We start from the raw sequence: 57,671 nt of genomic DNA on the forward strand, positions 1-57,671 counted from the left end.
GGGGCGCTCCCCTCCCCTCCCGCCGCCCCCCCTCTCTACCCCCCGGGCCCCGCCCCACCCCGGCGCGGCCCCCCCCCGCGGGGGGGCGGCGCCCGCGTCCGGTGCACTGCGCCGCCGGACGGGTCCGGCGGCACGGAGCCGCGAATCAGCCGCCGAGGATCTCGCGGGCCAGCCGCGCGGTCTCCGACGGGGTCTTGCCGACCTTGACGCCGGCGGCCTCCAGGGCCTCCTTCTTCGCCTGGGCGGTGCCGGAGGAGCCGGAGACGATGGCGCCGGCGTGGCCCATGGTCTTGCCCTCGGGCGCGGTGAAGCCCGCGACGTAGCCGACGACCGGCTTGGAGACGTTGGCCTTGATGAAGTCGGCCGCACGCTCCTCGGCGTCGCCGCCGATCTCACCGATCATCACGATCAGGTCGGTGTCGGGGTCGGCCTCGAACGCCTCAAGGGCGTCGATGTGCGTGGTGCCGATGACCGGGTCGCCACCGATGCCGACGGCCGAGGAGAAGCCGATGTCACGGAGCTCGTACATCATCTGGTAGGTCAGCGTGCCGGACTTGGACACGAGACCGATGCGGCCGGGCTTGGTGATGTCGCCCGGGATGATGCCGGCGTTGGACTGGCCGGGGGTGATCAGGCCGGGGCAGTTCGGGCCGATGATCCGGGTCTTGTTGCCCTTGGCCTTCGCGTACGCCCAGAAGGCGGCGGAGTCGTGGACCGCGATGCCCTCGGTGATCACGACGGCCAGCGGGATCTCGGCGTCGATCGCCTCGACGACGGCGGCCTTGGCGAAGGCCGGCGGCACGAAGAGGACGGACACGTCGGCGCCGGTCTTCTCCATCGCCTCGGCGACCGAGCCGAAGACGGGCACGTCGGTGCCGTCGAAGTCGACGCTGGTGCCGGCCTTGCGCGGGTTCACACCGCCGACGATGTTGGTGCCGTCACCGAGCATCAGCTTGGTGTGCTTCATGCCAGTGGCACCGGTCATGCCCTGGACGATGACCTTGCTTTCCTTGGTCAGGAAGATAGCCATGGTTGTTGTGTCCTCGTCCTTTACTTAGCAGCCAGCTCGGCGGCCTTGTCGGCCGCGCCGTCCATGGTGTCCACACGCTGCACCAGCGGGTGGTTGGCCTTCGACAGGATCTCGCGACCGAGCTCCGCGTTGTTGCCGTCGAGGCGCACGACCAGGGGCTTGTTGACGTCCTCACCCTTGGACTTGAGCAGCTCCAGGGCCTGGACGATGCCGTTGGCGACCTCGTCACAGGCGGTGATGCCACCGAAGACGTTGACGAAGACGGACTTGACGTCCGGGTCGCCGAGGATGATCTCCAGGCCGTTCGCCATGACCTCGGCGGAGGCGCCGCCACCGATGTCGAGGAAGTTGGCGGGCTTGACGTTGTCGTGCTTCTCGCCGGCGTAGGCGACGACGTCCAGGGTGCTCATGACGAGACCCGCGCCGTTGCCGATGATGCCGACCTGGCCGTCGAGCTTGACGTAGTTCAGGCCCTTGGCCTTGGCCGCGGCCTCAAGCGGGTTGGCCGCGTCCTTGTCCTCCAGCGCCTCGTGCTCCGGCTGGCGGAACTCGGCGTTCTCGTCGAGGGACACCTTGCCGTCGAGGGCGATGACGTCACCGCTGGCGACCTTGGCCAGCGGGTTGACCTCGACGAGGAGCGCGTCCTCGGCGACGAAGGTCTTCCACAGGGTCACCATGACCTCGGCGACCTGCTCGGCGACCTCGGCCGGGAACTTCGCCTGGGCGACGATCTCGCGGGCCTTCTCGATCGTGACGCCCTCGTTGGCGTCGACCGGGACCTTCGCGAGCTCGTCGGGCCGGGTGGCCGCGACCTCTTCGATGTCCATGCCGCCGGCAACCGAGGCCATGGCCAGGAAGGTGCGGTTGGTGCGGTCGAGGAGGTACGAGACGTAGTACTCCTCGGCGATCTCCGGAGCGGTCTCGGCGATCATCACCTTGTGGACCGTGTGGCCCTTGATGTCCATGCCCAGGATCTGACCGGCCTTCTCGACCGCGTCGTCCTCACTGGTGGCCAGCTTGACGCCGCCGGCCTTGCCGCGGCCACCGACCTTCACCTGCGCCTTGACGACCGACTTGCCGCCCAGCCGCTGGGTCGCCTCGCGCGCCGCCTCAGGCGTGTCGATGACTTCACCGGCCAGCACCGGTACACCGTGCTTGGCGAAGAGGTCCCTCGCCTGGTACTCGAACAGGTCCACGCGCGTCCGTCCCTTGTCTTCTCAGAATCGCCGTAGTGATCGCGGTTCGTTCGTCTGCGATGGGCGTGCCGCGAAGGGCAACGTGACGGCGCTGTCACTGAGGGAGGCGTACACGGTGACCGGATACGCGGCATGTCCGTTCCGCAGGTTATCGCCGCAGGACCTGCGGCCCTAAATCGCAGATCACACTCCAGCGGTGATTACCATCACAGATCTTTTGGCCAAGTTGCGCCTCCCTGAGATTTCCGCATGTTGTCGGGTGGTTTTCCTCCACCCCGAGGGCTTATGCGGCAGGGCCGCGCCCCCGGCCCCCTCCGACCTCCGGCTCCGTTGTCACTCGCCGTGCACTCCGGCGTCGCGCGAGGTTCGCGGTCTCCTCCCGGTACGCCCCCGTGCGCCCCGTCTCAGGTGATTTCGGTTCCGGTGATGCGGGAATCCGTTTGGGAAGAAGCTGCGACTCCCGTGCACAAGACCTCCGCAGGCGGTGTCCGGAAAGGCCTCTTGACCCGTCAACTCCCGTCTGCGGACACTGTGTTGAGCACTTACGCATACTTACGCATCAGGAGTCACAAGCTTCGGGCTTGGTCCCGTGCAGGTCGGTCGGCAGATCGCTTTGCACCGGGTGCAGACGGGGGAACTTGATGAGTAGTGGGGGGATGTGTGGCCGCGGCAGGTGCGGCCGCGAGGTCTCCCACGCCTGCTCTCCCTCCCCCTTTCTCGAATTCTTGGTGTCCTCACACTCGGTGCCCGAAGGGATTGGAGGGGGAATGCCGACACATACGACCTATCCCGGCGTTTATGTCGAAGAGCTTCCCAGCAGCATCCGCAGCATCACCACCGTCACCACATCCGTGACCGCTTTCGTCGGCCACACCCGGCGCGGACCGCTCAACCAGCCGGTGCAGATCACCAGCTTCGCCGACTTCGAGCGCCGCTTCGGCGGTCTGACCTCGCAGAGCCCGGTCGCGTACGCCGTCCACCAGTTCTTCGGCAACGGCGGCACCGTCGCCGTGATCGTCCGGGTCACCAAGGCCGGCAGCGGCAAGGAAGCCCGGGTCACCCTGGAGTCCACCGAGGGGCACAGCCAGTGCCCGGTGCTGGAGGTGCACGCCAAGGAGCCGGGCGTCTGGGGCTCCGGCCTCCGGGTGGCGATCGACCACGACACGCCGGAAGCAGGGAATGCGGGCCACCCGACTCCGTGCGAGACCTTCAACCTCCAGGTCCTGGACGCCCACGGCACCGCCCGTGAGTCCTTCGCCGGCCTGTCCATGGACCCCGGCCACGGCCACTATGCCGAGACGGTGATCAACGCGGGCTCCTCGCTGATCCGTGTCCGGGTCGTCGGCGAGGGCCGTCCGGACCCCTCCGGCACCGTCTCCAAGGCCTTCCACCACGAACTCCCCGATCTGAACGTCGAGTTGACGGTGAAGATCGGCGAGGTGGAGCGGGAGTTCACCCTCTACGACCCGGACTGCGACGGGGAACCGCCGTGCACGGTCGCCGAGCTGGCGCTGCTGCTGGAGCACAAGCTGCGCGCCCTGCCGGACGCCCCGGGCAAGCACGCCTTCGCGGGCGCCGAGGTCACCGCGTTCGGCCGCCGTATCCAGGTCGTGGCCGGGTCCACCGACCCCGGCGACGTGGTGCGGTTCGTCGGCGAATGCGCCAATGACCTGGGCCTGGAGGCCTCCGTCAACCCACCGGTCTTCCCGCTGTGCGGCGGCGAGGACGGCGCGGCGCCCGGACCGCGCGACCTCATCGGCAGTGAGGCCCGCAAGAGCGGTCTGCAGGCGCTGCGCGAGGTCCCGGACGTCAATCTGCTGGCGCTGCCCGAGCTGGCCTCGTACGAGTCCGCCGAGGACATGATCACGGTGCTGTCGGCGGCCGGACGGCTGTGCCGGGAGCGGCGGATCTTCCTGCTCGTCGACGCCCCCGCCGCCTGGGGCAGTGTGGATGCCGCCCGCGCCGGTATCGCCGCCTTCGCCCCCGTCCGCAGCGGCCACTCCGGCCTGTACTTCCCGCAGCTCCAGCTCACCGACCCGCTCACCGGCCGGCTGCGCTCCTTCCCGCCGTCCGGCGCCGTCGCGGGGGTGATCGCCCGTACGGACAGCGAGCGCGGTGTCTGGAAGGCACCGGCCGGCACCGAGGCCCGGCTGGCCGGGGTCCACTCCCTGTCGGTCAAGCTGACGGACCGGGAGAACGGCCTGCTCAACCCGCTCGGGGTGAACTGTCTGCGCACCCTCCCGATGGTCGGCCCGGTGATCTGGGGCGCCCGCACGCTCGACGGCGCGGACGCGCTGGAGAGCGAGTGGAAGTACGTGCCCGTACGGCGGCTCGCCCTGCATGTGGAGGAGAGCCTGCTGCGGGGCCTGCAGTGGGTGGTCTTCGAGCCCAACACCGAGCAGCTGTGGCAGCAGATCCGGCTCAACGCCTCGGCGTATCTGCACTCGCTCTTCGAGAAGGGCGCGTTCAAGGGCAGCACCCCGCGCCAGGCGTACTTCGTCAAGTGCGACCAGGACACCACGACCGAGGCGGACATCGAGCGCGGCATCGTCAACGTCGTGGTCGGCATCGCGCCGGTCAAGCCCGCGGAGTTCGTGATCGTCAAGATCCAGCAGATGGCCGGCCAGTTCGACGTCTGACCACCCGCAGGCAAAGGACGTGACCGCAGAGGACGTGAAGGAATCCGATGGCTGAGTTTCAGATCAACGCCCATCGCTTCGACCCGTACAAGAACTTCAAGTTCCTGGTCCTGTGGGACGGTCGTACGGTCGCGGGCATCAGCAAGATCAGCCCGCTGAAGCGCACCACCGAGGTCGTCAAGCACCGGCACGGCGGCGACCCCAGCTCCCCGCGCAAGTCCCCGGGGCGCTCCGAGTTCGAGGGCATCACCCTGGAGCGCGGTGTCACCCACGATCCGGAGTTCGACCGCTGGGCCAACAAGGTCTGGCAGGTCGGCGCGGGCCTCGGCTCGGAGGTCTCGCTGGCCGACTTCCGCAAGGACCTCGTGATCCAGGTCCTCAACGAGGCCGGTCAGGTCGCCGTCTCGCACAAGATCTACCGCTCCTGGCCGAGCGAGTACCAGGTCCTGGGCGAGATGGACGCCAACGCCAACGCCGTCGCCATCCAGAGCCTGAAGCTGGAGTGCGAGGGCTGGGAGCGGGACTACGAGGTACCGGAGCCGACCGAGCCATCGTTCACCCACCCGGCCTGACAACGGCCCGTACGGCACAGCGCGTACGCAGCACTCGGCTGGTACGTCACGGCACACGCACCGGACGAGGTGAGGAATGACGGTCACCGGGCCCGCTGAACTGCTGGCCACCTGGGAGGCCGGGCTGTCCCGGCAGGGCGGCGACCGGGCCCTGCTGCTGCACCGGGCGGCCCGCCCCGGGGCCGGCACCGACGCCCTGCTGTCGGTGCCGCTCGGGGAGCGGGCTGCCGATCTGTTCGCGCTGCGCCGGGCGCTGTTCGGCGAGCGGATGCAGATCACGCTCGACTGCGCCGACCCGGACTGCGCGGCGGCGATGGAGTTCGACCTCGACGCGGCCGAGCTGGGCGCCCGGCCCGACGTGCCCGAGGACGGTCTGCGGGTGGCGGAGGGCGACTGGACGGTGGTGTTCCGGCTGCCGGCCATCGCCGATCTCACCGCGGTGGCGTCCCTGGCGGCCGGTGCGGAGGAGGCCCGGCGGCGGCTGGGTGCCCGCTGCGCCCGTTCGGCGCGGCGCGGCGGGCGGCCGGCCACGGACGAGGAGCTGGCGGCGCTGCCCGAGGCGGTGCTGAAGCGGTTCGCCGAGGCGGCCGAGCGGGCGGACCCGGCCGCCGAGGTGGCGCTGAACATCGCCTGCCCGGAGTGCGGCGCCGCCACCCCGGCGGAGCTGGACATCGCCGCCTACCTGTGGACCGAACTCGACGTCTGGGCCCGCGATGTGCTCCTGGACGTCCACCTGCTCGCCTCGGCCTACGGCTGGAGCGAGCCCCAGATCCTGGCGCTGAGCCCACTGCGCCGCCGTTACTACCTGGAGCTGTGCGCAGATGCCTGACTACTTCGACCGGCTGCTGGCGCGGTACGCACCGGCGCCCGGGGGCGCCTTTCCCGGCGGCGGCCGTACGGACCGGGCCCGGCGCACCCTCGTACAGCCCCGGCTGCCGGGACCGTTCGAGCGGATCGAGGCGCTGCGCGGCACCTCCGCCGAGCCGGACGAACCGGCGCCGCTGTATCCGCGGGCACCCCGGCCCTCGCCGTCCGGGGCAGGGCAGATCCGGTACGAGCGGGAGATCAGGACCACCGAGCGGCAGACCGTCCTGCGGACCGAGGGCCCCCGGCAGGACGGGACTCCGGACCCCACCGACCGGCAACTGCGGCCCGCCGAAGGGCTGTTACGGCCCGCGGCGGCCCCCGATCCGGGAGGGCTGCCCGGCGCACCCGGCGCCGTCCGTCCACAGCGGACGGCGGGGGCGCGGGCGGGCGACGTCCAGGCCGCCCGTCCGGCGGCGTCCACGCTCGTCCTGCCGGGGTTCGACACCGCCCCCGTCGCCCCGGTCGCGCCGCTGCGGCCCCGCACCGACGCACTGCCGGCCGCCCGTGACGCCGCCCGGACCACGGCCACCGGGCGGCGGGGGCAGCGTGGCGCCGAGCGGGTGGTGCACGTGCAGATCGGCCGTGTCGAGGTGAGCGCGGCCGGTACGGAGCGGCCCGCGGCGGGCGGGCAGCCGGCGCGTACGGAGCGCCGCGAGCCCGCGCTGAGCCTCGCGGACTATCTGGCGCGCGGGGAGAGGACGAACTGACGGTGACGCACCACACGACCTGGCCGGGGCCGCACTCACAGGGACGGGCTTCATGAGCAACGCACTCGCCGTCGCGACGGTCACCCAGGCCCTTGCGCTGCTGATCGAGCACCATCTGCACCCCGAGATCGATATGGCCGTCTCGGTGGAGACCCGTAAGCCGCCGTCCGATCCACCGACGGAACCGACGATCACGGTCTTCCTCTACCAGGTCAGCCACAACCCCTCGATGCGCAACAGCGACCTGGTCACCCGCGCCGCCGACGGGACGCTGCTGAAGCGGCCCGCCGCCGCCCTCGATCTGCACTTCGTGATCAGTGCGTACGGCGAGGAGACCGAGCTGGTCGGGCAGCGGCTGATCGGCAGCGTGGTGCGCACCCTGCACGAAATCCCGGTACTGCCCCAGGAGTTGATCGAGGAAGCGGCCCAGCGCCCCTATCTGGCGGGCAGCGATCTCGCCGAGTCCCCGCAGAAGGTGCGCTTCACACCCCTCCAGATGGACGTCGACGAGACCTCGAAGCTCTGGGGGATGCTGCACAACACGCCGTACTCGTTGTCCGTGGCATACCAGGCCTCACTGGTGCTGCTCGACGGGCATCAGAAGCCGGTCCCGGCGAAGCCGGTGCAGAGGCCGGACGTCACGGTGCTGCCGTTCGGGGCACCGGGGGCACCGGAGCCGCCGACGCCGCCGAGCAGGGCGGCGGGTGGTGAAGGTGCGACGCCTCCCACCGGGGCGGCGCCGACGGCGGAGACCGCCGGGGCCCGGCCCCCGGGAGCGCCGCCCCGCAAGACCAAGCGCGCCGGCGGCAAGGCCGCCAGGGCCGAGGGGGGCGGGGCCGAGGAGGCCGGGGCCCAGACGGCAGGGGCCGAGGGGGCCGGGGCCGAGGGGGCCGGGGCCGAGGGGGCCGGGGCGCCTTCCGGCGAGTCCCGGCGCGCCGCCGCCAAGACGGCCACGAATGCCGGCGCCACCTCCACCGTCCGGGCCACCGTCGCCAAGGCCGCGGCCGGCGGCGGCGCCCGGGCCGCGAAGAAGGCGGCGGGCGACCCGCCGGCCGGGCGTGGCGACGGCGGCAAGCCGGGCGGCGCGTCCGCCCGTTCACGTACCCGCAAGGCGACCGGCGGCGGTGCGCGGGACGGCAACCGGGAGGGCACGGGCCGTACGGACGAGGCGCGCGACGGGAACGGCCCGGGTCGTGCGGACGACGGCAAGGAGAGCTGAGGCGCGATGCGCGGAACGGGGGCGGAGAAGGGCATGGGCAGCGGCGGCAGCACCGGACCGCGCGCGGCGTCCGGGGACGCGGACGCCGCCGCGCTGACGGCGGCACTGCGGTCCGTCCTGGCGCGTCTGGATACCCACGCCACACGCGCCCGGCGCGCCCGGGACGCCTCTGCGCCCACCGAGGGCGGCCCGGAAGACGGGACGGGAGACGGGACGAAAGACGGGACGGGGGGCGGCCTGGAAGACGGGACGCCAGGCGGGACAGCAGGCGGGAAGGCACGGAAGACGCCAGGCAGAACGCCAGGCAGAACCGCTGACAGGGCAACTGACGGGACGGCCGACGGGACGGCCAACGGTTCCGCACCCGCGACCGCGCCCGACGCCGTCATGGCTCCGGCCGCCGCGGAGCCCGGACCCGAACTCTTCGCCGCCACCGAGCCGTTGACCGACGTCCCCACCCTCGACGCGCTCACCACCTGCTTCGGTCTGAGCCCGTTCGAGCGGGAGATCGTTCTGCTGACCGCCGCCGCGGAGCTGGACCCGAGCACCGCCGCCCGCTGCGCGGCGGCGAGCGGCGACCCGGCCCGCGCCTACCCCACCTTCTCCCTCGCACTGGCCGCGCTGGGCGACCCGCACTGGAGCGCGCTCACGCCCGTCGCACCGCTGCGCCGCTGGCGTCTGATCGAGCTGGACGACGAGACCCGGCTGACCACCACCCGCCTCCGCCTCGACGAGCGGATCCTGCACTTCCTGGTCGGCTCGCCGTACCTGGACGCCAAACTGCACGGCCTGCTGCGCCGCACTGCCGCCCCCGGCGGCCTGCCGCCCTCGCACGACCGGGCCGCCGCGCGGGTCGCCGCGGGCTGGGCGGGCGCCGGTCCGGACGCACCGCTGCGGGTGGAGCTGGTCGGTGGCGACCTTCGTACCCGCGCGGACATCGCGGCCACCGCGGCCCGCCGTTCGGGGCTCGGCCTGTACTCCATGGCCGCCGACGACGTCCCCACGGACGCCGCCGAGCGGGACCGGCTGGCCCGCCTGTGGCAGCGCGAGGCGATCCTGCTGCCCGCCGCGCTCCTCGTCGAGGTCGGCGAGCTGGACCGGGACCAGCACGCCGCGGCCGACGCCTTCATCGCGGGCGCGGCCGTGCCCCTCGTCGTCTCCAGCCCGGACCCACGGCAGACCGGGCATCCGCGCGGCGAGCGGGTCACGGTGCCGAAGCTGTCCGACGAGGAGCAGCTCGGCCTGTGGACCGACGCCTTCACCGGCATTCCGAATGTGATGGATCGTCATCTCCAGGCTCTGGTGGCCCAGTTCCAGCTTCCGCCGCATGTCGTCCGCTCGGCCGCCGCGACCGTACGCCGTGATCTGCCCGGCTCGGACGGGCTGGACGCCGCCGAGCTGGCCTGGCAGGCCGGTCTCACCGAGGCGCGGATGGGCCTGGACGAGCTGGGCCGCCGGATCGAGCCGCGGGCCGGCTGGCACGACCTCGTCCTTGCCGACCGGCAGCTCCGGATCCTCCAGGAAATCGTCGCGCACGTACGACAGCGCAGCACCGTCTACCAGGACTGGGGCTTCGCGAAGGCGCTGCGCAGCGGCCTGGGTGTGACGGCCCTCTTCGCGGGCGGCTCGGGAACCGGCAAGACCCTGGCCGCCGAGGTCATGGCCACGGAGCTGGGCCTGGACCTCTTCATCATCGACCTGTCCCAGGTGGTCAGTAAGTACATCGGCGAGACGGAGAAGAACCTCAGCCGGGTCTTCGACGCGGCCGAGCAGGGTGGCGCACTGCTGCTCTTCGACGAGGCGGACGCGCTCTTCGGCAAGCGCAGCGAGGTCAAGGACAGCCATGACCGCTACGCCAACCTGGAGGTCAGCTATCTGCTGATGCGCATGGAGGCGTACCGCGGCCTGGCGATCCTGACGACGAACATGAAGAAGGCCCTGGACTCCGCCTTCATGCGCCGGATCCGCTTCGTCGTGGACTTCCCGTTCCCCGGCGAGAAGGAGCGCGCGGAGATCTGGCGCCGGGTGCTGCCCGACCGGGCCCCGGTGAAGGGCATCGACCCGGCCCTGCTGGCACAGCTCACCGTCGCGGGCGGCTCGATCCGCAATATCGCCCTGTCCGGGGCCTTCCTCGCCGCGGAAGAGGGTGACCGCGTCCGGATGCGGCACATGCTGGCCGCCGCCCGCACCGAATACCTCAAGCTGGAACGCTCCTTGACGCCGTCGGAGGTCCACGGATGGGTCTGAACGAGGTCAGGAAGGCCGCCCCGGAGCCCGCGCCGACGGGCCCGTCCGCGCCGCCGCACCCCGCGTCCGGACCGCCGCGGTCCTTCCGTATCGACATCGGCGCACTGGTCCTCGACGGTTTCGACGCACGGATCGATCCGGACCGCGTATCGGACGCGTTCCGGAGCGAGCTGACCCGGCTCGTCCACGAGCGCGGAGTGCCGCTGGCGGCGGACGGGGCGGGCGTGGCACTGGACGGGCTCGCCGGGCTGCCGCCGCTGCCCGCCACCACCTCTCCCGTACGGCTGGGCGAGGCGCTGGCGCACGCGGTGCACGCGGGGCTGACGGGACGGGGGGAGGCGCGATGAGTACGGCACAGTCGTCCAGGCAGGACGACCGGTCCACCGCGCAGGAGAAGCGCCGCAAGCGCAAGGAACGGTCCACCGCGTCCCGTGCGCCGGAACCGAAGGACATCGTCAGCGGCGCCGGCCAGCCCCTCGACCTGAGCGTCCGCCGCGAGCTGGAGGAACAGCTCGGCCACGACTTCAGCCAGGTCCGCCTGCACACCGACTGGGACTCCGGACAGCTGGCGGACATGATGGGCGCGGACGCCTTCGCCGTCGGCCAGGACATCTTCTTCCGCGAGGGCACCTACCGGCCGGGCACCGCGGACGGGCAGCGCCTGCTCGCCCACGAACTCCTCCACACCGTTCAGAACCCGCACGGCCTGGGCGCCCTGCGCGCCGGCCGCGACCTGGGCGCGGTCAGCCTCCCCCAGGAGACGATCGAGCGGGAGGCGGAGTCGGCGGCGCGGGATTCCGTACGGGGCGCGCTGCGGGATTCGGTGCGCGCGGAGCAGCCTGCTGCGGAGATCGAGCCGGGGCAGGCGACGCCCGGCTGGCTGCGCTATGCGACGGTCGACGCCGACCGGCACCGTATGGCGCACCTGGACCCGGCGACCCTGGTGGACCGCCTCGCCAACGGCGTCCTGCGCGCGCTCCGCGGTGACCCGGAGGACCGTTCGGGCCGGGTACGCCTGCAACTGGCACGGCTGGCGCCGGAGGTGCAGGAGTCCGTGCTGGACCGCCTGGAGATCCGGCTGTCCACGCCCGATCTCGACCGGCTGCTGGAGCTGGTCGAGGAGGTCGAGGAGGGCCTGCTGCCGCTGGAGTCGGCCACGGCCCCTGAACCGGTGCCCGACGAGGCCGAGGTCATCGCCCAGGAACGTGCGCGGGAAGCCGCCGCCGCACACGACGCCCGCACGAAGGACGAGAAGGAGCGCGACGGCCGGCGGAAGCGGGCGCAGCAACGCAAGGACGCGGACCCGGCGGGCGACGGAGGCCCGGAGCGGGGCGGGCAGCCGGCCTCCGGGGACACGGGCAGGGTGCCTTCGTCGGAGACCGCCCCGGCAGCGTCGTCCGGGCAGTCGGCCGACCGGGACAAGGAACAGGCCACCGCGCGGCAGCAGGAGCAGGCTGAAGCGGCGCAGCAGGACGGGGAAGCCGGACGGCAGGCCGCGCAACAGGACAAGGCGAGCACGGCCGACGCCCAAGAGGCGGACGGCGCCGAGCAGTCGGAGGAAGGCACCGCGGAAGCGGACCCGCAGGACACCGGGAGCGAGCGGGCGGACGCGGCCGGCCGGCAGCCCGGCACCGCCCCGGAGGCCCTGGACAAGAGCGCCGCGGAGCCCGGTGAGAAGGAGCGGACCGCCGGCGACCTCGATCAGCGCCGCGGCAAGGGCGATCCCGAGAACGAGGAGGACGCCGACGACGAGCCACTGGGACTTGAGGAGGAGTCCGCGGAGCTCGACGAGGACGATGCGCAGGATGCGGCGGAGGACGAGGAACTCGACACGGAGGACACGGCGGACTCCGCCGCTGACGCCGGCGCCTCCGACTCCGCCGGTTCCTCCGGCACCGACGACGGGGTTTCCGGGGGCGGTCCGGCCGGATCGGCGTCGTCGGCCGCGAAGCAGCAGAGCTCCGACGATGCCGTCGCCGGCAAGCGGGACAGCCCTCCCGGCGTGCTCGACTCCCCCGTCGACCGGGACCGGTCGGACGTGGCTCGGCGGCAGGCGGAGGGCGAGTCCGGCTCCGGGCCCGGGGGTCCCTCCCCTGAGGAGGAGCGGGAGGCGGACGAGCGGCTGGCCCAGGACCTCCAGTCCGACAAGTCGATCGAGCAGGAGATCGGCCCCGAGCCGGACGAGCGGGCCGACGACAGGGTCGGCGAGGAATCCGGCGAGCCGGACCCGGGCGCGCCGGACCCCGATGACGCCGAGTCGGAGCGGGCGTTGGCCGAGGAACGCCGGGAGGACGCCGAGGCCAAGAGGCGGGACGAGGCCGCTCGTACCGCCTCCGACGGGACGAGCGGGCCGACGACAGGGGCCGAGGGCGACCCGTCCGCGCCGGGACGGCTTTCGAAGGCCGACGAGGATGCGCGCAAGCAGACCGTGAGTTCGTCGTCGGGGGCGTCGGGACCGGAGGCCTCGGGGTCGGGGGCCTCGGGTTCAGGGGCGGGGTCGGGGTCGGGGTCGGCCTCGGGACCGGGTTCGGCTTCCGGGGAGGCGAAGAGCGCGGATGCCGCCGGGGCCACGGACGCCCGGCCGTCCGGCGGGACCGGCGAACGGGCCGGTACCGGAGCCGCTACGGAAACCGGTTCGGCGGGCGGCAGGACCGAGCACACGACAGCCGGCGGCGCGGCCTCCGGCGGGAGTGCGAAGGCGATGGACGTCGCGGGCGGCACGGCAACGACGGATGCCGCCGGCCCGAAGGGCGCCACCGAGGACAAGGACACCGCCCGGCCATCGGCAGCCACCGAGACCACGGACACCGCCCGGAGCAAGGACGTCACCGAAGGGAAGGGCCCCGCGACCACGCCGGGCTCGGACACCGGCCCGGAGAAGGTCTCCGCGACCGGCCCCGAGAACGCACCGAAGCTCGCACCGGGCACGGGGGCGGGCGGCGCCGCGGCTGCCGTGGCGGATGCCGGGGCCGCCGCCAGGACCGAGCGGTCCACGAAGCCCGGCCCGGGGAAGCCGGCCGCACGGCCGAAGGCCGGGGCCGCGCCCCGGCAGCGCCAGGCGGCCAAACAGGCGACCCAGCACGTCCGGCGCGGGGGAGGTGGCGGCGCGGGCGGCGGCCGTACGGCTCCGGCACCCGCACGCGGCGGCCGCGGTGGCGGTGGCCGCGCCGCGTCCGGCCCGGCGAAGCCCAAGAAGGAGGCCCCGGCGCCCGATGTCTCCAAGGGCACGCCCGAGGCGGGGCTGGCCACGGTGTCGAGGCTCAAGCCGTACCAGATGCTCGAAACCTTCCAGGGCCTCGACGGCGCGGTGGGCAACTCGGTCGGCAAGGAGCGTACGGCGCTGCGCAAGGGGCCGCCGCAAATGGCGCGCCCGACCGGCTCGCCGCGGACGGTGCCGGGCGGCCCCACGCCCGCCGCCCCGGGAACGTACACCAGCGCCAAGGTCGCCCGTACCGACGCGGTCAAGGGCAAGACGCCCGGGATCGAGGGTGAGCAGCGGCCGGAGGGGAAGCCGCCCGGCGCCGATGTGGAGGAGCCGAGCTGGTGGGACATCCTCTTGGCGATCGGCGGCGCGCTGCTCAAGAAGATCTTCCCGTTCGACGATCTGATCGACTCGATCATGGATCTGCCGACCTCGGACGACGGCCTCAAGGGCACCCGGGTGGGCAATGCCCCCAGGGTGCCGCTCCAGGACGACTCCGAGCCGCAACGCACCGACGAACAGGGGCAGAAGCTCGACGAGCGGAAGAACGAGCTGCACCAGGCCGGCCGCGAGGACGCCGCCCGGCCGATGGGCGAGGACCAGATCTATCCGGACGTCCCCCAGGAGACCCTGACCGCCAAGGTTTCCGGGGGCGGGAAGAAGGCCGGGCAGAAGGGCGGCGGGGCGGGCAAGGGGCCCGGTGGCGGTGTCCCGATTGAATCCGCCTCCGCGGTGGCCGAACACGACCACGGTCCGCAGATCCAGGCGGGCTTCGCCCAGGGCCGGCAGAAGATGGGCGAGGAGCGCAAGGCCAAGGACCAGCGGGCGAAGGACGACAAGCACAAGCACGACAAGGACCTGAAGCGCGAGGTCGACGCCAGCGGCGAGAAGCAGGCGGACGAGCGTGAGAAGGGCCGGTCCGTGATCGCCGATTCCCGCGACACCTGGCGGAAGGAACAGGACGACAAGGTCGCGGAGATCGACGACAAGAAGGGAAAGAAGTACGACAAGGTCCGCAAGGACGTCAGCGACAAGCAGGAACAGACCGACAAAGACGTCGACAAGCGCACCGAGGACGACAACAAGAAGGTCGATGACGAGCACGCCACCGCGGAGAAGGACGCGGAGAGGAAGCAGGACGACAAGAAGAAGGAGGCCGAGAAGGGCGACGGCGGGTTCCTCGACGAGCTCAAGCAGTGGTGGGAGAACCTCAAGAGCGAGATCAAGAAGTTCTTCGAGCGGGCGCGCAAGGCCGTCACCGACCTCATCGACAAGTTCAAGCGTGAGGTCTTCCAGCTCATCGACGACGTCCGCAACTGGGTCGTCAAGCAGATCAACGACTTCGCCGACGCGCTGATCGCCTTCGGCGACGAAATGCTCGCCGACTATCCGGCGATGCGCGACAAGTGGCGCAACACCATCAATGCCGGCCGCAACTACGCCGTGCAGAAGGTCAATGAGGCCGCCGACGCCCTCAAGGACGTCGCCGGCGCCCTGCTCGACGGGCTGGGCAAGGTCCTCACCGCCGGGCTGGACATGCTGGAAGGCGGGCTGCTGGCGGCCGTCGATGTCGCGGAGACCGTCACGGTCAAGGCGGTCGAGATCGGGCAGGCGGTGGTCGCGGGCCTCGGCGAATGGGCCGCCATCTTCAACGACATCGTCTCCGACCCTGGCGGCTGGATCAGCAAGGCGGGCGCCGCGGCGCACACGGGCGCCCAGGATTACCTCTTCGACGAGATCAAGTCGGCGGTCAAGGAGTGGTTCAACCAGAAGGTCCAGGAAATCACCGGGCTGTCCCCGGAGGATTTCCAGGCGCTGGTCGAGGGCAACGTCAGCGTCGCGGAGATGGGCCGGATGGCCTGGGACGCCGCGGTTCCGCAACTTCCGCTGATCATCGGCGAATTGGTCATCGAAAAGGTCGTCGCCAAGCTGATTCCCGGGGCCGGCTGGGTCATGGCAATCATCGACGCGCTGAAGACCGCATGGGACACGCTCAGCGAAATCCTGGCCGCCTTCGGGCTCTTCATGGACTTCCTCAAGGCCGTCAAGAGCGGCAATGGCGCCCGGCCCTTCGCCAAAGCGGTCGCGGCCGGCGTCGTCGCCCTCCTGGAGCTGATCTACCAGGCCCTGATCGACGGCCTCAACAAGTACATGGGCAAGGTGACCAGCAAGCTCGGCGAGATGCTCAAGAACATCCGCGCCAAGCGCCGGCCGGGCGGGCCCGGCGGGCCAAGTGAGCCGGGCTCTCCTGGGCAGCACAAGCCCGGCCAGACCAACGCTCCGGACCCGGGGCGCGCCAATGGCCCCCATCAGGCGGACACCTCCGGCCCGACGGCCGGCAAGCCCGGCCCCACCGACAAACCCAACCAACGCCCGGCCCCGCGCAAGCCCTCCCCGGACAAGGCCTCCCGCCCGGAAACCGGCCCCCGCCCGGAGAAGCACCCCTCCCCCGAAAAGAAGCCGCACCCGACGCATCAGCCCCAGCCGAAGTCGAAGCGGAAGCCCGACGCACACGAACGCCGCGAGGACGGCCGCGAGGTGAACGCCGCCCGCCACCGGGCGAACGACGCCAAGCGCACCCCACGCGACGACGACAAGGCCGGCCCCGGCAGGCCCCGCCGCGGCCCCGCCCGCGACACCCTCCGCAAGAAGCGCCGCCCCGACACGGACCGCTCCGACAAGCGGCATCCGGACAAGCGCCGCCCGGCCGACCCAGGCAAGGACCCGCTCCATAAAAAGCAGCAGAAACACGATGACAAGGGCCACACCAAGGACCGCGACCGGGACAAGGACGGCGCCAAGAAGGTCAGCACGAAGAAGCGACCGCGCCGCAAGCCCGAATCCCGCACCCGCCGCGCACTCCGCCGCGCCCGCCACACCATCAAGTCGGCCTTGAACCGGGCGCGCCGCGCCACCCGCCGCCTCTCCGGCAAGGCCCGCAAACTCACCCACAAACTCAACCACCGCACCCACCGCCTGAGGGACCAATGGAGGCGCCGGCGCGATCGCTTGCGGCGCAACCAGCAGCGGAAGCTCAGTAGGAGCAGGGACGACAAAAGGCGCGAGGACGCCATGCGTGACCTCGACCTTCCCAAGGTGCAATACCGGGACGAGAGTGACAGGGTGCACACCCTGCAGTTCGAAGGCCGCGGGGGCGGCGCAGAACTCGAAGTGCACAGCAATCCCTCAGGAGTTCCGCGTTTCCTCCGGCTCTGGAAACTGGACATCGAAGAGATGGGGGACTCGGAAAAGAAGGATCAGCAGCTCCAGGCCATGCAGGAAGCCATGGGCAACTACCTCAATGTCAAATCCCTCCAAAAACAGCTCCCGCGCCGGGTTCCCAAGGGCCGGGGCGGCGCCAAATGGATGGACGACTACCTGGCACTGCGCAGCCAATTGCAACAATTGGCCAAGAATATGGCCGAGAGGACTCATGGCGAAGATAAGCCGCCGCTGCCGGCCACGGTACTGCCCGCCTTCTCGGACGGAATCCTTGCCCGCAACTACTCCAAGGCTCATTACATCCAGCCGAGCACACCGAACGGCGAGGCGTCGAATCTGGCCAAGAAGGGCAACCCAAAGGGCTGGAAGCAACTCCAGGACGCAGGACACACCGGCGCACCGGAGCGTTGGCTGAGGATGCACCTCCTACCCGACCGGCTCGGCGGACTTGCCACGGGTTCCAACCTCGTACCGGCCCCTCTTGTAGTGAACAACCACTTCAAGGACGAGGTCGAATTGGACGCCGATAAGGCAAGGAAGAACCCGCAGCTGGAGGACATGATCTGGTACCGGACCGTGGTCACCTTCCACACTGGCCCGGACTGGTACATACCCCGCACCATTACCTCGATGTGGGGCGGCTACGAAGTAAACGCGAGCAACAAGTGGGAGGAGAAGAAGCCCACCGGGAAAAGAACCGTCTCGGCCACGCTGCAACCTCCCGGCCACCGGAACCCGAGAGTCGTGAATGCTAATAAGGACTCAGCCGCACGGATCGCCGCCGTCCTCAAGACCACCTACAGCTTTGGCGATCGAATCAGGAAACTGCGGCCCTTCACGGGGGCCGGACAATTGAAGCGAAAGCTGCGGGACTACGAGAGTAAAAAACGACCGGGCACGCCATCCCTCCCTGATTTCATGGACGTCATGGCAGAAATCGACAAGCAAGCAGGCACCAATCTCATCTTCACACCCTGAGCAAGGACTGGGAGATCCGCAGAGGGAGGCTCCGGAATGACCCACCTATTGGATTTCGAAAAGCGATTCCTCAAGATGATGACGGATCTCCTGGAGAATCCACGAATTGAAGTCATCACTCACTCACAGGGCGCCATGGACGAGGAGCGCAGCGATGCTCGATCGGTGCTCGAAGCCCTGGAAAGCTGGTATCACGTCCCGCTGGATGTATCGCTGCAGCGATGCATCACCCGGTTTGAAGAGCTGGCCGCGCACTGGTCCATCGATGAACCCGGCACGCAGCTTTCGGGCGAGTTCAACCTGACCTACCTCCTGGACGCAGTCGGCAACCCGCCGCCTCGCCTCGCATGGGAGGGGGCCCCGGAGAGCGAACAGCAGCTCTTCTCCGAGTTCAGGGTGATCGATGACACTCCCAGCGGCGGAACGGGGAAACTCGCGTCGATCCGGATTCGGGACGGCGCCACATCACCTGAAGTGTGGTTCTTCGACGTCACACGCGGCACTTACAAGTTGAACATCGACTATTGCGGATACATGGAGGCCCTGCTGCTCACCAAGGGCACCTACGGATGGCAGTACCTCTTCACCGACATCTCCCTTCGGGGGCGTGAGTTTCAGAACGTCGTGAGTGACCTCAAGTTGATGCTGCGCACCTTCCCCGCATTGTTCCCTGATGGTGACTACGCGCCCCTCCGGGCGCGACTCTCGGAACGACTTCGCTAAGGGGCGGACCTCATGACGAATTCACCGAGCAGGATCCCCAGAAAGGCACAGCGCACATGACCCGCTACGCCGACATCCCCAAACCCATCCGCTCCGGCCTCGTCATCGTCGACCCCGAGCGTGGCACGCCGCAGCGCATCATCGTGCTGCAGTTCAATCCGGACACGCTGGAGCGGTCCGTGGCGCCGCAGGCCGCCGGTGGGGAAGGCGGTGGCGGCGGGGACAGTGGTGGTGACCGGAATGAGGCGCTTCGGCTCAAGGGGCCGGCGCAGGAGACGTGGAAGTTCACCGCGGAGATCGATGCCACCGATCAGCTGGATGTGGCGGCGCCGAACGGGATTCATCCGCAGTTGGCCGTGCTGGAAATGCTGGTGCAGCCCACCACCGCGCAGTTGAGGGCCGCCTCGCATCTCAGCAAGAAGGGGACCATTGAGATCAGCCCCATTGAGACGCCGCTCACCCTTTTCACCTGGGGAAGCAAGCGGGTCATGCCGGTTCGGCTGACCGAGTTGTCCGTCAATGAGTCGGCGTTCGATGTCCATCTCAATCCGATGCGGGCCTCGCTCAGCATCGGGATGAAGGTACTGACGGTGAGTGATCTGCCGGCCGGGCATCGGGGGGCCGAGCTCTACCTCGCGCATCTGGCGCAGAAGGAGCAGTTGGCGCGGGCCGCGCAGGGCGGGAGTTTTGCGGCGCTCGGGCTCGGGAGGGGGATCTGAAACGTGATCGAACCGTATGAGCGGGCGTTGGACGAGGTGCCGGGGGCGCATCCGTATGCGCGGAGCAGTCGGTACAGCGAGGTGGAGATCGGGGTGTACCGGGGTCGGGATGGCACCGAAGTCCGCTATGCCAAGCGGAGGTTGCTGCCGAAGATCGAGGAGGCGGCCGAGGAGTCGGCTGCGCACACCGTCAGCAGTGGTGAGCGGGCCGATCAGCTGGGGCAGCGGTATTTCGGGGATTCCGGGCAGTGGTGGCAGATCGCCGATGCCAATCCCACCCTCGATCCACGGGAGTTGACGGACGAGCCCGGGGAGCAGATCGCCATTCCGCTGCCGGGTGGGTTTCCGGGTGGCATGGGTGGGCCGGGTGTGCGGAATGGCTGATGAGCCCGTGGGGCGCGGTCCGATTCATGTCTCGCTGTACATGGGCCAGAAGCTGACCAGGCCGGTTCCGGCCGAGGTGACCGAGGCCCTGCTGTCCGCGCAGATCACGAGTACGGCGGGTGAGCGCAGCGGGTTTCAGCTCGCGTTCGATCTCACCAAGAAGGGCGCCCTCATTGAGCGGTTGCTGCCGGAGGGGTTCTTCGATCCGAAGACGCGGGTGATTCTGGCCGTGTCGGTCAAGGGGACGTCGTTCGTTCTGCTGGACGGCTTGATTGTCCGGCAGGAGGTGGGGGCCAGCAATCAGCCCGGCCGGACGACCCTCACCCTCACGGGAGAGGATCTGACGCTGCTGATGGATCTGGAGGAGCGGGCGGACCGGTATCCGAACCAGGCGCCCTCGCAGCGGGTCGAGCGGATTCTGGCGAAGTATGCGGACTACGGGATCGAGGCGCGGATCATCCGGGAGCAGATTCCGCAGCCGCCGCGGGAGCAATTGCGGGTCGATTGCCAGGTCGGCACCGATCTCCAGTATGTGAACGAGCTGGCCAGGGCCAATGGGTACACCTTTTACCTCGACCCCGGTCCGGTGCCGGGGCGGTCCACCGCGTTCTGGGGGCCCGAGCAGCGGCTGGGACAGCGGCAGCATGCGCTGAACGTGAATATGGACGTGAACTCCACCGTGGACCAGCTGACCTTCGCCTACGACGGGACGGCGCGGGAAGAGCCGCAGGCGAGAGTGCAGGACCCGGTGACGCGGAATGCCCCGCTGCTCGCTCCGCCGGATATCGGGCCGCTGCGGCCGCCGCTCGGACGCCGGGCCTCACCGGCCCTCAAGCGCAGAACGCTGGCCGGGACGGCGAAGAAGGACGAGGCGCTGGCCAGGGCAGAGGCGCTGGGGCGGGCGGCGACATCCGCGGACGCCATTTCCGGGTCGGGTCAATTGGACGTCAATCGGCATGGATATGTGTTGCGGGCCCGGGAGTTGGTGGGGGTGCGCGGCGCCGGGGTGACCTATGACGGCGACTACTACGTGAAGAGCGTGACGACCCAGCTGCGGCCGGGGTCGTACCAGCAGAACTTCACGCTCGCACGCGAGGGGCTGATTGCGCGGAGCAGCACCGTTCGTCCGTAAGTCCCGTCTGCAAGGAGAGAAACCGCTCATGGCTGGTGGACCGAACAACCGCTTTCTCGGCAAGTTCCGTGGCCGGGTGGTGGACAACAACGACCCGATGGGGAGAGGGCGGCTGATCGTCCAGGTCCCGGATGTGCTCGGTGATGAGCCGTCCACGTGGGCGCTGCCGTGTTTCCCGTTCACCGGGCCGGAGGCGGGGCAGGTGGTCGTGCCGTCGGCCGGGGCGGGGGTGTGGGTGGAATTCGAGCAGGGCGATCCCAGCTATCCGATCTGGACGGGGTGTTGGTACGGGCAGCGCGAAGAGCTGCCGGAGGATGCGCGGGTCCAGCCGCCCGAATCCCGGCCCGTGGTCATTCAGACGCCGAAGAAGCACAAGCTGGTGATGTCGGACGTGCCGGCCAACGGGATTCTGCTGGAAGCGCCGGGCGGCGCCTACGTGAAGATCGATGCGACGGGTGTCCATATCAATAACGGGCAGGGCGCGTCGATTTCGCTGGTCGGAGATCAGGTCGACATCAATGAGGGCCGGTTGACCGTGCCCAAGAAGCGCTGAAGGGAACGGGGGACACATGGCGAGCGGGAATCTCGTCCACGGCGGTGCCGTGATCAGCTGCCCGCACGGAGGCCGCGCGTGGTCCGCCGCGGCCGCCGGGGCGGGCGCAGGGGTGCGGATCGACGGCGCACCCGTGGCCACCACCGCGGACCTTTTCACGGTCAGTGGGTGTCCGCACTCCGTCGACGGCCGGCCGCAGCCCTGTACGAGCGTCCGCTGGACGCCGGCCGCGGGCACGGACGCCGTACGGGCCGACGGGGTGCCGGTGCTGCTGGACACCACCGCGGCGATGTGTTTCAGCGCCGGGCTGGTGCCGCAGGGCCCGCCGGTCGTGGCGTCCGTCCAGCAGGGCCATCAGGGGGTGTCCAGCCGATGAAGGCGGTGCGGAAGGTACGTACCGAGGTCGCCTTTCCGTTCCGGATCGACCGGCGGGGGCGCACCGCGCATGCGGATCACGAGGCGCATGTGCGGGATCTGATCGAGCAGTTGCTGTTCACCAGCCCCGGCGAGCGGGTGATGCGGCCCGACTTCGGGTGTGGGCTGCTGGATCTCGTCTTCACCCCGAACAGTCCGGAGCTGGCGTCCGCGGTGGAGCTTTCGGTCCAGGCCTCGCTGCAGCGCTGGCTGGGCGAGCTGATCGAGGTGGAGTCGCTGGATGTGGTGAGCGAGGACCAGGTCGTACGGGTGTATCTGCGCTATGTCGTGCGCTCCACCGCGAGCCGGCGTGACGATGTGTTCGAGGGGCGGGGCGAGGGATGACGGAACAGCGCGGCACGGCGGACGGGTCGGTGTGCTCTGCGGACGGGCGGCGCGGGCGGGTCAGGGCGGCGCGGCTCAACGGGATCGATGCGGTGGAGGTCGCCGATGACGGGGTGACGCTGACCGTCACCTTTCTCGGCAAGGCACCGCACGGGCTGTGCCCGGAGAACGTCCGGATCGACGGCGGGCGGCGGATCACCGGTATCGAGGTGCGGGAGATCTGCGTCGAGCGGGAGGAGGACCCCGAGCTCGACGACCGGCTGCTGGTCGTCCTCGACCGGTCCGGGGACACCTCCCGCTACCGGCTGTCCGTAGTGGAGACGGATGCGTACGGCCGGCCCGGCAGCACCCCGTACGAGGGATTCGACCAGCGGTACTTCAGCGCGGAGTTCTCCTTTCACCCCCACTGCCCCAGCCCCTTCGACTGTGTGGACGAGGAAACCGCGGACTGCCCGGACACCTTCCGGCCCTCCCCGGTCACCGACTACACCGCGCGCGACTACGACACCCTGCGCCGGCTGGTGCTGGACCGGCTCCGGCTGACCACCCCCGACTGGGTGGAGCGCAACCCCGCCGATCTGGGGATGACGCTGGTCGAGCTGCTGGCGTACACCGCGGACCAGATCAGCTACCAGCAGGACGCGGTGGCCACCGAGGCGTATCTCGACACCGCCCGCCGCCGGGTGTCCGTACGGCGCCACGTCCGGCTGATCGACTATCCGATGCACGACGGGTGCAGCGCGCGGGCCTTCGTGTCCGTGGAGGCCACCCGCGAACTCACGCTGCTTCCGGGGAAGTTCCGTTTTGCGGCCGTCGACATCAGGACGTACGGCCCGCGCGACCGGCCGGAGACCGGCACCGTCCTCGACGACCGGGACCTGGCCGTGCTGGACGAGCGCGGTGCGGTGGAGGTCTTCGAGCCGGTCTCCGATACGCCGCTCGTCGTACGGCCCGAGCACCAGGCGATCCGCCTGTGGACCTGGGGCGGGGAGGTGTGCGGACTGCCGAAGGGCGCGACCTCGGCGACGCTGCGGGACGAGTGGACGGACGAGGCGTGCGAGAGCCGTGCGCTCCGGCTGTCCCCCGGTGACCTGCTGCTGTTCGAGGAGGTCAAGGGGCCGCGTACCGGCACCCCCGGCGATCAGGACCCGGCGCACCGGCAGCCGGTCCGGCTGACCTCGGTCACCCCGGCCGTCGACCAGCTCGACCACCAGCCGGTGCTGGAGGTCACCTGGGCGCCGGCGGACGCGCTGACCTTCCCGCTGTGTCTGTCGACGCGCGGCGGCCGCGACTGTGCGCCGGTCGAGGACGTGAGTGTGGCGCGCGGCAATGTCGTGCTGGTCGATCACGGGCGGTCGCTGACCTTCGGGGCCACGGCGGAGGGCACCCCGGAGACCGTGACCGTGCCGCCCGACCCCGCCGTGCCCGGTACCTGCGATCCGCCCGCGTTCGGCTGCGGCGACCGCAAGGACAGCGGCAACGCCCCGGCCCGGCTCATCAACGCCCTCCTGGAGAAGACCAGTTGTCACCGGCGGCTGACCGCCGACGACCTCCGTGAGCTGTGCACGGTCGTCGGTGCGGAGGCGACCGCACGGGCCGGGCTCGGTCTGGAGCAGGCCGGGCAGCGGCAGGTGGGGGCACCTCCCGGCGGCAGCTGGGGGAAGGTCGTCCCCGGCACCGCTCACGCACAGGCCGAGGCGCTGCGTACGCTGCTCGCGCAGTCCGTCTACCCGGGCATCGTGCCGCGGTTCCGGCCCGTGCTGGCGCGCTCCCCCGTCGCCCAGACCGTGCCCTTCCCGCAGCCCGCGCAGGTGGCCGCGGGCCAGGCCGACCGGCTGGCGGGCATCCCGGAGCGGGTGCGGGCACGGCTGGTGGAGCTGTGGCGCAGCGCCCGGGACCACGACGGGCTGTCGGAGGAGGAAGTCGCCGAGCTGACGGTGCTCTTCGGCCTCAAGGTCCTGGAGCGGCTGGAGCTGCGGCGGCATCCCGTACGGGCGCTGCGGGAACTGCTGCACCACGGGGACCGGCTGCTGGCCGCCAAGCTGCGGCGCCTGGAGGTGCTGACCGCACGGGCCCGCGCGGGCACGGTGCTGGACGGGCGGATCGCCTGGGAGATCGCCCACAGCTGGGGCCCGGCCCAAGCAGTGGGGCTGCATCCGGACGAGCCGGTGCTGCACGGCCCGGCCGCCACCCTGCTGCCCGATCCGCGCACCGCGCTCCCCGCCGTACGCATCCAGGACGGTGCGCACATCTGGACCCCGCGCCGCGACCTGCTCGAAAGCGGCCCCCGCGACCGGCACTTCGTGGGCGAGCTGGAGGGTGGAGGTACCTCCCAGAGTGGGGGAGGACAGATCGCCCTGCGGTTCGGTGACGGGCGGTACGGCGCTCGCCCCGTCCCCGGCAGCCGCTGGGAGCTCCGCTACCGGCTGGGCGGCGGTACGGCGGGCAATGTCGGCGCCGAGGCCATCAACCACCTGGTGCTGAGCCGGGATCCGGCGGCTTCGGACGCCGGGGAGCCGCTGCCGGTGGCAGGGGTGCGCAATCCGCTGCCCGCGGCCGGCGGGACCGGGCCGGAGCCGCTGGAGCAGGTGCGGCAGCTCGCCCCGCTCGACCTCCGGCGGACCCGGCTGCGCGCCGTGACCGCGGCGGACTACGCGGAGCTGGCGACCGCGCTCCCCGGCGTCCGGCGGGCGGCCGCCGAGATCCGCTGGACCGGCAGCGTGCAGGAGGCGCATGTCGCCGTCGACGCGGCGCGGACCGGCGAGCCGGGCGCCCCACTGCTGGCGTCCGTCGCCCAGGCGCTGGAGCGCTACCGGCGGATCGGGCACGACCTGGTCGTCGGGCCGGCCCGGCTGGTCCCGCTGGACCTCGCGATCGAGGTCTGTGCCTCCCCGGGACATCAACACGGGCAGATCCTGGCCGAGTTGACGCGGGTGCTCGGCAACCGGCGGCTGTCCGGCGGGCGGCTGGGCTTCTTCCACCCGGACGCGCTGACGTTCGGGGAGCCGGTCCGGCTGAGCCGCCTGACCGCGGTCGCCGCGGCCGTACCAGGCGTCGGGAGCGTACGGGTGACCCGGCTGCAACGGCTGTTCCATCTGGACAACGGAGAACGGGAGGACGGTGTGCTGCGGCTCGGCCCGCTGGAGATCGCCGTGTGCGACAACGACCCGGAGCGGCCGGAGAACGGCCGGCTGGTCATCGAACTCGGAGGTGCCCGATGAGTGCCTCCCACTGCGATTGCGGCTGTGAGGGCGGCAGCGACGAGCGCCGCGCCCCGGACGCCCGCTACAACCCGCCGGGGCGTACGTCCCTGGACTACCGCGTCGGCGACCACGGCTCCTTCCTGGCCGCCATGCTCGACCGGCTGGCCTCGCCCGCCTACCCGGCGCTGCGCGGGCTGACCGTCCGCAGTCCGGACGACCCGGCGATCGGGCTGCTGGACGCCTGGGCGGTGCTGGGTGACGTCCTGACCTTCCACAGCGAGCGGATCGCGGACGAGGGCTATCTGCGGACCGCCCATGAGCACCGGTCGCTGGCCCTGCTGGGGCGGCTGGTCGGGCACCGGCCACGGCCCGGCGTCGCGGCCGACACCCACCTCGCGTACACCCTCGACCGCGATCCGCGGGCCGAGGAGCTGCCGGTGGTCATCCCGCGCGGGTCGCGCAGCCACAGTGTGCCCGGCGCCTCCGGCGAGGAGTCGCAGACCTTCGAGACGGATGAGGACCTGACCGCCCGCTGGGCCTGGAACGAGCTGACGGTCCGCAGGCGCCGCCCGGCCCTGCTCGTCGCCGAGGATCTGGCCCGGCGCGCGGAGGTGTTCGTCTCCGGGACGTCCACTTCCCTGCAGACCGGGGACCAGCTGCTCTTCGACTTCGGCAGCACGCGGCTGCTGCTGCCGGTCGCACGGGTACGCATCGACCGCGACGAGGACGTCACCGCGCTCGGGCTGCCGCAGTCCGCGCCGCCCACCCTCAAGGAGCTGGTCGACGAGCTGCGGCAGTGGATCACCGAGCCGGCGGACGGCGGTGACCCGGACGATCCGGCGGCGGACCACCCCACTCCCGCGACCCCCAACCCGCGGCCCGTCAGCAAGCTGATCGAGACCTTCGACCGCCAGGTGCTGGCCCCGCTGCGCACGGACCTGGACGGGGCGGCCGGCAAGACCCCGGCGGCGTTCGCCGGGCGGCTCGCCGGACCGCAGGAGCGGCTGGCCGAGGCGCAGGTACTGGCCGCGCCGTACGAGGCGGTCGCGGCCTGGTTCGAGCAGTTGGCGGCCGTGGTCGGGGAACTGCGGGAGCGCGCGGTGGACCTGGCGCCCGCCCGGGCCGTGCCGCCGGAGCCGCGGTCCCCCGCGGCGGCCGGCGCCCCCTCCCCGGCGCTGCGGGCGCTCGACGCCGTGCTTCCCGCCCTCCGCACCGGGGTGGTGCGCCCGCCGTCCGGCGCGCGGGGCCCCGGGCGGAGCCCGGCTCCGGGCTCGGATCTGACCGCACGGCTGCTGGCCGCGCTGGATCCGCGGGTCGCCGACGGAATGTACGCGGCGTGGCGGCAGGCGGCGCCGCCCGTGCCGGCCGCGCTGCGGGAGCTGCTGGCGATGCGGGTGACCGCCGCGCCCTTCGGGTCGACCGCGCCGCTCAAGCCCGTCCAGGACGACAAGGGCCGGGTCATCCGGCAGTCCGACTGGCCGCTCACCGGCGGGGTGCTGACCAGCATGCGGGTGGTGTTCGACACGGCCGGCAAGGTGCCGGTGAAGGCGGAGTTCCAGCACATCGAGACCGGCAGTTCGGTGCAGCGCACCGTGAATCTGCCGTCCGATGGGCCCTTCGACTTCGGCCCCGGCCGTATCGAGCTGTCCACCCGCACCGGCCCGGACCACGATCTGAGCTGGCTGGGCCGCCGTCCGACGGACTCGCAGGAGTCCGGGGTCACCGCCCGGCTGCTGTCCGGCCTGCCCGAGCGCACCCTGTCCGTGGCCCGCCCGGACGACGCGGGCCGGATCGCGGTCGCGGTGCACAACGGCCGGACCGAGACCTGGCACCTCACACCGGGCGAGCAGCACCAGATCCGGCACGGCGAGTACGAGGTGACCGTACGCCGCACCCCGGGCAGTGAACCGCCCGCCGTGGAGATCGGCATCGCCACGGTCCCGGAGGCCGCCAACCGCTCGGTGCTGCCGCTGGATTCGGTGCAGGACGGCATCACGGTCGGCAGCTGGGTCGCCATCCGGCGGCCCCGTAAGGGCGCGGACGGGCCGGACGGCATCCCCGGCGACAAGAAGCTGGCGTTCGTCACGACCCGGGTGACCGCGGTCCGTACCGCCGCGTACACCCAGTTCGGCATCACCGGGCGCGGCACCGAACTGACCCTGGCCGACCCCTGGCTGGACGAGCACGATGTGGTGCTCTCCGCGATCCGCGACACGACCGTGCACGCGGGCGGCGAACCGCTGCGCATGGCGGACGAGCCGCTGGGCGAGGAGGTGCACGGCAATGAGCTGGAGCTGGCCGAGCTGTATGACGGTCTGCTGCCCGGCCGGCGCCTCGTCGTCTCCGGCGAACGCACCGACATCCCGGGGGCGGCCGGGCTCCGCGGCACCGAACTCGCCGTGATCGCCGCGGTCGAGCAGCGCCTGGACCCCGAAATTCCGGGCGACCACGTCCATACAGTGCTCACCCTCACCGCGGACCTGGCCCACCGCTACCGCCGGGACACCGTCCGCATCCAGGGCAATGTCGTGCCCGCCACGCACGGCGAGAGCCGGGACGAGCCGGTCGGCAGCGGCGATGCCGCGCGCGCCCACCAGACGTTCGCGCTCTGGCAGTCCCCGCTGACCTGGCTGCCGGACAACAGTCCCCTGGGCGCCGCCCCGCAGTTGGAGGTGCGGGTCGACGGTCTGCTGTGGCACGCGGTGGACAGTCTGGCCGGGCGGGGGCCGCGGGAGCGGGTGTATGTGCGGGGGACGACGGGCGACGGGCGGACGACGGTGACGTTCGGCGACGGGGTGCACGGCGCCCGGCTTCCGAGCGGCCACGACAACGTACGGGCCCGCTACCGGTTCGGTACCGGCCGGGCGGCGAATGTTGCGGCGCACCGGATCACCCAGCCGGTCTCCCGGCCGCTCGGGGTCACCGGGGTGACCAATCCGCAGCCCGCGAGCGGCGGCGCGGATGCGGACGGGCCGGGGCTGACCCGGCGGACCGTTCCGCTGGCCGTCTCCGCGCTGGACCGGCTGGTCTCGCTCGCGGACTACGAGGACTTCGCCCGCTCCCGCGCCGGCATCGGCCGGGCCTCGGCCCGGGAACTCTTCGACGGGCGGCGGAAGGTGCTGCATGTGACGGTCGCGGGGGTGGACGACACCCCGATCGCACCGGACGCGGAGGTGCTGCGGGCGCTGCGGTCCTCGCTGGCCGAGTACGGCGATGCCCGGCTTCCGGTCCGGGTCGATGTCCGCGAGCCGGTACTGCTCCTGCTGCGGGCAAAGGTGAAGGTGGCGCCCGACCACTCCTGGCCGCTGGTCGAACCCCGGCTCCGGCGGGCGCTGTGGGCCCGGCTCGGCCCTGACGGGCGGGAGCTGGGGCAGCCCGCACAGTTGTCGGAGGTGCTGGCGGCGGCCCACTCCGTGCCGGGCGTCGACCATGTGGACGTGGACGCCTTCACCGGCGTACCGGCGTCCGTCACCCCGTCCGAACTCGCCCGGCTGTCGGAGCAGTTCGACGGTCCGCCGCGCTCCTCGGTGCCGGCCCGGCTCGCCACGTTCGACGAGCGGGTCCATGAGGTCACCGCGGACGGCGGAGAGACGCTGACCGCGATCGCCGCCCGCTACGGCATCACCCTGGCCGAACTCCTGCGGCTGAACCCTGACATCGCCGACACCCGGCCGCTGCCGAAGGGCCGCGCGCTGTGCGTCTTCCGCGGCATCCGGCCGGCCCAGCTCGCCCTGTTCCCGCGGCAGGTCGAGGACACCCTGATCCTCACGGAGGTGACCCGATGAGCACCACCAGAGAGCCGGACGGGCTCGCGGAGCTGCTTCCGCAGTGGCACCGGCTGCGCGACGCCGAGAACGGCGAGCCGCTGCGGGCGCTGCTGGCCGTGATCGCCGAGCAGGTGGACCGGGTCCGCGACGGGGTCGCCCAGCAGTACGACGACTGGTTCGTGGAGACCGCCGCCCCATGGGTCCTGCCGTACCTCGGCGACCTGGTGGGCTACCGTCCGCTGCCCGGCTACGAACGGGTCCTGGCGACCGGGCTGCGGGACGGCGGGCTGCCGGACTCCTCCCGGCAGCGGCTGGCCGAGGCGCTGGCGCCGCGCCGCGAAGTGGCGGCGACGGTCGGCAACCGGCGGCGCAAGGGCACCCTGGCCCTGCTGGAGGAGCTGTCGGAGTCGGTCGCGGGCTGGCCGGCGCGGGCGGTGGAGCTCTCCCGGCTGGTCGCCCATCAGCAGCCGGTGAAGCTGTACGGCGGGGCGGGCACCGGGGCCGCCGATGCACGGCGGCGCGGGCGCGGCCGGCTGGTGGACGTACGGGACGGCGCGGCGCTGGACCTGGCGGGCGGGCCGTTCGGGACGGTGGCCCGAACGGTGGACGTGCGACGGGCCGGCTCCCCGCGCAGGCAAGGCGGTTACACCCCGGCCGGGGTCGGGCTGTTCGTGTGGCGGCTGAAGCCGTACCCGGTGACCCGGGCGCCCGCGTACTGCATCGACCGGGCCCGCAATCTCTACACCTTCTCGATCCTGGGCAATGACACCCCGCTGCTGACCCGCCCGGAGCCGGAGCCGTCCGCGGCGCATATCGCGACGCTCGACAATGTGCCGGCCGCGATCCGCCGACGGCAGCTGCACGACCGGCTCGCGGACTACTACGGGCCCGGGAAGAGCCTGGTGATCCGCCGGGACGGACAGGAGGCGCCCGTCCCGCTGTCCGACATCGTCGTCGCCGATCTGAGCGACTGGCGCTACCGGCCGAAGCGCGGGCAGATCGCCGTCGACCCGGAGCTGGGCCGGATGGCGTTCGGTGCGCGCTCGGCGCCGCGGCAGGGCGTATGGGTGGACTACCACTACGGGTTCGGGGACGACCTGGGCGGCGGTGAGTATCCGCGGGAGCGGGCGACCGCGCCGGATGCCGCCGTCTATCAGGTCGGGCCGCACCGGCCCTTCCAGCGGATCATGGACGCCTACGCCGCCTGGCAGCACGACCGGCGGGCCGGGCGCTGCGGCCCGGACGGCATCATCGAGATCACCCACAGCGGCGCCTACCAGGAGCAGCTGGACTTCGATCTGGACCCCGGCGACCGGCTGGAGCTGCGCGCCGCCGAGGGCACCCGGCCCGTCATCCGGCTGCTCGACTGGTACAGCAACCGGCCGGACGCGCTCAACATCCGGGCGCGGGAAGGCGATTACGCGCCGGGTGACCGGCCGCGGATGGTGCTGGACGGGCTGCTGGTCACCGGCCGGGGCCTCCATGTCACCGGCCCGATGGGCTCGCTGGTGCTGCGGCACTGCACCCTGGTGCCGGGCTGGTCGCTGGAGCCGGAGTGCACTCCGCACTCCCCCGAGGAGCCGAGCCTGGTGCTGGACCGGACGACCGCCTGTGTCGAGATCGACCGCTGCATCCTGGGTACCGTCGAGGTGATCGGCGACGAGGTGAGCACCGATCCGCTGGAGGTCCATCTGCGCGACAGCATCCTCGACGCCACCGGCTCCGCCCGCACGGCGCTGTCCGCGCCGGACTGCCGGCATGCGCATGCGGTGCTGTCCGTGCACCGCAGCACGGTCATCGGCGAAGTGCACACGCACGCGGTACGGCTCGCCGAGAACAGCATCTTCACCGGGCAGCTGCGGGTGGCCCGCCGTGGCGTCGGCTGTCTGCGGTTCAGCTACGTCCCGCCGGGGTCGCGCACCCCGCGCCGCCATCGCTGCCAGCCGGACCTGGCGGGCCCCGGGGGCGCCGAGCGGGTACGGCCGCAGCTGCGCGGTGAGCGCTACGGGACGCCGTGGTACGGGCAGTTGGCGGCGGGCGGCCCGGACCCGGTCCGGCGCGGTGCGGAGGACGGCGCGGAGATGGGCGCGTACCACGATCTCTATCAGCCGCAGCGCGAGGACAGCCTGCGGGCCCGGCTGGCGGAGTACACACCGGCGGGGAGCGACGCGGGGATCGTGTTCGTGACGTGAGCCGGCTGTTGTGTGACGTGAGCCCGCTGTCCGTTCGCGAGGCGAACCGCCGACCGTCCCCCCGCGCCCCCGGCGTGCCGGGGGGACCGCCCGCGCCGCACCACCACCGGGGCCTGCCGCGCCGCTCCGGCCATCCGAGCGACTCCGACCTTCCGCACTTCCCGTACGAGGGGGACCCCTTCCATGCACGCTGATCTCTCGCGCCTCACCCACCGGCCGGAGCGCCGCTACTCCGCGGTCGTCGCCCAGCAGGGCCGGGTACAGCTGGACGCCGACGCCAATGAGCAGACCGCGATCCAGCTGTTCCAGGCCCGTACGCTCACCGCCGACCTGATCGGCCCGCACGGCGGGCCGCGCGGCGCCACCGGCTTCCGGATCGAACTGCGCGGCGGCAGCCGTGAGCTGGACGACCTGATCATCGGCGGCGGCCGCTACTACGTGGACGGCATCCTGTGTGACGCGACCCGTCCGCAGCCCGGGGTGCCGGTGCCCGCGCACGGCACGGCCGGCGCCGGCAAGGAGGATCCGGACGGCGGCGACGGCGAGCCGGCCGCACCGCCCGCCACCTGGACGTACTGGGACCAGCCGGACGGCTTCCGGGACCCTGAGCGGCCCGGCGACCGGCTGCCCACCGCCTTCCCGTATCTGGTCTATCTGAAGGTGTGGGAGCGGCTGGTGACCGCTGCGGAGGACCCGGCGCTGCGCGAGGTCGCGCTGGGCTCCGCGATGCCGGACACCGCGGCCCGCGCGAAGGTGGTGTGGCAGGTACTGCCGCTGCCCGCCGCGGAGTTGGGGCTGGAGGCCGACAACCCGACGGTCGACGAGGTCCGCGCCGCGTTCGCGCGCTGGGCGGAGCGGGCGGCCGCCCCCGGCTGCCGTCTCGCGGCCCGCAGTGAACACCCCGGCCAGTCGGACGACGAGCCCTGCCTGGTCGCCCCGGACGCCCGCTACCGGGGTCCGGAGAACCAGCTCTACCGGGTCGAGGTGCACGACGGGGGCAGCGCGAAGGACGCCACCTTCAAATGGTCCAGGGAGAACGGGTCGGTCACCTTCCCCGTCGACGGACTCGACGGCACCTGGGTGGAGTTGGCGACCCTGGGCAGCGACGACAAGCTGGATCTGGACGTCGGCGACCTGGTCGAGTGCGTGGACACCGGGTACACGAGCCGGGGCGAGGCGGAGCCGCTGCTGCGGGTGGAGGAGGTCGATCTGCCGGGCCGCCGGGTGCGGCTCTCGGGCGAACCGGCGCCGGGCGTCGGACGGCGGCCCGAGCTGCATCCGTTCCTGCGCCGCTGGGACCACCACGAAGGCAGCCGGCGGACCACCGGGCGCGGTGCCCGGGACGGCCGGCTCAAGCATGGCGCCCTGCCGGTCGAGGAGGGCGGCTGGCTGCCCCTGGAGGACGGCGTCGAGGTCTGGTTCGCGGCCGGCGGCAGCTACCGCACCGGCGACTTCTGGCTGGTCCCGGCCCGTACGGCCACCGGCGCAGTGGAGTGGCCGACGGACCCGGCGCGCCGGCCGCTGCTGCAGTACCCGTCCGGTATCGCGGTGCACTTCGCACCGCTGGCGTGGATCGCCGGCGAGCAGACCGAACCCGATCTGCGGCTGGCCTTCCGTCCGCTGGCCGCGAGCATTCCGGCCGCGGACGATGCGGCGCTGGCCGCCGAGGAGGCGGCGCGGGCGGCGGAGGCGGGTGACGCGTCGTACGGCTCGCCGTACGACGCGGCGGGCCCGGCGCCGAGCAGGTCGCAGACCACCGCCGCGGCCGAGGCCGCGGTCGACGAGGAAGGAACCGCCTGATGGCCACCCCATTGACCGCGAGCCGGCTGCTCAAGGCGCTGCGCGACGAGGGCCTGGTGGTCCACGAGGTCCGCAGCTGGCGTACGCACAACCGGAACGCGAAGGGCCCCTGGGGCCCGATGCACGGTGTGATGATCCACCACACCGCCACCGAGGGCACCGGCAGCTCGGTGGACCTGTGCTACGACGGACGCTCCGATCTGCCGGGGCCGCTGTGCCATGGCGTGATCGACAAGAAGGGCGAGATCCATCTCGTCGGCAACGGCCGCGCCAACCACGCCGGGCTCGGCGACCGTGACGTCCTGCGGGCGGTGATCAACGAGGACGCGGAGCTGCCGAAGGACAACGCCGCCGACACCGACGGCAACCGCCACTTCTACGGCTTCGAATGCATCAACCTCGGTGACGGCAAGGACCCGTGGCCCGAGGAGCAGCGGGTCGCCATCGAGAAGGTGTCGGCCGCGATCTGCCGGGCGCACGGCTGGAGCGAACGCTCGGTGATCGGCCACAAGGAGTGGCAGCCCGGCAAGGTAGATCCGCGCGGCATCGTGATGGACGACCTGCGGGGCCGGATCAAGAAGCGGCTGGCGAAGGCGGCGGAGGGCCAGCCGGACGCGGACGGTTCGGGGTCGGGTGGCTCGGGTTCGGGTGGCTCGGGGCCGGTGCCGCCGAAACCACAGCATCCGCCGTACGAGCCCTTCCCCGGCCGGGACTTCTTCCGGTCGGGGGCCCGCAGCCCGGTGATCACGGCGATGGGCGAACGGCTGGTGGCCGAGGGCTGCGACCACTACAAGGACGGCCCCGGTCCCGAGTGGACCGAGGCGGACCGCACGTCGTACGCGGCCTGGCAGCACAAGCTCGGCTTCCGCGGCAAGGATGCGGACGGGGTGCCGGGGCGGGTCAGCTGGGAACGGCTGCGAGTACCCAACTCGTAGATAACGGCGGCCTATTGGGCCGCAGATACACCAAGGCCGGGCGGCCCTCCCCCACAGAGGTCCGCCCGGCTGTTCATGGGTGTTCCGGCATCGGCCGCCGCCGCGACCGGGAGCCGGTGTTATCGGCCTGAGACTCAGACGGCCTGGACCGGGAGGACCGGCAGCGCCGGGATGTTGGCGGCGTTGGTCAGGTCGGCCAGGTCAGCGGGCACGGCCGGGACGGCAACGGCGTCGGTCACGTTGGCGGGGACGGCGGGGGCGGACGGGACGGCAACGGCGTCGGTCACGTTCGCCGGGACGGCGGGGACGGACGGGACAGACGGGACGGACGGGACGGCCGGGACAGCCGGAACGGCGGGCACGGCGGGGACGGCCGGCACGGACTTCACCGGGGTCAGGCCCTGCACGCCGGTGACGGCCTGGCCGGCGGTGCCCTGTGCGTCGGTCACGACCACGGTGGCCAGACCCTGCGCGAACGGGGTGGCGTCAGTGGCCGCACCCTGGGCGAACGCCACCGCGTCGGCTGCCTTGCCCTGGGCGAACGGCGCAGCCTTGGCGACCTCGCCCTGCGCGAACGGCACCGCGTCGGTGGCCACACCCTGGGCGAACGGCACCGCGTCGGCCGCGGCACCCTGCACGAACAGCTGCGCCTGGCCGCCGACGACGGTCACGAACGGGGTCGCCTGGCCGGCCGCGTCACCGGCGAGCTGACCGGCACCGCCGACCGCACCCTGGGCGACCGGCACGACCTTGACGACGACCCGGCGGGCGACGGGCGGCAGCACGTCGGCGGCGGTCTGGTCGACGACCGGGCGCGTGGTGGCCAGCGCACCCTGCGCCTGCTTCGTCAGCTGCTCGGGACGGACGCCCGCACCGGCGAGACCGGCCAGCAGGTTGTCGGCCGAGCCGGGGGCCTTGGGCAGCGCGGGAGCCTTGGGCAGCGCCGGGGTGCCGGGCAGGGACGGGACTCCCGCGGTGCCGGGCAGGGACGGGACGCCCGGGGTGGCGGGCAGCTTCGGAACGGCGGGCAGCGTGCCGTCCGTCAGGCGGCCGGCCTGGCCGAGGCCGGCGCCCTTGGCGGCCTTCTTGACGGTCTTGGCGGCCTTCTTGGCCTGCTGCAGGTCGGCGGCCTTCCGCACCTCACCGGTGTCCGGCAGACCGGCACCGTTGGCCTGCTTCTGCACGCCGTCGACCGCACCGGCCACGTCGCCGATCTGCGGCAGCTTGCCGGTGGGCAGGTCCTGGGCGGCCGATACGCCGCCGAGGGCGCCGGTGGCCTTGCCCGCCGCCTCGCCGACCGTCTTCTTGGCGGTCTCGGCGGTCTTCGTGGCGGTGCCGGCCACGTCGCCGGTGGGCAGCTGCTGGGCGGTGTCGGTGACCGTGCCGGTGGCGGGAAGGTCCGAGCCGACGGGCAGCTCGGCGGCGTTGGCGGCAACGGAGCCCAGGGCCCACAGACCGGTGGCGGCGGCGGCAACGACGATGGAACGGCGGATGGTGGAGCGCATGGTGGTGAAGTCCTTCGAATTCGGAGAGGTTTGACGGGCAGACCTGTCCCGCCCCCGCGCGGCAGGTCCAGTTACAGACGCGGAGCGGTCTGCCCTAGCCCGGGAATTCGAGGATTTCTTCGGCACGCCGACGCGTCGGAGCGCCATCGGCCGTGCGGACGCCACCGGGCAGCAGCCGGAAGCGTGTGAGGTCCGCCGTGACGGCGGCGTACTGGTCCCCGCCACGGGGGCCGTGGCCGTCACCGGCGGTGTGCGAGGCGGGCGCGGCCGGGCCCTGCGGGTACTGCCCCGGAAGGCCGTGGTGGCCCGGGGCCCGCTGCTCGTGGACGGTGGCCGAGGGGGCCTCGGAGACCGGCTTGCGCAGGTCGTCGAGGAGCTGAACCGCCTCGGCGGCGGCAGCGCCGTCCGCCGTGTCAGCGGTCCGCGAACCGGCCGGCTGCGCCACGCCCGGCGTACGGCCGTGCTGGTGCGTGCCACCGTCTCCGGGGTGGTCGCCGTGCTCACCGGACGGGAGGTGGACGGGCAGTGCGGCACCGGCCGTGTCCCCGATCTCCCGGACGGCGCGGCTCACCGGCTCGGTGAGCCGGCCGGTGACCGGTGCGGCCTGATCGGCGGCGGGCCGTACGGCCTCGGCCACCGCGTCGGACGCGGCGCGGGTGCGCTCGGCGACCTTCGCGCCGGACGCCTCGCCCCGCTGCGCAACCGCAGCTCCGGAGCCCGACAGCCGGCTGGCCCCGTCCCGGGTGGCGGCCCGGTCCGGGGTGGATACCTCGGCCGCGGGCCGCGCCGGGGCCGCTGCCCCGGGCAGGTCCACGTTCCGCGTGCGGTCATCGGCGTGGGCGCCGGGACCGAAGGCGAAGCCGAGGGCGACGAAGCCCACCAGGAAGAGCCCGGCCAGCAGCGCACGCCGCACGGCCACCGTGCGCGGCAGGCGCACGGCGGCAGGCAGGGCGAGCACAGCAGACAAGGGGGGACCTTCCCATACGGACGGGGACACCCGAGGCACAGGTCCTCGGTGTCACGCGCGTCGCGGGCGATCGAGCGATGAGCAGATACTTGCATGAGAAACCAGGTGCCACGCAAGTCCCCCCGGGGTACCTGTCACCGTTGCTCCGCCATGTCCGGTATGGGCAGCGGCCGTTTCTCGATCGCGGCCGCCATCACGTCCGGGAAGAGGTCCGGAGTGCAGGCGAACGCCGGTGCGCCCAGGGCCGCGAGGGCCGCGGCGTGGTCACGGTCGTAGGCGGGCGCCCCCTCGTCGGACAGCGCGAGCAGTGTCACGAACTGCACACCGGACGCCTTCATCGCCGCGACCCGCTTGAGCATCTCGTCCCGGATACCGCCCTCGTAGAGGTCGCTGATGAGGACGACGATGGTCTCGGCGGGGCGGGTGATGCGGGACTGGCAGTAGGCGAGCGCGCGGTTGATGTCCGTGCCGCCGCCGAGCTGGGTGCCGAAAAGGACATCGACCGGGTCGTCGAGTTGGTCCGTCAGATCGACCACCGAGGTGTCGAAGACGACCAGCCGGGTGTCGAGGGTCCGCATGGAGGCCAGCACCGCGCCGAACACCGAGGCGTAGACGACCGAGGCGGCCATCGAACCGGACTGGTCGATGCAGAGCACCACGTCCTTCTTCACCGACTGCGCGGCACGGCCGTAGCCGATCAGGCGCTCGGGCACGACCGTGCGGTACTCGGGGAGGTAGTTCTTGAGGTTCGCCCGGATCGTGCGGTCCCAGTCGATATCGCGGTGGCGCGGCCGGCTGATCCGGGCGGAGCGGTCCAGTGCGCCGGTGAGGGTGGCGCGGGTGCGCTGCGCCAGCTTCTTCTCCAGCTGTTCGACGACCTTGCGGACGACGGCGCGGGCGGTTTCCTTGGTGGTCTCCGGCATGACCTTGTTGAGCGACAGCAGGGTGCCCACGAGGTGCACATCCGCCTCGACGGCCTCCAGCATCTCCGGCTCCAGCAGCAGCGCGGACAGCCCCAGCCGGTCGATGGCGTCCCGCTGCATCACCTGCACCACGGACGACGGGAAGTACGTACGGATGTCGCCGAGCCAGCGCGCCACCCCGGGCGCCGAGGCCCCGAGCCCCGCCGAACGCCTGCCGCCGTCGGCCCCCTTGCCGCCGCGGCCCTTCTCCCGTCCGTAGAGCGAGGCCAGCGCCCCGTCCATCGCGGCATCCCGGCCGCTGAGCGCACACCCCGTCCCGTCCGCGCCCCCGCCACCGAGCACCAGCCGCCAGCGGCGGAGCCGTTCGGCCTCGGAGGTGGGGGCGGCCGGGGTGGCGGCCGGGGTGGCGGCCGGGTCCTCGGCCGTTGCCGGGGCGGTGGTCGTTGCCGGGGCGGTGGTCGTTGCCGGGGCGGTGGTCGTTGCCGGGGCGGTGGTCGATGCCGGGGCGGTGGTCGATGCCGGGGCGGTGGTCGATGCCGGGGCGGTGGTCGATGCCGGGGCGGTGGTCGTGGTCACGGTCGTCGGGTCCGGTGTCGTGGTGGTCATGTCCGTGCCCCCGTGAGGTCGTTGGCGGGTCGGGAGGAGGTGGCCGACGGCTGGTCGTTGGCGGGCCGGGTGGTGTCCGACGGCTGTTCGTTGGCGGGCCGGCCGGTAGCGGGAGGGCGCCGGGCGGCGGAGGGCCGTCTCCGGGCGGGCGCGGGCGTGTCCCCCGGCACCTCCTCCGCCGCGGCCTCCGTCGGGTTGCCCGTCGAATTGCCCGCCGCATCGTCCGGCCCGCCGTCCGCCTCGCCTTCCGGCTCGTCCTCCCCCGCCTCGTCCGGTCCGTCGTCGAAGCCGTGCTGTCCGATTCCCAGCAGCATGCGGAGCGTGGGGAGGACGGCCGCGGCACGGTCGCGGTCCAGGCCGGGGCCGAAGCCGGGCACGGCCGCGTCCGGGGCTTCGCCGGCCGGGCTGCGGGGTGCCGTCGCGGGGCCGCGGCGGATCAGCTCACCGAGGGTGCGCCGCACTCCGGACTCGTACTCCGCGAAGGTGCGGCGCAGCAGCGGGAGTACGTCGGTGAACGCGGCGTCCGGCACACCGGTCAGCCAGCCGTCGACCAGGGCCAGCAGCCGTTCGTCGTGGACCAGCAGCATGCCGCCGTCCCCACCGCCGACGAAGCCCTCGATCCATCCGGCGGCATCGGTGGGCGGGGTGCCCGGCGAGAGGGCGAGCCCCATCAGCCGCTCCGCTCCCCCGTCGCCCAACTCGCCGTCGTCCAGCAGGAGCCGGGTCGCGCGACCGCGGAGCAGACCTGGCACGGTGTCCCGTTCGCTGACCGACCGGAGCACTCCGGCCCAGCGGGTCCGCAGCCCGTTCCCTTCGGGCCGCCGTCCGGTCTCCGGCTGGCCGAGCAGGCCGACGGCCTGGTGGGTGGCGTCGAGATGGCCGCGCATTTCGGCGGCACCGTCGGCGTCCAGCCCCGGGCAGGCCGGTGGCAGGCCGACAAAGACCCGCTCGGCCAGGCCCGTGGCCACCTCGCGGAGCGCCACGGCGTCCGTGCCGCGCACATCGCCGTAGCGCACGGACCGTACGAGGGCGGGCAGCGCCTGGGCGAGATGGCCCACGTCCGCGTCCAGCGCCGCGCGGTCCGACAGCGCCTGCATCACCACCGGGAGGGCGTCGGGGAGTTCGGCGAGCAGACAGCGCTCGGCGAGCGCCGTGACCTCGGCGAGGCCGGTCGCCGAGGTGGCCTCGGACGCGGCCTTGGCGGTGGCCGCCGAGAGCACGGTCGTGCCCCAGATGCCGGCCTCCGCGACCCGCACGGAGAGCTCCGGCTCCCAGCGCAGCCGCCAGGTCTCCCGGAAGGTGCCCGTGCTGCCGCGGGAGCGGGTGGGCGCGCCCCAGGGGATGCCGAGCAGCCGCAGCCGGTGCAGCAGCCGGCTGCGCCCGGCGTCGGTCTCCTTGCGCAGATCCAGCTCCAGCTCCCGTTCCAGAGCCTCCGGTTTGAGCCGCAGCGTCCGCTGGCTGCGCGCGATGTCCCGTTGCAGCGGCACCGCGGGGGCGTCCTCCGGGACCTCGCCCAGCACCTCCCCGACCACCAGCCGGTCGTGGATCAGCGAGGACGGGGCGTCGGTGCCGTCCCCCATGACGGCGCGCACCGAGTCGTCCAGCTCCGTCAGCCCGGCGAGCGGGCGGCCACGGACCGTGGCCAGCCCCTCGGCGAGCCGCACCGCTTCGATGACATGCGCCGACGAGACGGCGTAGTCCTCCTCGCGGAGCAGCCCGGCGACCTTGGTCAGCCAGCGTTCGACGGGGCGGTCGGGGGCGCTGAAGAGATGGCCGTACCAGCCGGGTGAGGCGATTCCGGCGCCGTAGCCACTGCGGCGGGAGAGCCGCCGGTGCGTCCAGGGCACCCAGGTCACCGCCGTCTTCACCTTCGGCAGGCCCTTGAGCAGCTGCCGGTCGGCGGTCATCGTGGTGCGCTGCGCCAGGGCCGGTACGTGCCAGGCCCCACACACCACGGCGAGGTCGTCCCCGAACTCCCGTCGCGCGGCCCGCAGCCGGAGCCGCATATGGGCCTCGCGCACCGGATCGCGGTCATGGCCGCCGTCGCCGTAGGTCTCGCGCAGCGCCGCCATCGCCTCGGCCAGCGCCGCGAACGGCGCCAGCGCGTCCGCCCCGGCTGCCCCAGCTGCCCCGCCCGCGCGGTGTTCGACCACGTCCTCCCACCAGCGCTCGGGGTCGTCGTACCCGGCCGCCTCGGCCAGCGCCCCGATCGGATCGATCCGCACCTCGGCGCCGGCGCCGACCGCCTGCTCGCCGGCCGCCTGCTCGCCGGTCTCCTCGTCCGCCGTCTCCCCCTCCGCCGTCTCCCCGTCGTCTCCCCCCGCCAGGGAGTGCGCCGCGGGCAGATCGATGAAGCGGACGGGGACGCCGTGCTCCAGCGCCCAGCGCATCGCCACCCACTCCGGGGAGAACTCGGCCAGCGGCCAGAACGCGGCGCGGCCGGGGTCGTCCTGCGCATGGGCGAGCAGCGCGACGGGCGGCCGCATCCCCTCATGGGCGGCCAGCGGCACCAGCCCGTCCGCCTCCGGCGGCCCCTCGATCAGGACCGCGGACGGCGTGCACTGCTCCAGGGCGGCCCGCACCGCCCGCGCCGACCCGGGGCCGTGGTGCCGCACCCCGAGCAGCACCGGCCCACCCCTGTTCGCCGTTCGCTCGCTCATCCGCTCACCTCACGGCAGGCGCGGTAGAAGTCCTTCCAGCCGTCGCGCTCGCGCACCACGGTCTCCAGATACTCCTGCCATACGACCCGGTCGGCCGCGGGGTCGCGGACCACGGCACCCAGGATGCCCGCGGCCACATCGCCGGAGCGCAGCACGCCGTCCCCGAAGTGGGTGGCCAGCGCCAGGCCGTTCGTCACCACCGAGATGGCCTCGGCCGTGGAGAGGGTGCCGGACGGCGACTTGAGCTTGGTCCGGCCGTCGGCGGTGAGGCCGGACCGCAGCTCACGGAAGACCGTGACGACCCGGCGGATCTCGTCCAGGCCCTCCGGCCCGGCGGGGAGATCCAGCGAGCGCCCGATCTGCTCGACCCGGCGCGAGACGATGTCCACCTCCTCGTCCGGGGTCGCGGGCAGCGGCAGCACGACGGTGTTGAAGCGGCGGCGCAGCGCGCTGGAGAGTTCGTTGACACCGCGGTCGCGGTCGTTGGCGGTGGCGATCAGATTGAAGCCGCGGACCGCCTGCACCTCCTGCCCCAACTCCGGTATCGGCAGGGTCTTTTCCGACAGGACCGTGATGAGCGTGTCCTGTACGTCGGCGGGGATGCGGGTCAGCTCCTCGACCCGCGCGGTCATGCCCTGCGCCATCGCGCGCATCACCGGGCTGGGCACCAGCGCCTCGCGGCTGGGGCCGTGCGCGAGCAGCTGGGCGTAGTTCCAGCCGTAGCGGATCGCCTCTTCGGGGGTGCCGGCGGTGCCCTGCACCAGGAGAGTGGAGTCACCGCTGACGGCCGCCGCCAGATGCTCGGACACCCAGGTCTTCGCGGTGCCGGGCACGCCCAGCAGGAGCAGTGCGCGGTCCGTCGCGAGGGTCGTCACGGCGACCTCGACGATCCGGCGCGGGCCGACGTATTTGGGTGTGATGACCGTGCCGTCCGCGAGCGTGCCGCCGAGGAGGTAGGTCGCGACCGCCCACGGCGAGAGCCGCCAGCGCTCCGGCCGCGGCCGGTCGTCGGCCGCCGCCAGGGCCGCCAGCTCCGCCGCGAAACTGACCTCGGCATGCGGCCGCAGTGCCTCGCCGCCCGCGCCTTCCGACACCGTCCCGGCCGTCTGATGGATCGTGTCGTCCGTCGTGTCGTCCGTCGTCCCGACGCTGTTCCCGGACATGGTTCCCCCTCGTCGCAAGGTGTGCGGCCGGCACCCCGGAAATCGCTGCGGCCGCTTGCGGGATCAACCCTGCACCACGCCACTGACAATCACCCGAAAGCCGGTCCTGACCTGCGAGTTCATCGCGACCGGCGGCGATTGTCAGTGGTGCGCCGTAGCGTCGGAGACATGAATCCGCAGGGGGAACGCTGGACGACGGATCAGGTGCTCGCGCTGGCACCTGACGAGGCATCACGCAGAGCGGGCGACAAGCTCGCGGCGCCCGGACCGTGGTCGGAAACGGGCGCGGACGAGGGCGCGGTGTGGGGGCAGTGCAAGGGCAGCGGCAAGAAGCCGTATCAGACGGTCGTGGACGTCGAAGGCCCGGCCTTCAAGTGCAGTTGCCCGAGCCGTAAGTTTCCGTGCAAGCACGCACTGGGGCTGCTGCTGCTCTGGGCGGGCGGCGGCGGGGAGGTGACGGCCGGGGAACCGTCGTCCTGGGCGGGCGAGTGGCTGGCCGGACGCCGGGAGCGGGCCGAGCGGGCCGCGGGCGCGCCCTCGGGCGCAGCCGCCCCGCCGCGGGCACCCGCGGACCCGGAGGCCGCCCAGCGGCGGGCGGAGCGCCGGATGCAGCGGATCGGCGCCGGCGCCGCGGAGCTGGAACAGCGGCTGGCGGATCTGCTGCAGTCCGGGCTGGCGTCGGCCGAGAGCGGGGGAGGCTCCTGGGACGAGACGGCGGCCCGTATGGTCGACGCCCAGGCTCCCGGACTCGCCGCGCGCGTACGGGAGTTGTCGTCGGTGGTGGCGTCCGGCCCGGACTGGCCGGCGCGGCTGCTGGAGGAATGCTCGCTGCTGCACCTCCTCGACCAGGGGTTCCTCGGTATCGAGCGGCTGCCGGGCCCGCTGGCGGCGACGGTCCGCTCGCGCGTCGGGCTGACCACGGAGGCGGCGGAGCTGCTGACCGGCCCCGATGCGGCGACGGTCCGGGACCGCTGGCTGGTGCTCGCCCAACAGGACATCGACGACGGCAAGTTGGTCACCCGCAGAATCTTCCTGCGGGGCGAGCGGACCGGCCGGATGGCGCTGCATCTCTCCTTCGGCGGCTCTCCCGGCCGCCCCCTGGACCTGGCGCTGCCGCCCGGTCTGGTGCTCGACGCGGACCTCGCCTACTACCCGGGCGCCCGCCCGCTGCGCGCCACTCTCGGCGAGCGGCACGCCCCGGCGGCCCCGGGCCCGGTGCCACCCGGCGGTGGTATCGATGCCGCCCTGGCCGCGTACGGCGATGCGCTGCGCGACGACCCGTGGCTGGATTCCTGGCCGGTGGTGCTCACCGATGTCACGCCGATACCGAGCCGCGACGGATCGGGCTGGCAACTGGCCGACGCGGACGGGGAGTCGGCGCTCCCGCTGGACCCGCGCTGCCTCGGCCGTACGAGCCTGTGGCAGCTGGCCGCCATATCGGGCGGGGCGCCGGTCACCGTCTTCGGCGAATGCGGCCATCGCGGCTTTCTGCCGCTGACCGCCTGGGACCCCGCCCCGGTGTCCCTGTGACCCGCGCCCCGGCCGCGACGCCCCGGCACCCACGGACGCCGTCCACCACCGATGCCTGGAGGAAGGGCATGACGAGCACCACCACACCCACGTCACCCGCACCCACCCCGACCGCCCCCGCCCCCTGGTCCGATCTCGTGAGCGCCGCGCTGCTCGGGACCGAGCGGCGGACCCCGCCGGTGGCGGCGCGGCCGGGACAGGGCGCCGCGGCCGCGCTGCTGGACGCGGCCGCGGTGAGCACGGTGCGCCGGCGCGCCGCGCTGCGCCCCGCGCCGGCCGGTGAGCGGCCTGCCCCGGCCCCGGCCGATCCGCGGCCCCTGCTGCCGCCCGCGGCGCGCCGCCGGCTGTCCCTGCTGCTCGCCGACCGCGGCGACAGCGGAGGCGGCAGCCGCCGTGGCACGGCCCCCGACCTCACCGAGCTGCTGCCCCAGTGGCTGGCCGCCGCCGACACCTACGGCTACCGCGCCCCGGAGGCGCTGCTGCCCGCGCTGCTCGACGCCGCCCGCGCCCGTACGGACCTGCGGCCCGCCGCACTCGCCCTGGCGGGGCCGCGTGCCCTGTGGCTGGCCCGGCTCAACGACGACTGGAAGTTCGCGCTCCGCGGGCTCGGCGGCCCGTCCGAGCTCCCCGGTGACAACGCCCCCGAGGCCGTACGGCGCACGTGGGAGGAGGGCCTGTTCGCGGAGCGGGTCGCCCTGCTGACCGCCCTGCGCCGGCACGATCCGCCGGCGGGCCTGGCGCTGCTGACCACGACCTGGTCCACGGAGCGGGCCGAGGACCGTCTGATGTTCCTCGACTCGCTGCGCGAGGACCTCTCGGCGGCCGATGAGCCCTTCCTCGAACAGGCCCTGTCCGACCGCAGCCGCAACGTCCGTGCCACAGCCGCCGAACTGCTCTCCGCACTGCCCGGCTCCGCGCTCGCGGCCCGTATGGCGCAGCGGGCCCAGACCTGCATCGGCCTGGACCGTACGGCCGGTGCACCGGCGATCTCGGTGGAGGCGCCCCATGAGTGCGACATGGGAATGCAGCGGGACGGCGTGGCCCCGAAACCGCCCTCCGGACGGGGAGAACGGTCCTGGTGGCTGGGCCAGTTGGTGGAGGCGACGCCACTGAACGGCTGGCATGCCCGCTTCGGAGGCCGTGACGCGGCGGCGATCATCGGGCTGCCGGTGGGCGACGACTGGCGGACGGAGCTGCACGATGCCTGGTGCCGCGCCGCGGTGCGCCAGCGGCACGCCGACTGGGCGCGGGCGCTGCTGGGTGCGCCGGCCGCGCCGTCCCAGGCCGCCGAGGTCGCACCGGCCGGCTCGTCACGGGATCTGACGAAGCTGCTGACCGTCCTTCCGGAGGACGAACGGGCCCAGTGGGTGGCGGAGTTCATCGCGGCGCACGGCCTGTCGGAAGCCTTCCGGATGCTCGGCGTGTGTGCGGTCCCATGGGCCGAGCCGCTCGGCGGAGCGGTGGTCGACGCCCTGGACATCGCCCGGGACGCGGGCAGCTATCCCTGGAGCTTCAGCGGGGTGATGGGCCTGGCCGAGCGCTGTCTGGACCCGGCCGCCGCGGACCGTCTCGACATGCTCACGGCCGTCACGGACGAGCCGGAGGGCGCCTCCCCGGGATCCGGCGGCTACTGGTCCGAGGCCTTCCAGCGCCTGGTCGGCACCCTGCGCCTGCGCGCCACGATGCGTACGGAACTCACCCCGCCCGCCACCGACGACGACACCGACCCCGGCCCCGGCCCCAGCGCAGTCCTCAGCGCGGATGCCCCTGCCACCACGCCCGGCGGGGCCACGGCGGGGCCCCGCGTGCCATGACCGCTCAGACCAGGGCTGCACGCACCAGGGCCCGCCGTGCCGGGGCCTGCCACGCCGGGGCCCGACCGCGCCCCGGCCCGGCCACCGGGCCGGGGCCGCCCCACCGGCTCCGCGGTACCGCTGCCTCAGACCGCCAGCGAGCGGACGTTCGCGTTGACCCACTCCACGATCGAGGTGGTCGTGGCGCCCGGCGTGAAGATCTCCGCGACGCCCTGTGCCTTGAGCGGGGCGATGTCCGCCTCGGGGATGATGCCGCCGCCGAAGACCTTGATGTCCGCCGCGTCCCGCTCCTCCAGCAGGGCGATGACCTTCGCGAAGAGCGTGTTGTGCGCCCCGGAGAGGATGGACAGCCCGATCGCGTCGGCGTCCTCCTGGATCGCGGTGTCGACGATCTGCTCCGGGGTCTGGTGCAGCCCGGTGTAGATCACCTCCATACCGGCGTCGCGCAGCGCCCGCGCGATGACCTTGGCGCCCCGGTCGTGCCCGTCCAGGCCCGGCTTGGCCACCACCACACGGATCGGCCCCGACCTGCCCGCCGCGCCCTGGCTCCCCGCTTGCGCTCCGTCATGCCGAGCCACACTCATCACTGCCTCCAAGCCATGCACGGCACTGTGGTGCCGCCGAGCCGACAATCGATCGCGCGACCGCGATCCGGCGGCCACGAGCGTGAACGAACGTTATCGCCAGCATCCCGTACCCAGCCGTTTCGTGACATCCGGGGAGGGGGAAATCACACATGGGACACGTTCGCTACGCGTCGCGTCCCGCGCGTGGTGCCGCCGGAGCCGGGCGGCACAGGGCGCGGGCCGGGCGCACGGGGAGCCGCAGCCGGGCCACCGCGCCGCCGGGCACGCATCAGCGCGAGCACGCAAGCACGCCGCATGCCCGCCATCGCAGCCCAGGGCTTCCCACGAGGGCATACGGGGGTCGACGACGCCTTCCGCGTGCCATTCGGGAGGTCGGCCATGCAGGCCCAGCCCTTTCTCTCCGCACCCCTGCTGATCGCGCGCCTCGTCTCCACGCCCCTCCGGTGCGCGCGCCTGCTCCCCATCCGCACCGCTTCACTTCCCCTGCGCAGCACGGTCGTGGACCTGGCGATCCTCGCCGGCCATCTCCTCCTCTATCCGACCGGCATCTCCCAGGAACGCCCCATGCCACGCCCCGCACCACACCCGGCGGCCGAGCCCCCGGAAGGATGCATGGCACCGGAGGCGCCCCGGCCCGCCCCCGGCTCGCCCACGATGCTGCCGACCGAGGGCCGGGCCCATCCGCCGGTCCTCCTGCTCCATGGCTTCATCGACAACCGCTCCGTCTTCCTGCTGCTGCGCCGCTCGCTGCACCGGCACGGCTGGCGCCATGTCGAGGCGCTCAACTACTCCCCGCTGACCTGCGATCTCCGTAAGGCCGCCGAGCTGCTCAGCCGCCACGTGGAGGAGATCTGTGCCCGGACCGGCCATCGCCGGGTGGACATCGTGGGCCACAGCCTCGGCGGTCTCATCGCCCGCTATTACGCGCAGCGGCTCGGCGGCGACACCCGCGTCCGTACGGTGGTCACGCTCGGCACCCCGCACTCCGGCACCCGTGTCGCGCCCCTGATGTCGGCGCACCCCCTCGTCCGCCAGATGCGCCCCGATTCCGAGGTGATAGCGGAGTTGTCGCGGCCGGCACCGAATTGCCGCACGCAATTCGTGGCTTTCTGGAGCGAGGAGGATCAGGTGATGATTCCGGCCACAACAGCGAGAATCAGTCACCCTGATTTAATCGCGTACAACGTGCATGTCGCCGGTGTCGGACATCTCGCCCTGCCGGTCAATGGCGCCGTCGCCGCCGGAATACGTGAAGCACTGGCCTCGGCGGAAACCGCGGAAGGCGCCGCGGACGCCATTTCGGTGGCCTGACCCGGCCGCTCCCGTTGACCTGCACACGCTCCGCGGGGGCGCCGCAACGACATCGCAGCGACGTCTCATCGGCGACATGATCTTGACGCGAAGTCGAACAAACCTCGAACGGGGCGCCAAGAGCTCGCATGGGGACTCCCGAAAGGCGGCCAAATGCCCGATCTGGCCTAGCCCAAAACCAGTTGAAGATTGTCGCCGTCGCGTACCGCCGGGTACAGTCGCCGCTAATTCTCCTGCTGCCGAGGCGAAAGAGAAGTTGGTGAACGACCGTCACCCCTCGGGGGCCCAGCCTCCGACCGGCTCTGCTTCCGACGCCTCGTATGCGCACTATCCGGCCTACGACTCCTACGGGCAGCAGGCTCCGACCGGCAATGCCGATTACGGCGACGGTGATCCCCTCTTCGGCTCGCTCCCCAGCTCGTACGAGACCGGTATGTACGACACCGGCACCTACGACGCCGGGATGTACGACACCGGTACACACAGCGCGGCGGGCGCCTATGGCATGAGCGCGTACGGCACCGGCACCTACAGCACCGACGCCTATGACACGGGGACGTACCCGGCGGGCGACGGCTATGCCACCGGCGCGTACGACACCGGCAGCTACACCTCGGCACAGTGGGACACCGGCGGGTGGGACACCGGCGCTTATGCCGTCGCCGATCCGCACCCGGCCGCCGCGGGCTACGACCCGTACGCGCACACCACCTACGACGCCCCGGCACACGACGCGACCACGTACACCACCGCCGGGTACGACACGGCCGGGTACAACACGGCCGGTTACGAGACGGCCGGTTACGAAGCCACCGCGTACGGTCACGGCGGTTATGACACCGGGAGCTATCCCACCGGCACGTATGACACCGGCAGTTACGCCACCGGCGCGTACGAGACCGCCGAGGCCTTCGACGCCTTCGACGCCTTCGACCGGCAGGCCACCTCGGTCCAGGAGACCGCGAGCTTCGAGGCCACGGCGATCTGGTCGACCACCGATCTTTCCGATCAGTCGGGTCTTTCCGATCAGTCGGGCCGATCCGGCCAGGACCTGATCACCGGTATCCCGGCGCAGGCCGGACCGCCCCCGGACGACACCCTCCAGTGGGACAGCGCCACTTGGAGCGAGGCCGGGCACTTCGACTCGGCCGGTCCCGACACCGGCCGGGCCGGGAACGACCCGTACGACGCCGGCCGGGCCGCGGCCGGCGACAGCTCCCCCCGCGACGCCGAGGACTACCACGAGGCCGCGGCCGTGGCGGACGCCATGACGCAGGCCATGCCGATCACTCCCGCGGCCCCGGCCCCCGCCCCCGCCGGCCGGCGGGTCACCGGGCCGGAAGCCGGGACGGCCGTCCGCGGCCGGGGCCGGCGGCGTACGGCGAAGCGGTCGGCGCTGCTGACCGTCGCGGTGCCCTCGGTCGCCGCCATGGGCGTGTGCGCCGTGGCCGCCGCGTCCGTCGATTTCGGCGGGGACGACAAGGCCGAAGCGACCGCCCAGGCCGCGCCCGACGCCGGGTCCGTCAAGCCGTCCGCGGCCAACAACAAGCTCGACACCCAGCTCGCCGGACTCAGCGCCAGCGCCGATGACTTCCGCGACCGCGCCAGCCGCACCCAGGAGCGGATCGACCTCAAGGAACGCCAGGCGCTGGAGCGTCAGCGCAGGGCGAAGGAGGCGGCCCGCAAGGAGGCGATGCGCCCCAAGTTCCTGCTGCCGGTCAAGGAGCACGGGCTGAGCGCCCAGTTCGGCCAGGCCGGGGTGAACTGGATGTCGCTGCACACCGGTATCGACTTCCCGGTCAGCTACGGCACCCCCGTCATGTCCGCCACCGACGGCACCGTACGAACCCAGTGGAACTCCGCCTACGGCAACATGGCGATCGTGACGGCGTCCGACGGCACGGAGACCTGGTACTGCCACCTCAGCAGCACCAAGATCCGTTCCGGGTCGGTCAAGGCCGGTGACCAGATTGCCTATTCGGGCAACTCCGGCAATTCCACGGGACCGCATCTGCACTTCGAGGTGCGTCCCGGCGGCGGCGCGGCGGTCGACCCGCTGCCGTGGCTGCGCGACCACGGCCTCGACCCGAACTGACCGCCACCCGCACCGCCCGCACCGTCACAGCCCCCAGGGATTGTCCCCGGGGGCCTTCGGCTTCCGTTACAGCTTCTCCACCGGCGCATACCGCAGCAGCAGGCGCTTGGGCTTCTCGCCGCCGAAGTCGATCGTCGCCTCGGCGTTGTCACCGCTGCCCTTGACGCCGACGACCGTGCCGAGCCCGAAGCTGTCGTGGGTGACGCGGTCGCCGATGGTCAGCGGGACCACCGGACGGTCACTGGCGCGGCGGGTCGCGAAGCCGCTCGGGCCCTTGGCGCGCGCCGACGAGAGCGTGCCGCCGAAGGCGCCGCCTCCGCCGCCTCCCGACATACCGCCCATCGACGCGGACGGCGTCGCCGGGCCGGTGCGCTTCCACTCCACGTAGTCGACCGGGATCTCCTCCAGGAACCGGGAGGGCGGGTTGTACGAGGGCTGGCCCCAGGCGCTGCGCATCGTCGAGCGGGTGACATAGAGCCGCTCACGGGCGCGGGTGATGCCGACGTAGGCGAGCCGGCGCTCCTCCTCCAGCTCCTTGGTCTGGCCCAGCGAGCGCATGTGCGGGAAGACGCCGTCCTCCAGGCCGGTCAGGAAGACGGTCGGGAACTCCAGGCCCTTGGCGGTGTGCAGCGTCATGAGGGTGATCACGCCGCTGCCCTCCTCGTCCTCGTCCGGGATCTGGTCGGAGTCGGCGACCAGTGCGACCTGCTCCAGGAAGTCGGAGAGGGTGCCTGGATTGTCTTCACCGCGGTCCTGCTCGAACTCCAGGGCCACGGCGGCGAGTTCCTGGAGGTTCTCGATCCGGGTCTCGTCCTGCGGGTCGGTGGAGGCCTGGAGTTCGGCGAGGTAGCCCGTGCGCTCCAGGACCGCTTCCAGGATCGTGGCGGGGCCGGCACCGGACTCGACGATGGTGCGCAGCTCCTCCATGAGGACGTTGAAGCGCTTGACGGCGTTGGCGGAGCGGGCCGCCATGCCGTACGCCTCGTCGACCCGGCGCAGCGCCTGCGGGAAGGTGATCTTCTCGCGCCCGGACAGGGCGTCGATCATCGCCTCGGCGCGGTCGCCGATACCGCGCTTGGGGACGTTGAGGATGCGGCGGAGCGGGACGGTGTCCTCGGGGTTGGCGAGCACCCGCAGGTACGCGAGGACATCGCGGACCTCCTTGCGCTCGTAGAAGCGCACCCCGCCGACGACCTTGTAGGGCAGGCCGACCCGGATGAAGATCTCTTCGAAGACACGGGACTGGGCGTTGGTGCGGTAGAAGACCGCGACGTCCCCGGCCTTGGCGTCCTTGGCGTCCGTCAGCCGGTCGATCTCGTCGGCGACGAACTGGGCCTCGTCGTGCTCGGTGTCGGCGACATATCCGGTGATCTTGGGGCCGGCGCCGGCGTCCGTCCAGAGGTTCTTGGGGCGGCGGTTCTCGTTGCGCTCGATGACGGCGTTGGCCGCGGAGAGGATCGTCTGGCTGGAGCGGTAGTTCTGCTCCAGCAGGATCGTCGTCGCGTCCGGGTAGTCCTCCTCGAACTGGAGGATGTTGCGGATCGTGGCGCCGCGGAAGGCGTAGATCGACTGGTCGGCGTCACCGACGACGCAGAGATCCGCGGCGGATTCGGCGGGGCCGACCAGCTCGCGGACGAGGGTGTACTGGGCGTGGTTGGTGTCCTGGTACTCGTCGACGAGGACGTGGCGGAAGCGGCGGCGGTAGTGCTCGGCGACGTCCGGGAAGGCCTGGAGCAGATTGACCGTCGTCATGATGATGTCGTCGAAGTCCAGGGCGTTGGCCTCGCGCAGCCGCGCCTGGTACATCGCGTACGCCTCGGCCAGGGTCTTCTCGAAACCATCGGCCGCGGTCCCGGCGAAGGTCTCCTCGTCGATGAGCTCGTTCTTGAGGTTGGAGATCTTCGCGCTGAAGGACTTGGGCGGGTAGCGCTTGGGGTCCAGATCCAGATCGCGGCAGACCAGGGCCATCAGGCGCTTGGAATCGGCGGCGTCGTAGATCGAGAAGGAAGAGGTGAAGCCGAGCTTCTTGGACTCGCGGCGCAGGATGCGGACGCAGGCGCTGTGGAAGGTGGAGACCCACATGGCGTTCGCCCGCGGGCCGACCAGCTCCTCGACGCGCTCCTTCATCTCCCCGGCGGCTTTGTTGGTGAATGTGATCGCGAGGATCTGGCCGGGGTGGACATGGCGCTCGGCGAGCAGATGCGCGATGCGGTGGGTCAGCACCCGGGTCTTGCCGGAGCCGGCACCGGCGACGATCAGCAGCGGTCCGCCGGTGTGCACCACGGCGGCCTTCTGCTCGTCGTTGAGCCCCTCCAGCAGCGCCGCGGCGTCGACGGCCGGGCGGGCGGCGCCGTCGCGGTAGTACGAGTCCCTGGGGGCGGGCGCGTCGAACCGCCCGCCGAAGAGGTCGGCGGGGATCTCCTCCGGGGCCGGGCCGTGCTCGTCCTCGGGAGGCGGCGGCTCCTCGTCCTTGTGGCCGAGGTCCGTCAGGAAGCTGTCGTCAAAGAGGCTGCTCATCGCCCACCGAGTCTAGGCCGCCGCACTGACAGTCCGCCGCGGAGTGGCCAATTGCGGGCCGCTTACGGGCCGGGCCCTGGCGCATGGGCAGGCCGGACGGCCGGATCCGCCGCCGGCCGGGCGGCGCCTCGTCTACCCGAATCCGACATCTGCCACCACAACGCCCGCATCGCGTTCAGGTCACGAAAAGGTTTCGGGCATATCGAACATCAGCCTTCACAGAAGCCACACGAGTTGGCTAACGTCCTCGCTCAGGCAGCCCGCCTCCCTGTGGACGACAGCGTCCGCACGGGCCGCCGACGCCGAGTCCGGCCCTGCCCTCAGGCACCCGGAGCCGGGGACCCACCAGCAACACCGGGGTGAATCGATCCGTACGGCCGTCGCCAGTGGACGTCCGGACCGTAGGGCAAGCCTTCCGTCAGCGACACCGCCCGAACCCTCCCCCAGTGCCTGAACGGCCTGGGCGGGCCCCTCATCGCAACCCGGTAGGCGGTCCACGGAAGGAGTTGCCGGCCTTGGCGTCGCATCGCAAGCCGCGCACCAGCGTTCTCGCCTCACCCGGAGGCCGTCGTGCGGCGACCGGGCTCACCACCGCCGCCCTCGCCTCGGTCACCCTGCTCTCACAGTCCGCCGACGCGGCCCCCAGGGCGCCCAAGCCCACCGTCGAAGAGGTCCAGCAGAAGGTCGACGGCCTCTACCACCAGGCCGAGGTGGCCACCCAGAAGTACAACGCCGTCAAGGAGCGCGCCGACGAACAGCGCGACACCGTGGACGGTCTGCTCGACGCCGCCGCCACGCGCGCCGAGAAGATGAACGAGTCCCGGCGCCGGCTGGGCTCCTTCGCCTCGGCGCAGTACCGCACCGGCGGCATGAACCCGACGGCGCAGCTGATGCTCGCCAAGGACCCGCAGCAGTTCGTCGACCGCAACCACCTCTTGGACCGGCTGACCGGCCGGCAGAAGCAGGCCGTCACCGACTACCAGGAGCAGCAGGCGGCCGCCGCCCGGCAGCGTGCCGAGGCGAGCCGCAGCCTGGAGCGGCTGCAGACGTCGCAGGCCTCCCTCAAGGAGTCCAAGCGCTCCGTCCAGGACAAGCTGGCCGAGGCCCGGCAGCTGCTGTCCCGGCTGACCGCGCAGGAGAAGGCGCGGCTGGCGGAGCTGGAGCGCCAGAAGGAGGCGGCGGCCAAGCGGCGGGCCGCGGAGGAGGCGCGCAAGCAGCAGGAGCGGGAGCGCCAGCGGCAGCAGGACGGCGACGGCTCGGCCGACGGCCGGACCGGCGGCGGCTCGGGCGGCGGTTCCACCGGCGACTCGGCCTCCGCCAAGGGCGAAAAGGCGCTCGCCTTCGCCCGCTCCCAGATCGGCAAGCCGTACGTCTGGGGCGCCACCGGCCCCACGTCCTACGACTGCTCGGGACTGACACAGGCGGCGTGGAAAGCGGCGGGCGTCGATCTGCCGCGGACCACCTGGGACCAGGTCAAGATCGGCCAGCGCGTGGCCACCAAGGATCTGCAGCCCGGCGACCTGGTCTTCTTCTATGACGACATCAGTCACGTCGGGATGTACCTAGGCGGCGGAAAGATGGTCCACGCTCCGAAGCCGGGCGCCAACGTCCGGGAGGAGTCGATCTACTACATGCCGATCTACGGGAGCGTCCGCCCGGGCTGAGGCCCGGCCCCCGCTCCCCCACCGGACCACCCCCCACGGTCACCCCCCACACGCCACCGCGCGGCCCGCGCCTCCGGATCCGGAGTGCGAGGACCGCGCGGTGTGCCGTGGTGGGACGCTCGTCAGGTCCAGAGCACCGCGATGAAGATGTTGGCCACCGTCAGCCCGCCGACCGCGCCGAAGAGCGGCTTGTCGACCGTCTCCTCGTCCCGCTTGACGTAGACCAGCGCCAGGATCACCACCAGAACGGCCATCTTGATGCCGATCTTGATGGTGTTGACGGGGTGGTCCTGGGCCTGGTTGAGGCCGACCAGCACGATGCCGGTGACCAGCATCGTCAGCGCGCCGTGCAGCATGGCCGGCACAAACCGCGCGGTGCCCGCGCTCATCGCCTTCATCTGGGTCAGAAAGCCGCCCAGCAGGGAGGCGATGCCGATGATGTGCAGGCCGACGAAGATATTGGTTACTACGTCCATAGTTGCTGGATCGTAGCCGCCGCATAGCACGGCCCTTCGGGCAGGGCGCCCACTATCGCCGCATCGGTCAGGCCAGACCGGTCCCGGCCGTACGGCCATGGCGTCGCGGTCACCCGCGTACCGGCTGCGGTCGAAAGCGAACAATGCCGGCCAAGCCGACTCGCTGCCGTGACGCCCAGGCTTAGCGTCCTCCACCAGGCGGCCGACTCCCCGCCTCGCCGGGCTCCCACCGGCGTTCCGTCGGCCGTCTCCGCCGAGGTGCGGCGGCGGTCCGTTGCCCCCGTGACGGACCGCCGCCGGGCCCACGGCTCGAAGGGAAGGAAGTGACGGCCACCGTGGCCTCGCACCGCAAGCCCCGGCAGCATCCGCTCGCCGCGCTCACCGGCGGCGGCTCGCGCAGCGCGCGCACCGCCCGTACGGCCGCCACCCTGGCCCTGGCCGGCGCCGCCCCCACTTTCGGCCTCGCGCATGCAGCAGGTGCCCCCCTCACCGCCGGCTTCGACGGCACCGTCCAGGCCGCACACCGGCCCACCCCCGCCCAGGTCAAGGACCGGGTCGACGCGCTGTACCAGGAGGCAGAGGTGGCCACGCAGAACTACAACGGTGCGAAGGAATCCGCCGGCACCGCACGCGAGGAGCTGAGCAGGCTGCAGGACGAGGCCGCCCGCAGGACCCGGAAGCTGAACGCCGCCCGCACCGAACTGGGCACCCTGGCCGCGAGCCAGTACCGCTCCGGCGGCGTCGCCCCGACCGTACGGCTGCTGCTGTCGGCGGACCCGCAGCGCTATCTGGACGGCGCCGCGGTGCTGGAGCGTACGGGCAGCCACCAGGCGACCGCCGTGGCCGGTTACGCGCGCCGGCTCGGCAGCGTACGGCAGGTCCGACAGCGGGCCGAGGACACCGTGGAGCGGCTGGCGGACACCGAGGCCCAGTTGAAGAAGCACCGGGTCACCGTCGTGCGCAAGCTGGACGCCGCCGAGGAGTTGCTCAACCGGCTGACCGCGGAGCAGCGGCAGCGGATGGCGGCCCGGGACGGTGCGCGGAGCGGGCCGGGGCAGGGCCGCACGGACCGGGGGACCGGCCGCGGGGACGGCCCGCTCGACGGGCTTCCCGGCGGCGCGGGAGCGGCCGCGGCGCAGGCCGGCGACTCCCGCGCCGCCCGCGCCGTCGCCTTCGCCTACAGCGCCCTCGGCAAGCCCTACGTCTGGGGCGCGACGGGCCCCTCCGCCTACGACTGCTCGGGGCTGACCCAGGCCGCCTGGAAGGCCGGCGGCGTCGCCCTGCCCCGTACGACCTACACCCAGATCAGCTCCGGGCCACGGGTCGACCGATCCCAACTCGCCCCCGGTGACCTGGTGTTCTTCTACTCGGGCATCAGCCATGTGGGGCTCTACGTCGGGAACGGCCAGATGATCCACGCACCGCATCCGGGGGCGCCGGTACGGCTCGCACCGATCGACCAGATGCCGTTCGCGGCGGCGACCAGGCCTGCGTAGGGCACCCACCACGAGGAGAACGTCCTGCCGCAGGCTCCGGCACCGCCCCCGTGCGCTCAGGCCCTGAGCTGCGTCCCCAGCCAGTGGAAGATCTCCGGCACCTGCTGCTCCCAGACCGCCAGGGTGTGGCCGCCCGCGCTCCCCGGGATCTTCCGCACGGTCACCGTCGTCGGGCTCTGCGCGTACTGCCGTAGCCCGAGCCCGGCCTGGTAGCCGTCGCCTGCCGCGCCCGACACATACAGCGCGGTACGCGGCGGCTTCCCGGCCGCGTTGGCCGACTTCAGGATGTGCAGCGGGTTGGACTCGATGCGCAGCTTGGGGTCCTTGCCGGCGAGCGAGTCGCGTTCGAGCGCCGGGTCGTTGTAGCCGGACATGGCGACCGCGGCACGGTAGCGGTCGGGGTGGGCCAGTGCGAGCTTGGCGGCGCAGTGGGCGCCGGCCGAGTAGCCGGCCAGGGCCCAGGAGTCCGGCTTGTCGCCGGCCCGGAAGTTGTCAATGATCATCTTGCGGACGTCGACGGTCAGCCAGCTGTCGGCGTTGACCTTCCCGGGGATGTTGACGCACCCGGTGTCCGCACCGGCGAGGATCGTGGTCCGGGGCGCCACCAGGATGGCCGGCTTGACGGTGCCGCGCTGCATCAGCGGCATGAGCTGCTCGGCCGCGTGCATCGAGCCCAGCCAGGTCTTCGCCGAGCCCGGGTAACCGGGCAGCAACTGGACCACCGGGAACTTCTTGTTCCGGTAGGCGGGGTCGTTGTACTGGGGCGGCAGCCATACGTACACCTCGCCCCGGACCCCCGAGATCTGGCCCTTGAGGTCGGTCATCCGGACGCCGGCGCCCAGCTTGGGGTCGTCGGCCGGGCGGAACTGCTGGAGCTTCTTGGGCTCGTTCTTGACCTGCCGGCCGCCCATACCGTCGGGGCCGAGGTCCCGGGCCGCCGCCACATGGCTGTCGGTGCCGAGCAGATCGCCCCAGGTGTCGTAGAGGCTGTTGGCGTTATTGACCAGGACGAAGACCACGGTGATGGCCGTGACCTGGGCGAACAGCAGCATCAGCAGCCGGGCGAGGCCGCGCAGCAGGGGTGGCCCGGCTATTCGGCCCCAGAGGGCGAACGGCAGCACTACGGCGACGATCAGCAGCGTGACCGAGGTGAGGAAGAAGGGCGTGCCCGTCAGGCTCATCGGGATCTCGTTCCAGGACAACTACGCGAAGGACGTGGGGTGGTTCCGGCCCCGCCTCCGGCAGTGAGCCTCTCCGCGCCCTTAGATGGCGATCCGCGGGGTCCTGGTTGCCCGCCTTTGGCGCTTTGTTACGCCCTCATCATGAAGCTGCGCGCCCGTTCGGCCTGCCCGCCCGCCCTTCCCGCCAGGCCAGCAGCAGCCGGACGGCCGGTCCACTCCGCGTCCGTCATGCCCGACGGATACCGACGCCCCTTCCGGCCGACCGCCGCGTTCCCTTAAACGCGAACGAAACAACTACCCAACGGCGCAGCTGCGTTGGCCCGTAGGAACGGGAACACTAAAAAGGACGCGACAACAGGGCCTCCTGGCGCTCGGGTTGGGGTCGTATCCCCGAGCCACCAAGAGGCCCTGCCTTCATACCCGGACCGCCGGTCTGCTGCGGCGCCAGGGTGCCGTCGGGCTCAGATACCAAAAATCCCCACAAGTGACTTCGAATATCCGTCACCTGACGGATGTTCGGGACCACCACTGATGCAACCCTGAAGATCATCTGACGGGGGTTCAACCGTCAGACGCGCCCCAATAGAGCACAGAAAGATGGCATGAACACATCGCACAGAAACCGCCGCGGCACGGTCTCCTTGGTCGCAGCATTGCTGATCGCACTGCTGGCACAGGGTTTCCTCGCAACTGGTGCTCACGCCTATCCAAACGCCAAGCGTCCGCCGAACGTGGGGCCAGGAACGGCGCAGGCATGGGCCAGAACGCTCGCAAACGGGCACGCCAGTAGGCATTTGCGTGATCCGGGCGCCCATGGAACCACTGCCGGTGAATTTCCTCGGCTCATCCAAGAAACGCTGACTTCGCCGGATGATGGGGTGTACCTGCGGGCCGTACCCCGGTCGGACAGCAGAGGCGTTTCGGCGTATTACACGCGTCAGGTACAGAATGCGGCGGGGAACCAAGTCCGGCTGCTGGTGATCATCAGCGTGAATGGTGAAGGAAGGATGGTCGTCACCCCGCAATCATCGACGGCCTATTTCTTGGAAGGCACGTTCGAAAGTCGGGTCCGGTCAACGCTCGGGAGGGATTACTCGCGGCCGGAAGTCGTACCGGCCGGCGAGCGTGGC

The 57,671-nt window shown here is 72.1% G+C and carries 38 protein-coding genes (1 of these 38 running past the window's edge); 27 read left to right on the top strand and 11 right to left on the bottom strand.

Annotated elements, in window-relative coordinates:
- Positions 1-145: 145 nt before the first annotated feature.
- A complete protein-coding gene (sucD, locus tag AB0C46_RS28635) occupies positions 146-1,030 on the bottom strand; it encodes a succinate--CoA ligase subunit alpha (protein WP_235470497.1) in 885 nt (294 codons plus the stop codon).
- A gap of 20 nt (positions 1,031-1,050) precedes the next feature.
- Positions 1,051-2,226: an ADP-forming succinate--CoA ligase subunit beta gene (gene sucC, locus AB0C46_RS28640; RefSeq protein ID WP_362831318.1), complete on the bottom strand. Its 1,176-nt coding sequence runs from the start codon at positions 2,224-2,226 to the stop codon at positions 1,051-1,053.
- A 767-nt stretch (positions 2,227-2,993) separates the two neighbouring features.
- Here sucC and AB0C46_RS28645 point away from each other — a divergent pair.
- The 20 genes from AB0C46_RS28645 (at position 2,994) to AB0C46_RS28740 (ending at position 34,046) form a co-directional block, all read left to right on the top strand.
- Positions 2,994-4,865 (top strand): phage tail sheath subtilisin-like domain-containing protein, encoded by a 1,872-nt coding sequence (locus AB0C46_RS28645; protein ID WP_362831320.1) that lies wholly within the window; start codon positions 2,994-2,996, stop codon positions 4,863-4,865.
- A gap of 47 nt (positions 4,866-4,912) precedes the next feature.
- Positions 4,913-5,437, top strand: a complete 525-nt coding sequence (locus AB0C46_RS28650) for a phage tail protein (protein WP_362831322.1) — start codon at positions 4,913-4,915, stop codon at positions 5,435-5,437.
- A 76-nt stretch (positions 5,438-5,513) separates the two neighbouring features.
- The gene (locus tag AB0C46_RS28655) at positions 5,514-6,266 is read left to right on the top strand and encodes a hypothetical protein (RefSeq protein ID WP_362831323.1); all 753 of its coding nucleotides are present in this window, start codon (positions 5,514-5,516) and stop codon (positions 6,264-6,266) included.
- On the top strand, positions 6,259-7,011 hold the full coding sequence (locus AB0C46_RS28660; protein ID WP_362831325.1) for a hypothetical protein: 753 nt from the start codon (positions 6,259-6,261) through the stop codon (positions 7,009-7,011). The genes AB0C46_RS28655 and AB0C46_RS28660 overlap by 8 nt, the downstream gene beginning before the upstream one ends.
- Positions 7,012-7,063: 52 nt before the next feature.
- Complete coding sequence (locus tag AB0C46_RS28665; protein ID WP_362831326.1) at positions 7,064-8,230, top strand: DUF4255 domain-containing protein; 1,167 nt, start codon at positions 7,064-7,066, stop codon at positions 8,228-8,230.
- Positions 8,231-8,617: 387 nt separating this feature from the next.
- Complete coding sequence (locus AB0C46_RS28670; RefSeq protein ID WP_362831327.1) at positions 8,618-10,477, top strand: ATP-binding protein; 1,860 nt, start codon at positions 8,618-8,620, stop codon at positions 10,475-10,477.
- Positions 10,468-10,824: a hypothetical protein gene (locus AB0C46_RS28675; RefSeq protein WP_362831328.1), complete on the top strand. Its 357-nt coding sequence runs from the start codon at positions 10,468-10,470 to the stop codon at positions 10,822-10,824. The genes AB0C46_RS28670 and AB0C46_RS28675 overlap by 10 nt, the downstream gene beginning before the upstream one ends.
- The gene (locus AB0C46_RS28680) at positions 10,821-17,879 is read left to right on the top strand and encodes a DUF4157 domain-containing protein (protein WP_362831329.1); all 7,059 of its coding nucleotides are present in this window, start codon (positions 10,821-10,823) and stop codon (positions 17,877-17,879) included. Before AB0C46_RS28675 ends, AB0C46_RS28680 begins: the two co-directional genes overlap by 4 nt.
- 36 nt (positions 17,880-17,915) lie before the next feature.
- A complete protein-coding gene (locus AB0C46_RS28685) occupies positions 17,916-18,602 on the top strand; it encodes a hypothetical protein (protein WP_362831330.1) in 687 nt (228 codons plus the stop codon).
- 56 nt (positions 18,603-18,658) lie between these two features.
- Entirely contained in the window at positions 18,659-19,321 is a 663-nt protein-coding gene (locus AB0C46_RS28690) for a hypothetical protein (RefSeq protein ID WP_362831331.1), read from the top strand.
- A gap of 3 nt (positions 19,322-19,324) precedes the next feature.
- Positions 19,325-19,705 carry a hypothetical protein gene (locus AB0C46_RS28695; RefSeq protein ID WP_362831332.1) on the top strand — a complete coding sequence of 127 codons (381 nt, stop codon included), beginning with the start codon at positions 19,325-19,327 and terminating at the stop codon, positions 19,703-19,705.
- Complete coding sequence (locus AB0C46_RS28700; protein ID WP_362831333.1) at positions 19,698-20,837, top strand: hypothetical protein; 1,140 nt, start codon at positions 19,698-19,700, stop codon at positions 20,835-20,837. Before AB0C46_RS28695 ends, AB0C46_RS28700 begins: the two co-directional genes overlap by 8 nt.
- Before the next feature lie 28 nt (positions 20,838-20,865).
- The gene (locus AB0C46_RS28705; RefSeq protein ID WP_362831334.1) at positions 20,866-21,390 is read left to right on the top strand and encodes a phage baseplate assembly protein V; all 525 of its coding nucleotides are present in this window, start codon (positions 20,866-20,868) and stop codon (positions 21,388-21,390) included.
- A gap of 16 nt (positions 21,391-21,406) precedes the next feature.
- The gene (locus AB0C46_RS28710) at positions 21,407-21,766 is read left to right on the top strand and encodes a hypothetical protein (RefSeq protein ID WP_362831335.1); all 360 of its coding nucleotides are present in this window, start codon (positions 21,407-21,409) and stop codon (positions 21,764-21,766) included.
- A complete protein-coding gene (locus tag AB0C46_RS28715) occupies positions 21,763-22,149 on the top strand; it encodes a GPW/gp25 family protein (RefSeq protein ID WP_362831336.1) in 387 nt (128 codons plus the stop codon). Before AB0C46_RS28710 ends, AB0C46_RS28715 begins: the two co-directional genes overlap by 4 nt.
- The gene (locus AB0C46_RS28720; protein ID WP_362831337.1) at positions 22,146-25,370 is read left to right on the top strand and encodes a putative baseplate assembly protein; all 3,225 of its coding nucleotides are present in this window, start codon (positions 22,146-22,148) and stop codon (positions 25,368-25,370) included. The genes AB0C46_RS28715 and AB0C46_RS28720 overlap by 4 nt, the downstream gene beginning before the upstream one ends.
- Positions 25,367-29,137, top strand: a complete 3,771-nt coding sequence (locus tag AB0C46_RS28725) for a putative baseplate assembly protein (RefSeq protein WP_362831339.1) — start codon at positions 25,367-25,369, stop codon at positions 29,135-29,137. Before AB0C46_RS28720 ends, AB0C46_RS28725 begins: the two co-directional genes overlap by 4 nt.
- Positions 29,134-31,311, top strand: a complete 2,178-nt coding sequence (locus tag AB0C46_RS28730) for a hypothetical protein (RefSeq protein WP_362831341.1) — start codon at positions 29,134-29,136, stop codon at positions 31,309-31,311. Before AB0C46_RS28725 ends, AB0C46_RS28730 begins: the two co-directional genes overlap by 4 nt.
- Before the next feature lie 183 nt (positions 31,312-31,494).
- On the top strand, positions 31,495-33,111 hold the full coding sequence (locus AB0C46_RS28735; protein WP_362831342.1) for a DUF6519 domain-containing protein: 1,617 nt from the start codon (positions 31,495-31,497) through the stop codon (positions 33,109-33,111).
- Positions 33,111-34,046, top strand: a complete 936-nt coding sequence (locus tag AB0C46_RS28740) for a peptidoglycan-binding protein (RefSeq protein ID WP_362831343.1) — start codon at positions 33,111-33,113, stop codon at positions 34,044-34,046. Before AB0C46_RS28735 ends, AB0C46_RS28740 begins: the two co-directional genes overlap by 1 nt.
- A gap of 134 nt (positions 34,047-34,180) precedes the next feature.
- Here AB0C46_RS28740 and AB0C46_RS28745 read toward each other — a convergent pair whose 3' ends face one another.
- From AB0C46_RS28745 to AB0C46_RS28765, 5 genes are all read right to left on the bottom strand, one after another.
- Positions 34,181-35,551: a hypothetical protein gene (locus AB0C46_RS28745; protein WP_362831344.1), complete on the bottom strand. Its 1,371-nt coding sequence runs from the start codon at positions 35,549-35,551 to the stop codon at positions 34,181-34,183.
- Between the two features lie 94 nt (positions 35,552-35,645).
- The gene (locus tag AB0C46_RS28750) at positions 35,646-36,518 is read right to left on the bottom strand and encodes a hypothetical protein (RefSeq protein WP_362831346.1); all 873 of its coding nucleotides are present in this window, start codon (positions 36,516-36,518) and stop codon (positions 35,646-35,648) included.
- A gap of 134 nt (positions 36,519-36,652) precedes the next feature.
- Positions 36,653-38,047, bottom strand: a complete 1,395-nt coding sequence (locus AB0C46_RS28755) for a VWA domain-containing protein (protein ID WP_362831347.1) — start codon at positions 38,045-38,047, stop codon at positions 36,653-36,655.
- The gene (locus AB0C46_RS28760) at positions 38,044-40,707 is read right to left on the bottom strand and encodes a DUF5682 family protein (RefSeq protein ID WP_362831348.1); all 2,664 of its coding nucleotides are present in this window, start codon (positions 40,705-40,707) and stop codon (positions 38,044-38,046) included. The genes AB0C46_RS28755 and AB0C46_RS28760 overlap by 4 nt, the downstream gene beginning before the upstream one ends.
- A complete protein-coding gene (locus tag AB0C46_RS28765; protein WP_362831350.1) occupies positions 40,704-41,870 on the bottom strand; it encodes an AAA family ATPase in 1,167 nt (388 codons plus the stop codon). The genes AB0C46_RS28760 and AB0C46_RS28765 overlap by 4 nt, the downstream gene beginning before the upstream one ends.
- Before the next feature lie 168 nt (positions 41,871-42,038).
- On the opposite strand from AB0C46_RS28765, the gene AB0C46_RS28770 reads away from it, so the two are divergent.
- Together AB0C46_RS28770 and AB0C46_RS28775 are read left to right on the top strand one after the other, a co-directional pair.
- On the top strand, positions 42,039-43,400 hold the full coding sequence (locus tag AB0C46_RS28770) for an SWIM zinc finger family protein (RefSeq protein WP_362831352.1): 1,362 nt from the start codon (positions 42,039-42,041) through the stop codon (positions 43,398-43,400).
- 68 nt (positions 43,401-43,468) lie between these two features.
- Positions 43,469-45,214: a DUF5691 domain-containing protein gene (locus AB0C46_RS28775; RefSeq protein WP_362831353.1), complete on the top strand. Its 1,746-nt coding sequence runs from the start codon at positions 43,469-43,471 to the stop codon at positions 45,212-45,214.
- 125 nt (positions 45,215-45,339) lie between these two features.
- On the opposite strand, the gene AB0C46_RS28780 is transcribed toward AB0C46_RS28775, so the two are convergent.
- Positions 45,340-45,798, bottom strand: coding sequence for a cobalamin B12-binding domain-containing protein (locus tag AB0C46_RS28780; RefSeq protein ID WP_127152628.1), 459 nt, complete (start codon positions 45,796-45,798; stop codon positions 45,340-45,342).
- A gap of 381 nt (positions 45,799-46,179) precedes the next feature.
- On the opposite strand from AB0C46_RS28780, the gene AB0C46_RS28785 reads away from it, so the two are divergent.
- Positions 46,180-47,112, top strand: coding sequence for an alpha/beta fold hydrolase (locus AB0C46_RS28785; RefSeq protein WP_362831354.1), 933 nt, complete (start codon positions 46,180-46,182; stop codon positions 47,110-47,112).
- 259 nt (positions 47,113-47,371) lie between these two features.
- A complete protein-coding gene (locus AB0C46_RS28790) occupies positions 47,372-49,207 on the top strand; it encodes a peptidoglycan DD-metalloendopeptidase family protein (protein WP_362831355.1) in 1,836 nt (611 codons plus the stop codon).
- Positions 49,208-49,273: 66 nt separating this feature from the next.
- Here AB0C46_RS28790 and pcrA read toward each other — a convergent pair whose 3' ends face one another.
- On the bottom strand, positions 49,274-51,724 hold the full coding sequence (gene pcrA, locus AB0C46_RS28795; protein ID WP_362831356.1) for a DNA helicase PcrA: 2,451 nt from the start codon (positions 51,722-51,724) through the stop codon (positions 49,274-49,276).
- A 515-nt stretch (positions 51,725-52,239) separates the two neighbouring features.
- Here pcrA and AB0C46_RS28800 point away from each other — a divergent pair.
- Positions 52,240-53,388 carry an NlpC/P60 family protein gene (locus AB0C46_RS28800; protein WP_362831357.1) on the top strand — a complete coding sequence of 383 codons (1,149 nt, stop codon included), beginning with the start codon at positions 52,240-52,242 and terminating at the stop codon, positions 53,386-53,388.
- Positions 53,389-53,510: 122 nt separating this feature from the next.
- On the opposite strand, the gene AB0C46_RS28805 is transcribed toward AB0C46_RS28800, so the two are convergent.
- The gene (locus tag AB0C46_RS28805; RefSeq protein ID WP_362831358.1) at positions 53,511-53,864 is read right to left on the bottom strand and encodes a hypothetical protein; all 354 of its coding nucleotides are present in this window, start codon (positions 53,862-53,864) and stop codon (positions 53,511-53,513) included.
- A 323-nt stretch (positions 53,865-54,187) separates the two neighbouring features.
- Between AB0C46_RS28805 and AB0C46_RS28810 the strand changes: the two genes are divergently transcribed.
- Positions 54,188-55,360, top strand: coding sequence for an NlpC/P60 family protein (locus tag AB0C46_RS28810; protein ID WP_362831359.1), 1,173 nt, complete (start codon positions 54,188-54,190; stop codon positions 55,358-55,360).
- A 56-nt stretch (positions 55,361-55,416) separates the two neighbouring features.
- On the opposite strand, the gene AB0C46_RS28815 is transcribed toward AB0C46_RS28810, so the two are convergent.
- The gene (locus tag AB0C46_RS28815) at positions 55,417-56,541 is read right to left on the bottom strand and encodes an alpha/beta hydrolase-fold protein (RefSeq protein ID WP_362831360.1); all 1,125 of its coding nucleotides are present in this window, start codon (positions 56,539-56,541) and stop codon (positions 55,417-55,419) included.
- A gap of 602 nt (positions 56,542-57,143) precedes the next feature.
- Between AB0C46_RS28815 and AB0C46_RS28820 the strand changes: the two genes are divergently transcribed.
- Positions 57,144-57,671: the start of a ricin-type beta-trefoil lectin domain protein gene (locus tag AB0C46_RS28820; protein ID WP_362831361.1), read on the top strand. It continues 912 nt past the right edge of the window; only the first 528 of its 1,440 coding nucleotides appear in the window; its start codon is at positions 57,144-57,146; its stop codon lies off the right edge, out of view.

Origin of the sequence: Streptomyces sp. NPDC048637 (assembly GCF_040650675.1) — a bacterium.
Lineage (GTDB): Bacteria > Actinomycetota > Actinomycetes > Streptomycetales > Streptomycetaceae > Streptomyces.

Excerpts from the sequence above, each read along its gene's own strand:
- pcrA (WP_362831356.1), bottom strand. The coding sequence starts at position 51,724 with ATGAGCAGCCTCTTTGACGACAGCTTCCTGACGGACCTCGGCCACAAG.
- AB0C46_RS28690 (WP_362831331.1), top strand. The coding sequence starts at position 18,659 with ATGACCCGCTACGCCGACATCCCCAAACCCATCCGCTCCGGCCTCGTC.
- AB0C46_RS28725 (WP_362831339.1), top strand. The coding sequence starts at position 25,367 with ATGAGTGCCTCCCACTGCGATTGCGGCTGTGAGGGCGGCAGCGACGAG.
- AB0C46_RS28710 (WP_362831335.1), top strand. The coding sequence starts at position 21,407 with ATGGCGAGCGGGAATCTCGTCCACGGCGGTGCCGTGATCAGCTGCCCG.
- AB0C46_RS28670 (WP_362831327.1), top strand. The coding sequence starts at position 8,618 with ATGGCTCCGGCCGCCGCGGAGCCCGGACCCGAACTCTTCGCCGCCACC.
- AB0C46_RS28665 (WP_362831326.1), top strand. The coding sequence starts at position 7,064 with ATGAGCAACGCACTCGCCGTCGCGACGGTCACCCAGGCCCTTGCGCTG.
- AB0C46_RS28805 (WP_362831358.1), bottom strand. The coding sequence starts at position 53,864 with ATGGACGTAGTAACCAATATCTTCGTCGGCCTGCACATCATCGGCATC.
- AB0C46_RS28660 (WP_362831325.1), top strand. The coding sequence starts at position 6,259 with ATGCCTGACTACTTCGACCGGCTGCTGGCGCGGTACGCACCGGCGCCC.
- AB0C46_RS28715 (WP_362831336.1), top strand. The coding sequence starts at position 21,763 with ATGAAGGCGGTGCGGAAGGTACGTACCGAGGTCGCCTTTCCGTTCCGG.
- AB0C46_RS28745 (WP_362831344.1), bottom strand. The coding sequence starts at position 35,551 with ATGCGCTCCACCATCCGCCGTTCCATCGTCGTTGCCGCCGCCGCCACC.
- sucD (WP_235470497.1), bottom strand. The coding sequence starts at position 1,030 with ATGGCTATCTTCCTGACCAAGGAAAGCAAGGTCATCGTCCAGGGCATG.
- AB0C46_RS28785 (WP_362831354.1), top strand. The coding sequence starts at position 46,180 with ATGCAGGCCCAGCCCTTTCTCTCCGCACCCCTGCTGATCGCGCGCCTC.
- AB0C46_RS28730 (WP_362831341.1), top strand. The coding sequence starts at position 29,134 with ATGAGCACCACCAGAGAGCCGGACGGGCTCGCGGAGCTGCTTCCGCAG.
- AB0C46_RS28645 (WP_362831320.1), top strand. The coding sequence starts at position 2,994 with ATGCCGACACATACGACCTATCCCGGCGTTTATGTCGAAGAGCTTCCC.
- AB0C46_RS28680 (WP_362831329.1), top strand. The coding sequence starts at position 10,821 with ATGAGTACGGCACAGTCGTCCAGGCAGGACGACCGGTCCACCGCGCAG.
- AB0C46_RS28780 (WP_127152628.1), bottom strand. The coding sequence starts at position 45,798 with ATGAGTGTGGCTCGGCATGACGGAGCGCAAGCGGGGAGCCAGGGCGCG.
- AB0C46_RS28775 (WP_362831353.1), top strand. The coding sequence starts at position 43,469 with ATGACGAGCACCACCACACCCACGTCACCCGCACCCACCCCGACCGCC.
- AB0C46_RS28740 (WP_362831343.1), top strand. The coding sequence starts at position 33,111 with ATGGCCACCCCATTGACCGCGAGCCGGCTGCTCAAGGCGCTGCGCGAC.
- AB0C46_RS28700 (WP_362831333.1), top strand. The coding sequence starts at position 19,698 with ATGGCTGATGAGCCCGTGGGGCGCGGTCCGATTCATGTCTCGCTGTAC.
- AB0C46_RS28675 (WP_362831328.1), top strand. The coding sequence starts at position 10,468 with ATGGGTCTGAACGAGGTCAGGAAGGCCGCCCCGGAGCCCGCGCCGACG.
- AB0C46_RS28760 (WP_362831348.1), bottom strand. The coding sequence starts at position 40,707 with ATGAGCGAGCGAACGGCGAACAGGGGTGGGCCGGTGCTGCTCGGGGTG.
- AB0C46_RS28650 (WP_362831322.1), top strand. The coding sequence starts at position 4,913 with ATGGCTGAGTTTCAGATCAACGCCCATCGCTTCGACCCGTACAAGAAC.
- AB0C46_RS28655 (WP_362831323.1), top strand. The coding sequence starts at position 5,514 with ATGACGGTCACCGGGCCCGCTGAACTGCTGGCCACCTGGGAGGCCGGG.
- AB0C46_RS28755 (WP_362831347.1), bottom strand. The coding sequence starts at position 38,047 with ATGACCACCACGACACCGGACCCGACGACCGTGACCACGACCACCGCC.
- AB0C46_RS28720 (WP_362831337.1), top strand. The coding sequence starts at position 22,146 with ATGACGGAACAGCGCGGCACGGCGGACGGGTCGGTGTGCTCTGCGGAC.
- AB0C46_RS28735 (WP_362831342.1), top strand. The coding sequence starts at position 31,495 with ATGCACGCTGATCTCTCGCGCCTCACCCACCGGCCGGAGCGCCGCTAC.
- AB0C46_RS28705 (WP_362831334.1), top strand. The coding sequence starts at position 20,866 with ATGGCTGGTGGACCGAACAACCGCTTTCTCGGCAAGTTCCGTGGCCGG.
- AB0C46_RS28770 (WP_362831352.1), top strand. The coding sequence starts at position 42,039 with ATGAATCCGCAGGGGGAACGCTGGACGACGGATCAGGTGCTCGCGCTG.
- AB0C46_RS28815 (WP_362831360.1), bottom strand. The coding sequence starts at position 56,541 with ATGAGCCTGACGGGCACGCCCTTCTTCCTCACCTCGGTCACGCTGCTG.
- AB0C46_RS28765 (WP_362831350.1), bottom strand. The coding sequence starts at position 41,870 with ATGTCCGGGAACAGCGTCGGGACGACGGACGACACGACGGACGACACG.
- AB0C46_RS28685 (WP_362831330.1), top strand. The coding sequence starts at position 17,916 with ATGACCCACCTATTGGATTTCGAAAAGCGATTCCTCAAGATGATGACG.